The organism is Dialister sp., from assembly GCF_051885895.1.
Lineage (GTDB): Bacteria > Bacillota > Negativicutes > Veillonellales > Dialisteraceae > Dialister.
In genome coordinates, this window is the sequence record NZ_JBJEXP010000011.1 from 1 (window position 1) to 57,365 (window position 57,365).

Consider the following 57,365-nt stretch of genomic DNA (forward strand, 5'->3'; position numbering starts at 1 on the left):
GCGAAGGCGGCCGTACCGTTGGCGCAGGCGTTGTAGCTAAGATTACAAAATAATCTTTCGCCAATTCAAAAAGAACTCCCGTCATGGGGGTTCTTTTTTTACGGTGAAAATAATATTTATCAGCACTCTTTTCCAGCGAGTGCTATTTTTTATTATGGGGTATTATAAAGTTCTATTAATAAAACTGCAGGCGTTATATAACTTAAATGCATTATTGAACGGCGATTTATGCATAGCAAAAGAGCAGAAAATTTTGATTTTGAGAATAGAGACCGACTTTTTTCAGATTAATTGAGAAAAAGAGGATAGATACAGCCCGAATTTCGGAGAGAAAGCCCAAATAATTGCACAAAAGATTAAAAATGTATTACGGTTACATTGCTGAATGAGAAGAATTATAATAACAGTAGAGAGCTGAATGAGCAATGAATTCATGGGAATCATGAAACCTGTGGATTTTCATTCCATCCACCTCGGAAATCACTTTCATCAACTAGAAAGACCCGGGATAAATGATCGTAGTACAGCAGAGGAGACCTGAGAAAGTATATTACGCAGCACTTCCTCATGTTTCAAAATCGTGGAAAGGAAGGTAATTGTTATGAAACTTACACATGCGGTTCAGAAAAAAGCTGTCAGCGCTATCGTCGATCATATCATTGCCATCAAGGATCCGGAAGAGCGGAGAAAATCCCTCATCAAGCTGTCCTATATGATTCAAAAAGGCTATGGGGATATGTTTGAAAAAGAGACCTTTGATAAAGTCCGCCTGCTTCTGCAATATAACCATAAATGGTGGAAATACCTGAATCGTGCTCTTGATACGCTGAATCCCCACATCATTAAGACCGCCGTCATGGATCTGGGATTTGAAGCTGCCTTTTATGGAAATAAAAAAAGATGGGAATGCAGAAAGAAATACGGTATCAACATTCCCTGGATTATCCTTTTTGATCCCACCAGTGCCTGCAACTGCCACTGTATAGGCTGCTGGGCTGCCGAATATGGGCACACGCTCAACCTGTCCTACGATATTATGAACAAGATTGTCACCCAGGGGAAAAAGCTGGGCATTCATTTCTATATGATGACCGGCGGGGAACCGCTGGTAAGAAAGGACGATATTCTCCGCCTGTGCCGCGAGCATCCGGACTGTGAATTCCATGCCTTTACAAACGGCACACTGATAGACGATGATTTCTGCAAAAAGGTATGTGAGGCAGGAAACCTGTCCTTCTCCATTTCCATCGAAGGGTGGAGGGAAGTAAACGACAGCCGCCGCGGCAAGGGCCATTTTGACAAAGTCATGCATGCCATGGACCTGCTCCATAAATACGGCATTGTCTACGGCACATCCATCTGCTACACCAGAAGAAATATAGAAACCGTAACTTCTGATGACTTCATTGATATGCTTATCGGTAAAGGCGCATGGTATACCTGGTACTTCCATTACATGCCCGTGGGCAAGGGTGCCGATCTGTCACTCCTTCCCACCAGGGAACAGAGAGCCTATATGGTGCACAGAGTCCGCGAAATCCGTGAGCTGGAAACAGGTAAGCCCTTTATGGCTATTGATTTCCAGAACGATGGCCAGTACATCGGCGGCTGCATAGCCGGAGGCAGGAACTACTGCCATATCAATCCAAATGGCGATGTGGAACCCTGTGTGTTCATTCATTATTCCAGCGCCAATATCAAGAAAGACGATCTTCTGACATGTCTCTCCCAGCCGCTCTTCAAGGAATATGCCAAAGGGCAGCCTTTCAACAAGAATCATCTTCGTCCGTGTCCCATGCTTGAAAATCCGCCGGCCCTGGCAGAAATGGTTAAACGAAGCGGTGCCGTATCCACTGATCTGCTGGCACCGGAAAGCGCCGAAGATCTCTGCAGGAAAACCATGCCCTATGCCAAACAGTGGGCACCTATGGCAGAGAAGCTCTGGATGTCCATCAGAAACAACAAAGTGGTTCCTGTCGGACCGGATGTCCATAAAGAAGAACAGACAAAAGGTGCCTGATGATTTCCTGGTGCAGGCCTGTGAAATCAGATGACTCTGTAACTTCATAATGAAAGAGGTGCTCCGAAGCGGGGCACCTCTTTCATTATGGAAATCGTTATTCTGCATCATGGGCCTTGCCATCCGTAAAGACCGGTTCTTTCAGTAATTCCGGACTTGTGTCTGAATGCAGGTGCAGCATCCGGTGCAGGGACTCTTCCTGTTTCATGCGGCAGAGAGCAGCGGACTGGAGAAATCGAAAAGAAAATCTTTCATGATCTGTCCGTTGGGACTGCTCGTTTTACTTTATAAGCACCGGACGGGAAACGGATGGGTAAAGGAAACCAGACATTTTCCATTTTGGAGCTGTTCTGCAGGTGCCATAGGCAGATCGATCATCTACCCGGTATCCCTCATATGGAATAGATAATAGATAAGAAGAAATGTTTCCCGTTTTCTGTATTATTTTTGGGGGCCGTAAAAAGCGGAACGTTTTTCCGATTCACTGTTATCCTGTCGGCATGCCGGCCTGCGGGCCTGCTAATTCCCATAGTCACATATACCTGTAAAATGCTATAATATTTCTAATAACCATGCATTGATTAAAGAAAGGTGAAGATATATGAAAATGAAAAAATGGCTGGCAGTTTCTTTGACTGCCCTGGCAGTGACTGCAGGAGGTATGGCAGTACAGGCTGATTCCCTGACTCTGTCCGGCGGGGAAGTACTGGATATGGGTTCTTCTGTTTCCGTGTACCCCGGGGAGCGGTCTTTCTTCGGGAGCCAGCTTCATGACTGGCTGATGGAACCTGATGCGGCAGTAACCGTGGAAAAAGCACTGGAGGGTGCATCTGTTTTCCCAAAGGACAAGGATTACTCAAAGGAACTTTCTGAAATGGCCGTTTCTATCCTGCGCACAGGCAAGGTGTACCAGGTGAGGGCATCAGCCAATGATACCTTTTATCAGGGGATGATGGTGTCTCTTTCCGTATCTGACAGTGATATGCTGAAGCTGGCCCTGTACGGAAAGACGGCGCTTGCTGATAAGGATGCGGCTGAAAGCAGTGCGGGCACGGAGAAGAAAGAATCTCTGGATAAGGCGCTGGATCTTCTTCATGGAGCTGTGGCCGTGGATGAACATTCCCACTGGGAAGACAGAAAGTCGGATCAGGGACTGGCATACCGCACAGCTGATGCTAAATTGTCTCTGACGAAAAACGGATTCATGATTCCTCTGTATGTGAAGGGAATTATTACAAGAGAAGAAGGAAAGACAGTGTATACCGTATTTGCTGCTGACCAGGCGTCGGGAAATTATTTCCGTCCCTTTCTGGACAAAGCATTGAAGGAAGCAAAGAAATGAACATCAAGAAAACAGCAGCCCTGCTGGCCCTGCCTCTTTTGATGGCAGGAAGCATGGCAGGAGCAGAGAGTCCGTCAGCTTCATCCACTGCGGAACCCTGGCAGCCGATGAGTGCGCTGGCTCCTGTATTTCCGGGCGTGGGGCCGGTGATGAACGGCGGCAGTGCGCCTGCATCTCTGGAAGATTCGGTGAAGAAGTCGGGAATCGTTCCCTCTTCGGAAATGAATGACCTGTTTCTGAATCATGTGACCATGCCGAAGAACATGCATTATGCACCTCTGGCAGAGGGAAATTCCGTCTTTGCCCGCCACATGGGGACCATGACGGTAAAGGGAAAGGGCCATACTGCCGGTGCTCTGGTAGGCGGCGCCACGTTTCGCGGAAAGGAGTCCGATGATTTCTTTGGAGGCATGTTTCTCCCCCAGGGGCATACCCGGAAAGCAGGAGGCCGGATGCTTGCCTTCAACATGGGACTTCTGAAGCTGGAAAGCGTAATGAATGAAGTATTTCTCCAGGCCGTCGATGAGGTGCGGAGAGATACAGGAAGTTCCCTGCCCTATGATTTCCTTACGGTAGATATGGTTCATGTGGAGCAGCTTCATACCGTAAAAACTCATCCGAAAACATACAGCTTTTCCATTCGTCCTGTATTCTCTGCCGATGGGTGGATGGTTCCTCTCTTTATCCGCGGCTTTGCCAGCCAGGTGGACGGTACATACCGTTTTCTCTTCCTGGCGGCGCCGGACAGCGAAAGGGATATTATCAGCGAAGCCGGTTTAAAGCTTATAAATCTGCCTTCCGACGGTGATGGTCAGGCTGTTTAAGAAAAACAGGAAAAAGGCTCTGCGTTTTTGACGCAGAGCCTTTTTGCGTGGAGAAGGAAAGCTTCTTATTTTTATTTGAATGGGAAAAGGGTGGGAAATACATTATCCTCCGGATAAGGCGAATAAGAAGAAGGGAGCAGGCAGTCTACTTCGTAAAATGGTTCATGGTATCGGTATTCGCCGGTAAAGAGAGTACTTTCTAAGATGATTTTATCATAATTCATGGCAAATAAATCAGGAAAGAGCGCCGGTGCCTGCCGGATATCGGAATCCCTGCGAACGATGGATCGAAACCAGGAGGAAGGCAGGGAGTATACCCTGTCCGGATATCTACCGCTTTCAGGGGAGCCTGCCGGTTCCATGCTGAAAAAGGTTTGTTTTGTTTTCGAAAAATAGCTCATGCCGTATACCAGCCCTGCCTTTCATCCGGCCTTTTCGATTTCCCGCATGCTCTGTTTCAGGATATGGCTGAAGGCAGGACCTGATTCATTGCCTTCATAGGGGATGAGCCAGAGTGTGAGGGAAGGAAAGGCAGGAAACAGGATGATTCCTGTGCAGCGTGTATTCCGACCGATGGTAGTCATTTTCTACGAGACGAAGAAATTGAATTTTTTTCTGCAGCATTTTGATCTGCTTTTCTGCTTTTTCAATGCCTTCCTGTACGAGCTTGTCATAGCGAAGTGTTCCTTTGGGCCGGTCGATGAAATCCCGGAAGCAGGCCAGGGGGATGTTCAAATTACGGCAGAGGACGATGGCTTCCACAATGTGGAGCTGGGTGAAGGTATAGTAGCGGTAGCCGTTTTCAGGCTCTTTCTCAAGGAAACCCTTCCCCGGGAACAAAGGATACAGGATGGCTTCTTCCGTTCCTTTTTTCATATTGTGAAAGTCCTTCGGGTCCGTTCTTTCATGCAGCCGCTTTTTATGTTTTCCCTGCTGGCAGCGCCTTGCATGGGATATCTGGCCGTATCCTCCTTCATTTATGAGGATGGCTTCCACCTTACGCCCCGGGAATATGCACTGGCTTACGGAGCAGATTCTCCGGCTGCCGCAGCAGGTCCTTTTATTTTTCTGGTGCTTCGGCAGATATAGTCTGAAAGGAAATATATTTTTTATATGTTTGCTCTCTGTGTCATCAGCATGACAGGCCTTCTTTTCTTTTCTCACGAGCCTCTTTCCTTCTTCCTTTCCTTCCTGCCCTTTACGGTGATGGAAGCCTCCATGCGTCCTTATGCCATGGAGATGCTTCTTTCCCGGGTAGAAAAGGATGTGGGTTCTGCTGCTGCCATGATTAATTTCATGCCCGGTCTGGCAGGCAGTGTGGGCATGGCACTGGTAGTCCTTCCCTTTGCAGGATATGTGATGAATCTGGGCTTCATGATGGCTGCCACCACGTTTGTCGGTATTCTTCTCTGTCTTACAGATAAGGACATGGAAGATGCAGAAGGTATTTCCATGGAGAAGCACTGAATAGATTGACGGCAATCCTTTCGGCTGGACGGAAATGATATAATGAGCAGAGAATATTACCGGGAGGCATGATTATGATTCTTTGTACTTTTCTGCTTGTGACTGTATTTCTGCTTCTTTCCGCTGCAACTGCTTCGGCAGAGGAGGAAAAACCTTCCGTGCACCTCCTGGCTACCGGCGGCACCATCGCGGGAAAGGCCTCTTCTGAAACAGCTACCACCGGGTATGAAGCCGGTGCGCTGAGAGTGCAGGAACTTCTTTCTGCTCTGCCGGAAGTGAGTGATTATGCCCGGGTGACGGGGGAAGAAATTGCATCCATTGACAGCAAGGATATGACGGAAGACATCTGGCTTTCCCTGGCAGGGCGGGCCAATGAACTGGCAGGAGAAAAGGATGGGCTTGTGGTCATTCATGGCACGGATACCATGGAAGAAACGGCCTGGTTTCTCCAGCTTACAGTCAGTCCTTCCGTTCCTCTGGTGCTGACAGGGGCCATGCGTCCTGCCACAGCTGTCAGTGCGGACGGTCCCATGAATCTCCTGAATGCCGTCCGCCTGGCGGCAGATCCTTCCGCTGCAGGAAAGGGCGTGCTGGTGATGATGAATGATACTATTTTCGGCGCCGGAAATGTAACCAAAGGAAATACCCTTTCCCTTGATACTTTCCGTTCTCCTGACGGCCCGCTGGGATATATGAATGACGGGAAGCCTTTCTGGTGTGCCCTTCCGGTGCGCATTCCCTGCGGAAAAGCCCCTTTTGATGTCAGTCACCTCTCCCGCCTTCCAAAGGTGTATATCCTTTATGGAAATGCCTGTGCCGACGGTGTCATGGTACAGGCGGCCGTGCAGGCAGGTGCGGAAGGAATCGTATATGCAGGATGCGGCAACGGCAGCATACACAGGGAAGACGAAAAGGAACTGGCCAAAGCGGTGCTGCAGGGAATTCCGGTGGTTAGAAGCTCCCATGCAGGCAGCGGCTCCGTGATTGCAGCGGAGAATTCCTACGAAAAGGAACATTTCATCCGAGGAGGATCCCTGAATCCGCAAAAGGCGAGGATCCTTCTGCAGCTGGCTTTGACGAGGACAAAGGACAGCCGGGAAATACAGAAGATGTTTGAGACATATTAAGCAGAGATGGAGCGTCGGCTCTGCCATGCGCCGTCCTGTGCCGGCAGCGGCGTTTCCTTTTCATTCCCTGTCATAAAATTGATTTGACATCTGTTATCAGGAGTGCTACTATAAATACAACCGAATAGGAAAAGAAAGGTGCCCAAAGGGCTTAATAGGGAAGACCGGTGAAAAGCCGGCACGGTCCCGCCACTGTAATGCAGAGCGAATCCAATAAAGTCACTGAGAAATCGGGAAGGCCGGATAAGCGAGGAAGCAGAGTCAGGAGAACTGCCTCTCTTGTATCACCGTTTGAACCCACGAGCGATGGGAAGGGGATGTCTCAAGGATGTCTCTTTGCGCTTGTGCAAAGAGTTTTTTAATGGTTTGAACATTCGGTTATTGAGGAGCACAATTACATAAGTGAAACAGGTGCCCTGAAGGGCTTAATAGGGAAGACCGGTGAGAAACCGGCACGGTCCCGCCACTGTAATGCGGAGCGAATCCAACAAAAGTCACTGAGGATATTGGGAAGGCTGGAGGAGCGAGGAAGCAGAGTCAGGAGAACTGCCTGTTTTGTATCACCGTTTGACCTACGAGCGATAGGAAGGTGTGTATTCATAGAGCCGTTCTTTTTTGACGTACCCGGAATCCACCTTGTCCTTTGCGAAAGGTGGATTTTCTTATTCTACGGCTGAGAGGGCATAGGGGAGGAAATGACAGGGAACATGCTTCGCCCCTTCCTGCATCAGCTTCCATCCATTCGGTGTAACGCCTGCGAAGGCTTTACATATACCTGTGGGGATTTCTCCATGGTTCATCTCCTTTTTGGGTGATGGTAGTAAAAGGGAAATACGATCATCACCCTATACTTCTACCATAACTTCAATATGAAGTTCCTATATATCGGGTGCCTCCTGCACCACTCAGAAACAGGGGCCCTTCCCCTGTGGTTCATCTCCCTTTTGGCGATGGTCATAAAAGGGAAATATGATCATCGCCTTCTTTCTAAAACGTCTTCCTTCACAGGAAGTTTTCTCATAGACGGCCGGTATTCCTGAGGACTGCCGGCATGTTGGGAAGCAGTTTCATGCTTTCTCCCTGCGTGATGGTGGCAGCAGGGAATACCATCATCACGCATTCCATTTTTGGTAATAGCATTCCGCAAGGATGTTATTATACAGGTTCTCATAGGAGCTGCGAGCTCCAACCCCTTTTGAAGCGGCCTGGTGTCGCTTCTTTTTTTGCTTGCAAATTTCGATAAAATTCGATATAATGAAAACATAGATAGAGAAATATCGTTTTATCTGATATGCTTTCAAAAAGAAAAGCAGAAATTCAGATTCTCAGGCAGTGAAAGAGCATGAATTTTTTCAGCAGCGGTAGAATCACCGCTTTTTCGGGAATCACACATTCCAGGGAGGTTTATGATGAACGTTTATGATTTTAAAGCAGTGGATGGAAAAGGCAGGGAAATTTCCCTCTCCGACTACAAGGGAAAGGTACTTCTGATTGTGAATACAGCCAGCAAGTGCGGGTTTACACCGCAGTTTGAAGGACTGGAAAAACTGTACAATACCTATAAGGACAGAGGGTTCGTGGTGCTGGGATTTCCCTGCAACCAGTTCGCTGAACAGGATCCGGGAAGCGATGGAGAAATTCAGGAATTCTGCCGTTTGAACTACGGCGTGACCTTCCCCATGTTCCGCAAGGGCAACGTGCGGGGAGAAGAGGCTCAGCCTCTTTTCAAATATCTCATAAAGGAGAAGGGTTTTAAAGGACTGGATATGGATCATCCCAATGCGCAGGTTCTGCTGGATTTCATTAAGAAGAATTATCCCCATTTCCTGGATGATGACTCCATTAAATGGAATTTCACCAAGTTCCTTGTGGACAGGGAAGGAAATGTGGCAGAACGCTTCGAACCTACAAAGACACCGGAAGCAATTGCTCCGGAAATTGAAAAACTGCTGTAAAACAGATAAAAAGAGCCGAAAGGCTCTTTTTTATTTTGTCTGTTTCAGCCCGTTTTCCTCAGAATCTGTCCATGCAGAGGGAATGAGAAATAGATAGAATCGGCATATTTATTATTCCGAACATTTATTTTATTCCATTATCCCATGTATGCTATGATACTTGTGTCATATCAGAGGATGCCGGTTTCCAAAGGACCGGTCTGACCTGTGGAAACACGGCTTTTAAAGGCAGACCGGGGAGGATGGTATGGCTTTATTATCATTATCTGCATTGGGGGCGGCTATTTTTATCGGTTTTTTCAGGCAGATGAATACGGGGCTGCTGAGCATTGCGCTGGCATTGGTCGTAGGGAAGGCAGCAGGACTCAGCGATATGGACATTCTGGAAGGATTCAATGCACCGCTGTTTCTGATGCTTCTTGGAGTGACCTACCTTTTCGGGCTGGCTGATGGCAATGGAGCATTAAGACTCTTGGCAGAGAAAATTGTGTCATTGTCCGGACGGCATACCTGGCTTGTGCCGATTGTCATGTATTTTCTGGCCGCAGGGATATCAGCCCTGGGACCGGGGACAATTCCTACGACTGCAATTATGATGGTGCTTGGAATGTCCCTGGCAGCAGAAATGAAAATCAATCCGGCCATGCTGGCGGCAATTGTCTTTCTGGGTGCTGCGGGAGGAGGCATGTCCCCTCTGGCAGCAACGGGGATTATCGGCGTCAATTTATGCAGTGACTTTGGTTTGTATCATATAGAGAAGCCTCTTCTGATTAACGGCATGCTGTCTTCTTCCGTATATGCATTTCTGGTATATATGGCCTTTGGCGGATTCCGCCTCAGGAACCGGTCCGGCAGTGCGGTGAGAAAGTACGGCTCCTTTGACCGCAGACAGAAAATGACTCTGCTGGCCATAGGAATCATGATTCTGGCGGTCATCGTTTTCAAGGTAAACGTAGGACTGGCAGGATTCGGGGCAGGAGCGGTTCTGTCCTTCTTCCATGCGGCCGATGAAAGGGAGGCGCTGAAAAAAATTCCCTGGGGAACGCTGCTGCTTATCTGTGGCGTAGGGGTCCTGATGAATGTGATTATCAAAACGGGAGGCATTGACCTGCTTTCCGGAGTTTTAGCCGATTTGATGAATGATAAAACAGCCGCTTCGGTGCTGGGGATGACAGCAGGCGTTATGTCCTGGTTTTCGTCTACTTCCGGTGTGGTCATGCCTACGCTGATTCCTGCCATTCCTCATATTATGGATCAGATGAGCGGGCCGGTGAATCCGGTGGAGTGGGTTACCGCCATCAGCATGATTGCCAATACAGCCGGCATCAGTCCTCTTTCTACGGGAGGCGCGCTGGCGCTGGCTGCCTATTCATCGGAAAACGGGGCAGATGAAGAGGAAATGCAGGGGCTCTTTATACGCATGTTTGCTATTTCTGCGGCAGGGGTCCTGTCCCTTTCTCTTTTTGCCTATTTCGGCTTCTACCGGTGGCTTTTGTAAACCTGGAAAAACTGCAGAATTGATAAAAATCCGCGGATAACCGCGGATTTTTGTCGTAGAGGACAGGACATTCCGGGCTGACGGTTTGGCAGCAAATCCGGCGCCCCCTGCTTTCTTTGGAATGTCCTGTTCCATATATTATTATAAAACAATATTCCTCGCCGGAATTCGCAGGAAATAGACAGGTATTACATAAGAAATATTCCCTCTTTTCACTACATGCCATATTGGAATAACTTTATTTAAATCAATTCCATATAATAAGAATGGAAGGTGAAAAGGAAAAGAATTCTGCCGGTGCAAGGCGCCTGTGCCGACAGGTATCCTTTCCCTGTAAAAGTCAGCCTTTTCCGGCTGCCATCGGAAAAAATTCCGTCAGTCGGTAAAAAAGGCGGTAAAGGAGGAGAATGAAAATGAAAAAAAGCGCAGTTACTGCTTTGGTCATTGGAGCCATTCTTCTTGGTCTTGGCGCCGTGACGAATCCCACCTCTGCTGCACCGGAACTGACCAGCCGTCCTGTGCCGTTAAAAGGAAAAGTCAGAGTAGTGAATGATAAGGCGGACTATCTGGTCCGTGTGAGAAGGGATGCGGGCTTTACCGTGACTTCGGCAGACGGGCAGCCTGCAGCAGACGGAGACTGGCAGTTTGTTGATCATGGGGAGGATTTTACCATCCGCTTTGTGGATGAATGTCCTCAGGTATCTGTGACTATGCGTACCCATGACGGCATCCTGTAATCAGGGAACGAGCGATTTAAAAAGCACTGCAAAAATGAATTATCATTTTTGCGGTGCTTTTATGATGGAATTTTTTGCGGGAAACGAAGAAAAGAACTATTGAAGTGTCCTGGGAGGCACAAGCGGTTTTGCATGGCGCACTTCGCTGTAAAACTGAAGGAATTTCTTGCCGATTACGGACAGAGGACGGCCCTTGACCTTGACCACGGTTTTGCTTAAATCCGCATTTACGTTGTCGATGTTCCGGCAGCGGAATGCAGGACCCAGTATTTCACCGGGCTCTATGGGGACCACGGCGACTCCTGTATTGTCAGAGGCCCATTGGAGGGCGGTATTTCTGGTAGTGCATACGCTCAGAATATGGGGCTTCAGGGACGCCTGGGCAAAAGCCTTCTGCAGGATCAGATAACACCCGCCTGAAAGGCAGAGAGGCATCTCGGCCAGCTGGCGGAGGGAAACGGATTCGGGCAGATCTTTTAAAAGGGGAGACTGCTGGTGAAAAACAGCCACTATCGTTTCTTTCCGGCGGAACAGGATTTCAAAATTATCCTGGTGATTCAGCGGAACGCTCAGGATACCGATTTCCGTAATACCGCTCAGGAGCTGCTGGGTCTGTTCGGTGATGCCGCCTTCATAAATCTCATAGACAATATGAGGAAAGAGAAGATGGAAGGGCTCCAGACAGGTATGTATGAAAGTAGAGGCCCTGGAATTCGCCGCACTGATCCGTAAAATACCTCGGCTGCCGTCATTGATGTCATCAATTTCATTTTTTGCCATGTCCTCAAGGGAGCAGATGTATTTGGCTTTCTGGTAGAGGATGCGTCCTGCGTCGGTGAGGATCAGATGCTTGCTGCCTCTGGTGGTAATGATCAGCTTGGCGCCGAAGTAGTTTTCCAGAGATTTGACCTGTTTGCTTAAAGCCGGCTGGGCAATATGGATATATTCAGAAGCAGAGGTCATGCTTCCCGCTTCCACAATAGCAAGAAAATTCCTGTAATTTTCAATTTCCATAATAAACTCCTTGATGATCAGAAATACTGCCGGGGTGATTTCTGATACATGGTCCTGTTTTCTATGGAATCAGCAGTGAAACAGCGGTAGATTAATAACCGGTCAATGATATAAATGGATAGAAATATACATATACAGTTATGTATTTACTTTATATAATATTGGAAAATAATTATAAAGTCAAATAAAAATATAAGAATTATAAGCATTCGCCATAAAGTATGGGAAATTTTCTGAAAAATATAGCTGATGGGAGGCTTTACAGGAACTTAACACAGATATATTTTAAATTCCTATCAGATATTTTTAATAATTTAAGAAAAGGGGTAAGATATAACCATCAAATAACTCACTGCCGGGGTGATATTCAGTCATAAGTCCATGTTTTCGATAAGGAGTGATTCGTATGACCGAAAGCAAAGAAATCCTTTTTTCCAGGCTCTGTCTTCACAGGCTGGAATCCGCCGGAAGATATGTTCACAATCTGCAGTATGAGCAGGATTTTAAAAACTCTATTCAGGGCAACCGTTTGACCATGGATGAAATGGAAGCTTTGAAGAAGCGTAAATTAAGTTACCTCGTTAAATAAGTTATCTCATCATTCAACAAATCATTACTCACCTTCCGATTTGGATGAATAACTTGCCTATAGGGATCCGGAGTGCTGCCCGGATCCTTTTTTGCTGCCTGAAAGCACTGTAAAACGGGATGTCAGCAGGGAATATATGATATGCTGCTTTACCATTGCAGGAAAAGAATGCATAAGAATTACGCAGGTGCGGAATACAATAAAAGAAGCATTGTCTTAACATTCTTATCATATATTTTTAATATAACTGAATGAATGATATTCTTTTACTGTAAGTTGTTCGGCACCCAGGGAAAGGAGGTTTAATGGCCAGCAGAAAAGATATCAGTCAGGCTGATTTGATGGCACTCTTTCATCGGTTAGATACACAGTATTATTACAAAGCGATTGAAGAAGATAGAAGAAATTTTGAGCCTGTCCGAAGGGATATAAATTTTGATGATGGGAAGCAGGCGGTCCGGAATCTTTCCCGAAAAGTCAGGAAAGGGATGCATCATCCGGAAAATGAGTGATACCTGCAGGTCTGAACAACAGCTTCCATAAGTATGGATTGTCCCCTTTGGGAAAGTACTGACCGCATCCATGTGGAGTGATCCGCACTTCCTCAGATGACCGCATGAAGCTTGGGGAGGATTCATGGTTCTCTTTACTCAAAATGTGTAACAGGAGGATAAGTTTAGTCATGGATTTTCTTTTTACGATGGATCCGGCAATTAAATGCCTGCTCCTTCTTCTTGTCATAGCCATTCTTTTTATTACGGAGAAAATTCCACTGGCAGTGACAGCAATGTTTGCAGCTGTCGGCTGCTGGGCTCTCGGTCTTTGTTCAGCCGATGAAATTTTTAAAGGCCTTTCTGATTCCACTGTCGTTCTTTTCGGCGGTATGTTCATCGTTGGGGCGGCTATGTTCTACACCGGCCTGGCACAGGACATAGGCGGAGCGGTAGTCCGATTGTTCGGCACCAGTGAGACAAAGCTGATGGTGGGCATCATGATTATTGCAGCGGCCATGTCGGCATTTCTCTCCAATACCGGTACGGTAGCCTGCCTGATTCCGGTGGTGGTCGGTATCTGCAAGAAGGCACATATTCCGGCTTCCCGGGAAATGATGCCGCTGGCTTTTGCCGCCGGCCTGGGCGGTACATGTACGTTAATCGGGACACCGCCAAACATTATTGCCAATGTGGCTCTCAAAACGGCAGGTATGCCTGAGCTGCAGTTTCACTTCTTCGAATATGCCTGGGTAGGTGTTCCGATTACGGTAGCCGGCATTATCTACATGCTTGTGATCGGACGTCATCTTCTTCCTGACCGGGTAGATGAAATGGCTGAAGGCGAGGAGCCGGAGCAGGAATTTGAAATGAATGAAACCACAAAGACAAAGAAGATCATCTGCGGAATTATTATGCTTGGCGTTATTTTATCCATGGCCACAAGTATTGTCCCGCTTGAAATTGCGGCTGTGGTGGGTGCTCTTCTCTGCGTACTGACAGGATGCCTGACAGAAAAGCAGGCCTATGCATCCATTGACTGGGTTACGATTTTCCTCTTTGCCGGCATGATTCCTATGGCTACAGCCATGAATACATCGGGTGCAGGCAAACTGATTGCCGAGTATACGGTAGCAGCTCTTGGCGGAAGTCCGTCGCCTTACCTGATTACAGCTGTCCTCTTTGCTATCGCTGTTCTCCTCACTCAGTTTATGAGTAATACGGCATCGAAAGCGCTGCTCTGCCCGGTGGGCATTGCACTGGCTGCCCAGGTAGGCGCATCGCCCCGGGCTGTGCTGATGGCCATTCTGATTGCTTCTTCCTGTGCTTTTGCAACTCCTGTAGGGACTCCGCCCAACACACTGGTATTGGGACCCGGCGGCTATTCCTTCATGGATTACATCAAGTGCGGCCTTGGTCTGGTCGTAGTCTGCATGATTGTTTCTATTATTGTGATTCCGGTGGTATGGCCGTTCTTCCCCGGCTGAGCAGGGAGAGAAAATCCGCTTCGGGCATAAAGCCTGAAGCGGATTTTTTGTTTGGTGTGAAAAAGGAATTTTATAAAAAACAGGTATTTTTCTGCCATGTTTCTGCGGTTTTTTAAATCGATTTTTCGGATCCGGTGCAGATCGGTTATATATTATATACCGATTTTTCATACTGTGCGCTGATGGATTATTTCACATAAGGAAAGGATATTATTTATTTTATCAGGCGTGCTATATAATTTGTGACAGTCCGGGGAAAGACAGGCATGGATGTCCGGAAATCCATGCCGGGTACGCCCTTTTCCGGACATTCGTCGACAGCCCGGGATGCAGATTGATTTGTCTGTAGAGGTGGTTTTATGTTGAATCTGAATGAATTTCTTTCCATAGGGCAGAATGCTATTACCCGTCAGGTTGTTCAGCAGGAAGACTGTACGGATAACTATGATAATGATTTTAAAAGTCTTCTGGCAACGCCCCGCCTGCTTCACTGGATGATTGATGCGTCTATCCATGCCATTGATCCCTATCTGCCGGATGAGTATGCCAGCATCGGCCTTTCTGTTGATTTCGTCCATACCGCACCTACCAGTCTTGGCATGACGGTAACGGTACATGCTTCTATTGTGACCATTACGGAGCATGATGTGACACTGGATATCAAGGCCTGGGATGAACAGGGAATCATCGGCCATGGCGTGCATAAAAGGGCAATCGTAATGAAAAAATCAGTACTGGATAAAGCAGCGGAAAGAGCGAGACTGCTGATGATTAAACAGGCAAATGAACAGATAAAGGATATGAGCAGATAAAATGTTACCGGATAGTATGGCAGGGGCACTGACCCTGAGTTTGATTGATTTTTTTCTAAGTTTTGTCTTTATTTCCTGTATCGGGGTTGTTTTACATTTTTTTCCGCTTCTGAACAGGATTGGAAAAATAAGAGAAAGGAAGGATTAACATGGATTCGTTATTTCTTTCTCTGCTTGCCGACTTGTTTCACCAGACCGGATTGGCGGATCTGACCCCGGGCAATGTGATTATGGTGGCAGCAGGATTGGTTCTCCTGTATCTGGGAATTGTGAAAAAATACGAACCGTACCTGCTTGTGGGCATAGGATTTGCCTGCATTGTGGCTAATGTACCTGATTCGACTCTGACTTCGGAAGGCGGTCTGTTCTGGTATGCCTATCAGGGCGTGGCAAAGCTGATCCTTCCGCCTCTGATTTTTCTGGGCATAGGGGCCATGACTGATTTCGGGCCCATGATTGCCAATCCCAGTCTGGTTATCCTGGGGGCGGCAGCCCATTTAGGTATTTTTGTAGCACTGATCGGTGCCGAGGCTCTCGGATTTTCTCTGAAGGAAGCCGCATCCATCGGAATTATCGGTGGAGCGGATGGCCCCATGGCCATTTATACCACCATGAAACTGGCACCGGATCTTCTGCCCCAGATTTCTGTGGCGGCTTATTCCTACATGGCTCTGATGCCTCTGATCCAGCCGCCGATCATGCGGCTTCTGACAACCAGGGAAGAGCGCCGGATCATCATGAAACAGCCGCGGTATGTATCCCGGCTGGAAAAGATTGCGTTCCCCATTGTCATGGCAGTCATTGTCAATCTTTTCCTTCCGCCGGTGGCACCGCTGATTACCATGCTCATGCTGGGCAATCTGCTGAGAGAATGCCTGGCAGTAACCAAGCTGGCAGAGACAGCTTCCAATGCGCTTCTGAATGTGGTGACACTGGTGCTTACAACGGCAATCGGTTCTACCATGGGAGCCCAGACTTTTCTCACTTCAAAAACGCTTCTGATTATCGGACTGGGACTTCTGGCTTTTGCCTGCGGAACGGCATCCGGCGTTGTGTTTGCAAGGCTCATGTGCCGGCTTACCCACGGGAAGATCAATCCGCTCATCGGATCAGCAGGGATTGCCTCCGTTCCTATTGCAGCACGGGTTTCTCATATGGTGGGACAGCAGGAGAGCCGAAGCGTGTTTCTTCTTATGCATGCCATGGGGCCTAATCTGGCCGGGGTGTTCGGCACCGCCATTTCCGGCGGCATCATGCTGGCCCTTCTGGCCCATTAAAATGGAATGGCCGGAACAGCCATGAATCATTTCTGTTCCTGTGATTTACAGGGGAAAAATCGAAAAGGTGGCTGCAGGCTGTTAGAAACCCTGCGTTGATGTATGGAATTTTTTACATTTGAATGATGTGATTCTGAGGCTGCCCGGTTCATATGGGGAGAGCGTGGATTCACCCGGCGGATCTGATTTCATGACCTGTGCAGGAGCGGTTTCTGCTGCTGCACATTCGGTGGAATGGTGAAGCAGGTTCTGCGTTCCCTGAAATCGGACAGCTTTTACTGTACCGGAGAAAGGAAAGACGGGAAAACAGGGACGAATTATTACTGTATCAAAGGCTGTCAGGTGGCTTTACAGGGGGGAGAAAACAAATATGGAAATCAGTCAACTGGAATATTTTGTAATTCTGGCCCGGATCAGGCATTTTACCCGGGCCGCCAGATCCATGTCCATTACCCAGTCTGCTCTGAGCCATTCCATGAGAAAACTGGAAAAGGAACTGGGCGTGGCGCTTTTTGAACGGACCGAACAGGGAGTCACGCTGACTGCAGCAGGGCAGGACTTTCTTTCTCATGCAGAACGGTCTTTAAATGAATTGAAAAAGGGAAAAAATGAGCTGGAGGAAATGAAGAATCCAGGCAGGGGCCTGATACGTCTTTCTTTTATTCATTCTCTGGGCACCGGACTGATTCCTTTCCTGCTGGCAGGCTATGAAAAACACTGCGCCCGCTTTGTGCTTTCTCAGAACGATTCCGCATCCCTTACCCGAAATCTGCTGGAGGGAAAGAATGACCTCTGCCTTTGTCCTCCTATGATGTCCATGGAGAACATTATCTGGGTTTACCTTTTCTCAGAAAAATTATATGCGGCACTGCCCCGCAGTCACAGGCTGGCGCAGAGAAAAAGCCTTGCCGTGAAAGATCTGGAAAAGGAACCTTTTATCTTTCTGAAAAGATCCTACAATTTAAGAGTTTTATCGGAAGAATTTCTGGCAGGGGCCGGTGTCAATCCTCTGGTCATGTATGAAGGCGATGATGTGAATACGCTGGCAGGTTTGATTTCTGCCGGGCTTGGTGTTTCCATTCTGCCGGAAACAGAAGGAACAGATCGGAGCGATATTGTTTTTATCCCTTTTTCGGACAGGCCTCTCACCAGGGAAATCGGGCTGGCGTGGAATGGATCCGTACCTCTGACCGCTGCGGCAGATGCCTTTCGGCAGTATGTGCTTTCCTGCTTTCCGCATCAGGAGGCAGGACTCAGCGATAAGGTCTGATGTTCTCGGCATGAATGACAGCTGGAAAGGCAGACTTTTCACCATGGAATATAGAAAGGGCGGAGATACCGGATGCGGTATTTCCGCCCTTTGGCTATAAGGGCTTCCGGCAGCTGAAGGTATGTGCGGAGGATAAAAGAGAAGCTGCCGGAAGTTTTATGGGAATTATTTTTTCACGGGAGAAATGAATCCGGGAATGCAGGCAGCATCCTTATTGACCATTTCATCAATGACACCGGTACAGGGAATTTCCATATGATCAATGGAATGTTCTTCCTTTCTGTATATCCATTGATGGAGCAGACTGTGATCCTGTTTCTTTTTCGCTTCCAGATATTCCAGCTCTGCCTCGGGACTGGCAATAAAAGGCTTGCTTGCTACAAGGCTGATGCCGTCGGGACGATTCACTTTTTCTTCAATTTCAAACCATTTGGGCGTAGACATAGGAAAATCCTTCTTTCTTTTATAAATAGCGCAGATACACATAGACACTGCTGATAAGTATGGATAGAATCATCAAGGGAAACGCAATTTTCATGAATTCCAGAAATGTAATAAAGACTCCTTTCCTGGCAGCCATAGATGCGACAACTACATTGGCTGATGCTCCGATAAGAGTGCCGTTGCCGCCAAGACAGGCACCCAGAGACAGAGACCACCAGAGAGGATCCAGATTAGTCATGCCCATGGTTCCCATATCCTTAATTAATGGAATGAGAGTAGCTACGAAGGGAATATTATCAATGAAAGCGGAGCAGACCGCACTTAACCATAGGATGAGAAGGGAAGTGGCCGTTTCACTGCCGCTGGTCAGTTCCATTGCCTTTTCGGCAAGGATGGAAATAATGCCGGTGTCCACCAGGGAGCCGACCAGGACGAAGAGTCCTGCAAAGAAGAAGATGGCCAGCCATTCAATATTGGACAGCATGCGGGTAATCATGGGCTCGTTATCATGGCATGCAAGAAGCAGCAGAAGTGCGGCGCCTGCCATGGCGGCCGTGGCGGTCTCGATGCCGAGCACATCGTGAAGAGCAAACAGGGATATGGTAAGTACCAGCACAAACAGGCATTGATAGAGAAGTCTGCGATTCTGAATTTCATCCTTCTCATCCATAAGAAGAACCTGTTCCTGCAGGGCCGGTGATGTCTTCAATCCCTTCCGGAACAGGAATACCAGGATACAGTCAGTGATGATAAACAGGAAAATGCAAAGGCCGGTGAGATTGCAGATGAAATCGGAGAAGGACAGGCCGGCGGCACTTCCAATCATAATGTTTGGAGGATCTCCGATCAGAGTGGCTGTGCCGCCGATATTGGAGGCCAGGATCTGGCTGATGAGAAAGGGCTTTACATCAATTTTCAGCTGAGAGGCCATACTGAAGGTGAGAGGGACGGTCAGAAGAACTGTGGTTACGTTATCCAGAAGACCGGAGCAGACCATGGTAATGGCAGACAGCGCAAAGAGCAGGGGAACCGGCCGGGCATGCACCTGTTTGGCTGCCCATATGGCCAGAAATTTAAATAGTCCGGTTTCTCTGGTAATATTGACAATAATCATCATCCCCATCAAAAGGCCCAAAGTGTTCCAGTCGATATGGCTGACAGCGGCAGCCTGGGTTTCGATGCCTGCAAAAATCAGGAGAGAGGCGCCCAGCATGGCGATAATGGTTCGATGGATTTTTTCAGAAATAATTAAAACATAGGCGGCCAGAAAGATTCCGGCAGTCAGAAACATGGTGTTATTCAATGGGTATCCTTCCTTTCCCTGGTGCCGGCATTCGAAGCATGGCTCCGGATGCAGGCATGGAAACAATTCTGACAGAAGCAGGACCTGCGTCAGGAAAGCTTTCGAAATCATAACCCCGGCATGGCTGGGAGCGGGAGAAACCGATCTGCCGGGGATATCCGCAAGCTTTTCTTTCCGGGACTTCCTGTATTTCATCCTGGCTATACTATAATGGATAGAATTTTAATATTCTAATGAATTGTTAATATATATAGAATGAATGATTTTCATTGCCTGGGAGGAATAGGTTTTATGCGCCTAGACAGAAACGTAAAATATGCCGTAAAAACGGGACATTTTCCATGGGATATGAATCAAACTGCAGGGAATGATGAATAACATCACTGGAAACAGCAAAGGAAAATCCACAAAAAAGGCCCTCTGCCTGAAGGGCAGAGGGGGTATAAGGAGAAGAAATATACAGGAGTTAGAAACGGTCAAGAGCCTGAAGAATACGGCAGCGGGTAATCAGGCCCACAAGCAGATTCGGCTTTTCAATCACGGGAATATTGGCTATGTGGCCGTCCACGGCAAGGATCATAATTTCTTCCAGCGGTGTATTGGGCGATACACAGCGTACATGGCGGGTCATAATATCAGACACCCGGGTACTGAGCTGCTTTTTAAATGAAGTCATATAGCGTCCGTAGCCGTTGTAATAGGCACCGGCTCCCAGTACGTCCATATACTGGGGACCGTAGGGGTACATCTTTTTATAAAGAATATCACCCTTCGATACGACACCCATCAGCTCGTTCCCTTTGACTACCGGCAGAAGGGACTGCTTTTCCCGGAGAAAAATATGGATGAGTTCATCAATGGTGGTTTCCGGCGCTACGGTCACCGGGTCCGGTATCATAATTTCGCTGGCTGAACATATCTGGTCTTTCATTGCAATAGCCTTCTTTCTTCTCTTACATGAAACTCAGACTGCCAATGGATTCGGGCGGGACAGAAGTTATAGAGAAAAAGCTCTGTCCGATTTCATGGTATCATAAATTAGTTAAAAAATAATTAGAAAAATAATTATATGAATAAGTTTCATGAGAGAATAAAACGCCGGACATTACGGAGAAACAGCTGTATGGCGATGGAAGGAAAAATTAAAAAATCCTCACTCCCGTCATGGAGTGACCTGTCCGGGGACATATGGTACTATAATAGAAAAAGAGGTAAAGACAGGAGGCAGAGGATGAAAAAATATTTCTTTTTTGATATCGATGGTACGCTGACCACGCCGCTTACCGCTGATTATCCGGAGAGCACAAGAGAAACGGTCAGGGAACTCATCCGCCGGGGCCATTTCGTATCTCTTGCCACCGGCCGCATGCAGGCAGATGCCCAGGAAGTGGCAAAAACGCTGGGAATTCCTGCTCTGGTATCGGACGGCGGCAATGCGGTAACCATTGACGGGAAGATTCTTTACGATGAGGGGCTGCCTCTTGCAGACTGCATGAAGACCCTGTCGGAAATCGATGAGGAAAAGCATCCCTGGGCGGCTGCTCCTTTTAATAAGAAATATCGAATCACCAGGACACCGCTGTATCTGGAAAAGGTAAAGGACAGGTACTACGAAACAGAAGTGAATCCGTCCTTCGATTTCCATAAGGTATCCGACATCCATAAAATTTTCGTAGCCTGCAGCAAAAAGGAAAAGGAAGACATTCCGCTGTATGGCCTGCCTCATGTATGGTTCAGCGCGGATACCATGCTTATCGAGCCTGTCCATAAGGAAAGGGGAATCATGGAAATCCAGAAGCGGTTCCATATTCCTGATGAAGATATTGTAGTGTTCGGCGACGGCATGAATGATCGTACCATGTTCCGCAAAGAATGGCTCGGCATAGCCATGGGCAATGCCAAGCCGGAGCTGAAGGCGCTGGCCAAGTACATTACCGATCGGGCCGATGAGGATGGCATTTACAACGCATGCCGCCATTTCGGGTGGATTTGAGCACCGATTCCTGCAGCATGGTTTGCGGCAGGGCTTTGAGAAGGCAGGGCATGCCATGAAAAGATATCTCATACCGGAAAGGGAAGAAACAGATACCGTCACTGCTGATACAGGAAATCTGTTTCTTCCTTTTTTGACTTTATCGAAGGAGCTGGAAAAGCATGGAATAGAGGAAAGTGCCGAACAGCAGACAGGAGGCAGTTTCTTTTGATGACGGTATCAATAAGCCTTAATTGTAAACAGGCCAATGTATATAAATTGACAAATAGAATTTCACTGTTTATTATATAAAAGACAAGTCCTTTTTATTGACGGAGAAAGGATTTGTCTGCTATCATAAAGTATCATTGTATTTTATATTTCTTATCATATAAGAAAGAGGAAACATGGAAAAAGAAAGTGTGAAGGATGAAAAAAAGGGTGGAGACATTCTTTTTGACATCCGTCATCTGACCCATACCTTTGAAACGGAAGAAGGAAAGAAGTTTGATGCCCTTTCCGATGTGACCGCTACGATCAGGAAGGGCTCTTTTACTGCCATTATCGGGACCAATGGCAGCGGAAAGTCTACATTGGCCCGCCATCTCAATGCACTCCTGATTCCGACGGACGGGGAGATTTATGTGGAAGGCATGAAAACCTCTGATTTCTCCCATATCTGGGATATTCGTCAGAAGGTGGGCATGGTATTTCAAAATCCGGATAATCAGCTGGTAGCAGCCATTGTAGAGGAAGATGTAGCTTTTGGCCCGGAAAATCTGGGTATAGCGCCGGAAGAAATCAGGAAACGGGTGGATGTTGCTCTGGAAAAGGTCGGAATGACCGCCTATCGTACCCATTCACCGGCCATGCTTTCCGGCGGGCAGAAGCAGCGGGTGGCTATTGCAGGCATCCTGGCCATGCATCCTGACTGCATTGTGCTGGATGAACCGACAGCCATGCTGGATCCTCACGGACGGAAAGAAGTGATGGATACGGTGCATGAGCTGAATGAAAAGGAAGGCATTACCATTGTACTGATTACCCATTTCATGGAAGAAGCCGTTACAGCAGACCATGTGATGGTCATCGACAAGGGGCACCTGAAGATGGAAGGAACGGCCAGAGAGGTCTTTTCCCAGGCGGAAAAACTGACGGCCCTGGGGCTGGATGTACCGGTGGCGGCAGATCTGGCCTATGAACTCAGGAAAAAAGGATTGACTGTTCCCGAAGATTGTTTGACAGATGAGGAGCTGGGAGAGGCGTTATGTCCATATGTGTCGAAAATGTAAGCTGTGTGTACAGTAAAGGTTCTCCCTTTCAGAAGGTGGCACTGGAAAATATCAATCTGACGATTGAGCCGGGAGAATTTATCGGAATTATCGGACATACAGGCAGCGGCAAATCTACTCTGATTCAGCACTTAAACGGATTGATTCATCCCACCACCGGGAAAGTCACCATAGACGGCGTGGATCTGGCAGCCAAGACAAAGGAAGCGGTGGCCAAGCGCCATTCCGTGGGCATGGTTTTCCAGTATCCGGAGCACCAGCTCTTTGAGGAAACGGTGGCCAAGGATATTGCCTTTGGCCCGAAGAATCTGGGCTGTGATGAAGAGGAAACGGAAAAAAGAGTAAAGAGTGCCATGAAGTTTGCAGGACTCGACTATGACACCTTTGGCGGGCGTTCGCCTTTCCGTCTTTCCGGCGGCCAGCAGAGGCGTGTGGCCATTGCCGGCGTGATTGCCATGCATCCGGATTTCCTGATTCTGGATGAACCTTCTGCAGGACTCGATCCCATCGGCAGAAGAGAAATCTTTTCCCGTATCCAGAGCTGGTATAAAAAAGGCGTCTTTTCTGTTATTCTTGTGTCCCATAATATGGATGACATTGCCCGTCTGGCTACCCGCCTTCTTGTGATGCATAAGGGACATCTGGTCATGGACGGCAAGCCCATGGATATTTTCCTCCATCATCGGAAGGAACTGCAGGAATGCGGAGTGGATGCACCGCCTTTGACGCAGACACTGCTTTATTTGAAGGAAAAGGGAATTCCCGTGCCGGAAGATGCCAAGACGGTGGAAGAAGCGGCAGACAGAATGTATACTATGCTGGGAGGTAGGAAATCATGTTAACAGATATCACCCTCGGCCAGTATTATCCCGGAGATTCCTTCCTTCATCGGATGGACCCCAGAGCAAAAATCCTGTGCACCATGATTTTCATCGTGGCTATTTTCCTTGCCAACAATCTTTGGTCTTACATTCTGGTGGCAGCTTTTACATTTCTGGCTATTGCCCTGTCCGGCGTACCGGCTTCTCTGATCTGGAAAGCCATCAAACCGCTGTGGATCATCCTTGTTTTTACCATGGGCATCCATGTGCTTACGACACCGGGAACGGAGCTTTTTACCTGGAAGTTTATTCATATCAGCGAGGAAGGCATACGGAACGGCCTTGTAATGACACTCCGCCTGGTATTCCTCATTGCCTTTTCTTCGCTTCTGACCTATACAACCAGTCCGATTGTCCTGACCGACGGCATTGAAGCACTGCTCATGCCCTTCAAACGGTTCGGCGTGCCGGCTCATGAACTGGCTATGATGATGACCATAGCTCTCCGTTTCATTCCGACCCTTCTGGAAGAAACCGACCGCATTATGAAGGCTCAGTCCTCCAGGGGAGCAGACTTTGTCAACGGAAATCTCTGGCAGCGGGCGAAAAACATGGTGCCCCTGCTGGTGCCCCTTTTCATTTCCGCCTTCCGCCGGGCCGATGATCTGGCCACTGCCATGGAAGCACGCTGCTACCGCGGCGGCGAGGGAAGAACGAAAATGCATCAGCTGGTATATACCTGGAGAGATCGGAATGCGTTCCTTTCTGTCATTCTGGTAACCGCTGCTCTTCTTGTACTGTACATTTATTTCAAATAAAAGGAAAGGAAGCCGGGGCGTGCACCCCGGCTTTTTGAAAGCTATGAAAAATATATGGATTACCGTTTCCTATGAAGGAAGCAGGTACGGCGGATTCCAGCGGCAGGAAAACCGCATGACTGTGCAGGAAATGCTGGAGGACTGCCTTTTTCAGCTGACCGGCACAAAAACCACTCTGTATTTTGTGGCAAGGACCGATGCAGGGGTGCATGCCTATGGGCAGGAATGCACGTTTTATACGGATTCAACCATTCCCGGCAGCCGTTTTATCTACGCCATGAACGCGAAACTTCCCTATGACATCCGGATTACCGCCAGCCGTGAGGTGGATATGGAATTTTCCGTGCGGAGAAGAAATTACGGAAAAACCTATGGCTATCTTCTTACAGAAGGAAGGGAAACCTCTCCTTTCCTCAAAAGATATATCTGGCGCACCGGGAAAAAGCTGGATCTGGCTCTCATGGAAAAAGCGGCCCATGTGCTGGAAGGGCGGCATGATTTTACATCCTTCCGCGGCAATAATTCGGTGCCCTCGGATCCGGTAAGAAAAATCAATGAAATCCGCATCAAAAAGGAAGGTCCCCTGTATCGGATTTATGTAACGGGGGAAGGATTTCTCTATCATATGGTACGGAATATTGCAGGTGCCCTGGTGGACGCAGGCACCGGCCTCCTGTCGCCGGAGACTATCGAAGACATCCTGACTGCCAGAGACAGGAGAAAGCTGGGCATGACGGCACCGGCAGAAGGACTCTGCCTTCTTCGGGTGTATTTTAATCCCATTACGAAAGAGGATGTGGATGAGACTTTGGATATGCCCCTCTATCCCTGGTGCGGGAAATAGAAGCCGGATGGCACTTGAAGGGCATTAAATCCTTTTGGAAGACCTTGAGCCGCAAAGCGGCTCTTTTTTATTGAACACCTGCTGCTGAACGGTTCAATCATTTTATTCAGCTGTTCCAATCGGTAAGAAAATCATATATAATAGAGCTGAGAACCATAAGAGCTGAGAACCATAAAACAGCACAGAAATCAGCAGGGGGAAGGAACATGGCGGCAGTGAAGAAAGAACAGATTGAAAAGGCGGCCCGCCGGCTTTTCAAGGAAAAGGGGTATCATGATACGTCCCTGAGGGATATCAGCCGGCAGGCCGGAGTAAGCGTATCATGCATATCCTATTATTTTGGTACGAAGGAAGAACTGTATGAACTGCTTTTCCCCGAAGAAGAAAAGGAGAAAGCGCCGGATAAAAAGGAACAGATTGAAAATGCGGCCATCCGTCTGTTTGCCCTGAAGGGGTATTCCGATGTTTCCATCAGAGATATAGGAAAGGAAGCGGGGGTGAACAGTGCGGCCATTTCCTACTATTTTGGCGGCAAGAAAGAGCTTTATGCCGCTATTCTGGAAAAAGGATCCGCCCTTCTGGTGGATTTCGTGGACATGGCAGCTGACGGGACACATACGCCCATGGAAATCATGGAAATGTATTCCCGCTTTTTCTTCCGCCTGATGAAGGAACATCCCTATATTCTCCGCATTTTTTCTTGGGAAATGATTCATCCTACCGATGTATTTGCATCCATCGGGAAGGAAAGATTTGCCATGGTACTGGTAGTACTGCGGGCCGCACTGACGGAAGGAATGGAAGAAGGCACGTTCCGCAGGAATCTGAAGCCCACGGAAGTCTGTATTTCCTGGGCAGGCATGGTGGCCTACTACTATCTGATGAACGAAATCAAGAAAAGGTTTGCGGTGAAGGAAGAAATTTCAGAGGCTTCTTACATGGAGCAGGCCTTTGATGTGCTTATGAATGGCATTAAGAGGAAAAAATAAGCCCCTGCCTGCGGGACAGACTGCTTTTTGTAATCTATGAAAACAGCTATAAATGTTATAAAAGATATATATAAATAAAAATAATAGCCCACAGGGAATTAAAAATATGCAATATGAATAAAAAAGTATAGGAAAAGCGAATTTCTGTCTTGATGTTGAGGGGGGCAGCGTATAAAATAAAAAAGTAGTTCTTTTCTCCGGACCGGATCCCTGAAAGGGCGTCTGATCCGGAGTTTTTGTCAGATTTGGGAGTTTCATATGGCAGAACAAAATCAGGAAATGCATGAGAACCTTGAAAGAGGACTGAAAAACCGCCACATCCAGCTGATCGGGCTGGGCGGCGCCATCGGGGTCGGTCTTTTTCTGGGATCCGCCACAGCCATCGAGCTGGCCGGGCCTTCAGTGCTTCTGACCTACATTATCGGCGGCATTGCTATTTATTTCATCATGCGGGCGCTGGGGGAGCTGTCCGTAGCGTACCCTGTATCCGGTGCATTCAGTGCCCATGCGGCCCGCTTTCTGGGACCGAAATGGGGCTATCTGACCGGCTGGACATACTGGTATATGTGGATGGTCACCTGTATGGCGGAGCTGACGGCGGTGGGGATTTATATGAATTTCTGGTATCCCGACCTGCCCCAGTGGGTATCGGCCCTCTGTGCGCTCCTGCTGATGACGGTGGTCAATTTCATTGCCGTATCGGCTTACGGGGAATTTGAATTCTGGTTTGCTCTGATTAAAATCTGCACCATCATCTTCATGATTATCGGCGGTGCAGGCATGATTCTCTTCGGCATCGGCAATGGCTTCGAACCGGTAGGCATCACCAATCTCTGGACTAACGGCGGGTTCTTCCCCCATGGCATCGGCGGCACCCTCATGGCACTGGTCATGGTTATGTATTCCTATCTGGGCATTGAAATCATCGGCGTTACTGCCGGGGAAGCCCATGATCCGAAATCCACCATCAAAAAAGCTATTGATGAAGTGTTCTGGCGTATCCTGATTTTCTATGTTCTTTCTCTTGGAGTTATCATGGCCATTTATCCCTGGAATGAAATCGGCCATATGGGAAGCCCCTTTGTTATCACCTTCCAGAAGCTGGGTATTGCCGGCGCTGCTGACATTATCAACATCGTGGTGATTACAGCTGTGCTGTCCTCCTGCAACAGCGGTATCTTCAGTTCCGGACGCATGCTTTACAACCTTTCCCTCCAGGGAAATGCACCTCACTGCTTCCAGCTGCTGAACCGGCACCGCCTTCCCTGGGTGGGGATTCTCTTCTCTGCCGGCGTCCTTCTCTTCTCTGTCCTGATGAATTACATTATGCCGTCCCAGATATTTGTCTATGTGACCAGCGTAGGCTCCTTCGGTGCGCTCTTTACCTGGTTCGTCATTCTCCGGACTCAGCAGAAGTTCCGTGCTTCCCTTTCGCAGGAAGAGAAGAAGCTTCTTACCTACAAAATGCCTTTTGCTCCCTGGTCCGGATACCTGACCATGCTTTTCCTGGCAGGCGTAGTTGTTGCTTCTGCCTTCAGGGATGATACCCGGGTGGCTCTGTATGTGACGCCGGTATGGTTTGCTATCCTTCTGATCGGCTATTACTTCATTGATAAGAAGAAGGGCAGACATGAACGCAGATCCGGCGGTTTGAAAGAAGAACCGGAAGCTTCTGAAAATCTGGCTCCCGCTCCTTCCGTGGAAGGACGGATAAAATAATTCCCAATGAAAAGCAGCTCCTGCAGGGGCTGCTTATTATTTGGAACTGGGCGCCTTTCTTGGGCCAGGAGGAAAATAGGAATGGTTCTTATATATGGATTAGAAAATTTGATTGATATTGAAAAGAAGAATCCAAGTTGGTTATAATAGGACGGTAGTTAATTAGATATGTGGCAAACCAGGCGAAAGCCTGCGACGCAAAACTAAAGGGCCTGTAAAATGGCAGCCAGCTGCACCGGAAGGTATTTCGGATTTTAAGCGCAGCGGCTGCTGCGCTTTTGTTTTGCCTTTTTGTGGATTGGAAGCTTGTTATGGAAGATTTTACTTTTAAGCCGGATTTGGATATGAATGTGCCTGCAGCCTATGCGGTGTTTCAAATTATCCTTAACGACAGTAAGAAAAAGGCAGACGACGCCTTATATGTATATGCCAATAAGGCCTACTGTGAAATGGTGGGACGGGACAAGTCGGAGCTCATCGGCAGAAACTTTCGCTCTGTTTATGATAATGCAGATGCGAAATGGTTTGACTACTGCTATGAGGCAGCTTTTGAAGGAAAACGGATACGGGACCGCATGTACAGCCGGGAAGTGGGCCACTGGCTGGAATTTGTAGTGGAGCCGGCGGGTGATGGACTGGCAGCCTTTATCTTCATGAATGTGGACATGGATCATGCTGAGCGAATGAGTCTGCGCCGTTCCAGCACCACTGATGATGTTATTATCCGTCTGGCCAAGATTCTGAACGGCGGGGAAAGCTATGAAAGATCCGTGCAGCATGTACTGGAAGAACTGGGCGAAGTCATTCATCCGGACCGCCTTTATGTACTGGAAACGGACGGCCGGCAGGTAAGCAATACTTTTGAATGGTGCCGGGAAGGGGTGGAGCCGGAAATCGAAACCCTGCAGAACCTTCCCTATGATGCCTATATCGGAGGATGGGAGAAGTTTCTGATTCATAACTCCAGCGTGGTGCTTGAAGACATCGGGGTGCTGGAACAGGATGACCCTGTGGACTATGAAAACCTGAAACGGCAGAATATCCGGTCCATTATTGAAGCGCCGATTTATGACGGAGGAAACCTGATCGGATATATCGGCGCCGATAACTATGAAATCAGTGATGCTGTCAATACCCAGAAAATTCTGGAGGCGGTATCCTACTTCCTGGGGGCCAGCATGGTGAACCAGCGGCTCCTTCAGAAACTGAACTACATGAGCCGGCGGGATATGCTTACAGGAGTCCAGAACAGAAACGGGCTCATGGAAAAGCTGGAAGAGCTGGAGCAGCAGCCTTTTTCTACGGGCGTTGTGTTTGGCGATGTAAACGGACTGAAGAAGGAAAATGATGAAAATGGCCATGTGGCAGGCGACAGACTTCTTCGCCGGGCGGCTGCAGCCATGCGGGATTTCTGGGGAGATGACTGCGTATACCGCGCCGGCGGCGATGAGTTCGTGGCCCTTGTGCCGAATATATGCGAATGCACCTTCTACAGAAAATTTCAGGAATTTTATGACATGATGAAAGGGAAGGCGGATATATCCGTAGCCTACGGCGCAGAATGGGCAGCCGACGGAAAATCCCTGCTGGCTGCATTCGGCCGGGCCGACAGGAAAATGTATGAGGATAAAAAGACCTTTTACCTTCAAAGTGCCGGAGAAGAGTACTGACTGACAGTAAGGCGGAAAGAACGGCATATAGCGCTGCCTGACGGATCGGGGGTCTTTCCGCAGAGCCCTTGGATTTTTCTAATAGAACGCCCCTTGACAAGACGGGGACTCATTGACTACAATGGACACATATCAAAGGTGCTGATGGAAAAAAGTACTGATTTCACAAGTCTGACAGAGAGCCGGCACAGGGTGGAAACCGGCGGCGGAGAAATGAGGAAGTTCGTTCCTGAACTGCACGGCTGAAAGCAAAGTAGGCTGTGACGGCTGACCTGCGTTAGAGGGTTTAGAGTTGATCTGATGAAGATAAATTGGGTGGTACCACGGATAATCCGTCCCTTGGGTACCACCCTTTTGTGTTTTGATTCAGGTAAACAGGGTGGTACCGCGATGTGTCCCGTCGTCCCTTGCTTAGTTCCGATTCTAAGCAGGGGACTTTTGATTTCAGGAAAAGGAAGAGCGGAGGATGCGCTTTTCCTAAAGCATGGGAGGATGGAAAGAATGAACGCATGGAAAATGGCCGGCGCAGCCGTGCTGGCAGCAGGGCTTCTTCTGGGAGGCGCAGGCAGCGCCTGGGCAGCTCATCTGGAGGATATTGCAGCCCGCGGCACGATCCGGGTAGGGACTACGGGGGACTACCGCCCCATGTCCTATAAGGACAGCAGCGGAAAGTATGAAGGCTTTGATGTGGAACTGGCAGAAAAACTGGCAGATTCCCTTCATGTGAAGGTAGAATATGTGCCCACTACCTGGAAGACCCTTTCCCGGGATACAGCAGATGGAAAATTTGACTTGGCCCTCTGCGGGATTACAAGAACCTTTGACAGGGAAAGAACCCTGGCCATGTCTGACGGATACCTGCTCTTCGGGAAAACGATTCTGTGCCGGAAGGGAGAGGAAGGGAAATATCAGTCCCTGGCTGACCTGGATCGTCCGGAAGTCAGGGTCATGGTAAATCCAGGCGGAACAAATGAAAAGTTTGCCAAAGCCCGCCTGCCTCACGCAACACTCCTCATTCACGAGCAGAATGCGGAAATTCCGGAACTGATCGCAGAAGGAAAGGCAGATGTCATGATTACGGAAACCATGGAAGCCCGCCGCTACGTCCGCATGAATGACAAGCTGGCAGCGCCGCTGGTGGACAAGCCGTTTACCAGAAGCCGCTTTGGCGCACTCATGGCTAAAGGGGATCAGGATTTTCTGAATTATGTCAATTTCTTCCTGGCGGAAATGGAAACGAATGGAACCATGGATCAGCTGGAAGATACATATATCAAATAAAAAATAAGGCAGTATAGGAATCTGGGAGGAAATAATGATGAAGACATGGATGAAAATGAGCATGGCCGCAGTTCTTGCGGCAGCAGCACTGGTATACGGGGGATGCGGACAGAGCCAGCCGAAGGCGGGGGCATCCTCTGCTTCCGGAAAAACGGTTATCGGCGTGGTGCAGATTGTACAGCACGGCTCTCTGGACCAGGCAAATAAAGGCTTTGTGGATGGGCTGAAGGAAAGGGGCTATGGCGAGGACAAGGTTACCTTTGACCAGCAGAATGCCCAGGGCGATCAGTCCAACCTGAAAACCATTGCATCCCGGTTTAAATCGGAAAAACCGAAACTCATCTGTGCCATTGCCACACCGGCCGCCCAGGCGGTAGCCAATGAAATCAAGGACATCCCCATTGTAGGGACCGCTATTACGGACTATACCACTGCCAAGCTGGTCAAGAATGATGAACAGCCCGGCGGCAATGTGACCGGCGTCAGCGATCTGGCTTCCATTGATGCCCAGATGGATCTGGGCCGTGCGCTGGTACCGAATGCCAAGACCATAGGCCTCATTTATTCATCCAGCGAAGTGAACAGTGAAGTACAGGCCAACATGATGAAGGACTACTGCAAAAAGAATAACCTGGCGGTAGAGGAACGCACCGTGAACAGCGTGAACGATATTCAGCAGGTAGCGGAATCGCTGGCAGGCAAGGTGGACTTCATCTATGTTCCTACCGATAATACCCTGGCTTCCTCCATTCCTACGCTGATGAAGATCACGGATGCCAATAAGATTCCAGTCATTGTAGGGGCCGATATTATGGCCAAGGACGGCGCTCTGGCCGCTTTGTCGGTGGACTATTACAAACTGGGCGTCCAGACCGGCCAGATGGCCGCAGATATTCTGGACGGCAAAATCAAGCCGGAAACGGCAGCTATCCAGCATCAGAAAGAATATACCATTGTGATTAACAAGAAGGATGCGGAAATTCTTGGAATTAAGATTCCTGAAGAAATCGCAAAGAAAGCACAGATGGTGTAATAAGGCATACAGTAAGATCTGTTCTATTTGAAAAGCAGCAGGGCTTTCCCTGCTGCTTTTTGAGTGCAGCTTTTCTGCACCGGCAGGACTGCAGAGGGGCGGAAAGCCAAATTTTCCTGTTTTTTCCTCTAAATAACTGTGATATAATAATCATTAGGTATATCCCTTTGTTATTGATTAGGGAAATATGCTGAAATTACTGCAAAGAAGGCGGGGCTATGTCAGAAATCAAAGAAAGATTAGCCCATGTAATGGACCGGATAGAGGCGGCTGAGAAAAGGTCTCCCTATGGGCAGAAAGTGACGCTTGTGGCGGTGACGAAGTTCCATCCTCTCGAGGACATGGAAGAGGCCATTCATCTGGGAGTGACCCAGGTGGGAGAAAACCGGGTCCAGGAAATGGAAGAGAAGTTCAAAGCCCTGAAACTTCCGGTTATCTGGAACCTGCAGGGACATCTGCAAAAGAATAAAGTAAAAAAAGCGGTAGCCATGGCTGATCTTATCCAGTCTGTGGATTCGCTGGACATTATGAAGGAAATCGACCGGCGGGCCGGGGAAATAGATAAAGTGCAGGACATCCTTCTGGAATTCAATATTTCCGGAGAGGAAAGCAAGCACGGTCTGGCACCGGAAGAAATGAAAGAAGCAGTAGAGCTGGCAGCGGAGCTGCCTCATATCCGTGTAAAAGGCCTGATGTGCATGGCTCCTGCTTATGAGGATGTGGAGAAAACCCGTCCTGTATTCAGGAAAGCCTACGGTATGTGGACTGCGATGAAGAAAGATTTTCCCGAAGGACAGATTTCCATTCTGTCCATGGGAATGACCCATGATTTTGAAATTGCGATTGAAGAAGGGGCCAATATGGTACGCATAGGCACTGCCATTTTTGGTGAGAGACACTATCAGTGAGAGGAGAAAGAAGCATGAGTTTGCTCGATAAATTTAAGGATCAGTTTGTAGACCGGGACGAGGATGAAAGAGAAGAAGACCTGGGAGAGGAAGAAGCACCGGTCAATCCGTCCGCTCCGGTACCGCCCCGTCCGTCTGCCGTCAGTCCGGCCCGGGGAATTGGCCGCAGTGCCCAGCCCCGTCAGGCTGCAAAACCCTACACCATGGTGGTGGTGAATCCGAAGAGCTACGGTGATGCGGAAAAGATCGGTGATCATCTGAAAGCCATGCGTCCGGTGGTCATGAACATGGAAAAGACCGATGCGGATGAAGCACAGCGTATTGTCGATTTTGTACAGGGCATCATGTATGCGCTGGACGGCAGGATCGACCAGATTTCTGAAAGCATTTATCTCTGCGCGCCAAATAATATGAGCGTATCCCGTGAAAATTTTGCTGCCTATCAGGATCCGCAGCAGGCACCGGCAGCACCCCAGTGGAACGCCCAGACACCTCAGGGACCTGAGGCTCCGCAGGGCTGATGTCTTTTCTTTCCCAAGGAGTGAACTGGCTGAAAAGCCAGTTCGAGGAAGCTCCTGAAGAAGACAGCTTTGAAGAGCAGGAACGGGATGAAGGGGAAGATATTCCGGCGGCAGGCGCGCTGCCGGCAAGGAGTATCCGTCCTCAGGAAGTGGATATCCTCGTTCCCGGTTCCTACGGGGATGCCCGTCATGCTGTGGATGCTCTGGCAAGGGGCATGACAGTCATGGTTGTTTTGAATGATAATGTAGATGATGAGGTGGCCAGCCGTTTTGTGGATTTCATGAGCGGCGCCGTATATATGGCCCATGGAGATGTTATGCTTCTCAATGATGACGTACTCATCTGCGTTCCATCAACGGTGGATCTCCATGAGGATCGGCTGGCATTTGTATCAGGCATTCCTACCTGGAAAGGACCGGACAGATGAAGAAAATCCTGATTTTCGGCTGCGGGGCTATGGGAGGAGCCATCCTCTCCGGCTGCCTGGCTAAAGGGCTGTGGTCAAAAGATGAAATATATGTGAAAGAGCATTCCGAGGAAGCCTCCCGCGAAAAGGCTTCCCTCTACGGCGTTCATGCTTCCATGGACGGCAGGGAGGCGGAAGATGCGGATATGGTTATCCTGGCGGTGAAGCCGAATGTGGTACCCGGAGTGCTGAAAGAAATATCCCGGTATCATCCATCCCGGGTTCTTTCTATTGCTGCCGCGGTTACCCTGGATACGCTGGAAGGGGCACTGCCCGCCGGTACGGAAGTTATCCGGGTTATGCCCAATACGCCTGCTTCTGTAGGAGAAGGCATGGCAGCCATTGCACCGGGGAAGAAGGCGTCCCCCGCTTTTATAAAGGAAGCGGAAGCTGTTTTTTCCGCCCTGGGCAGGGAAGCAGTGGTCACGGAAAGACAGCTGGACGAACTGGGAGCTCTTTCGGGCGCCGGTCCGGGATATGCCTTCGTGATTATCGATGCTCTTGCTGATGCGGGAGTCCTTATCGGGCTTCCCAGAAAGCTGGCCATTGAAGCAGCAGCCCAGACTCTGTATGGGGCAGCCAAGATGGTGCTGGAAACAGGAAAACATCCGGCAGAACTCCGGGATCAGGTAACAAGTCCCGGCGGTACCACGATTGCCGGCATTCATGCCATGGAAAGAGACGGCATCCGCGCGGCCCTGATGGACGGCGTCAAGGCGTGCCTTGAAAAATCCGATGCCATGGCTGGAAAATAAAAGAGTAAATAAAGGGGCAGGAGAAACGGAATCATGGAATTCTGTTTCTCCTGCTCCTGTCAGTGCCGGGGAAATACTGATTCCTTTATGGGAGTATTCCAGATATAAATCATAGGGAAAGGATAATCCATGATGGATGAATCAGCCTTTCCCCGGAGACAGGAAAGAGGATGGAATGAAGGATAGAGAAAAGATACTTCGTTATTTTGCGGCTTCCGGAGAAGAGTCCAAAGACATGGCCATGCGGCTTCTGGATTTGGCGGACTCCGTGGACCGGGGACGTCCCTTTGCAGTGGGTCCCTTTATGGCCCCATTTGCGCGGCAGATCGGACAAACCATTGCGGCCCATATGAAAACCGTGAAATCCTCCGCCTTTGGCGGCTATCATGAAGCGGAAAGGGTGCGTATAGCCTTTTCCCGGGAAGACTATGACGGGCCCGTGGACTTTGGAGAAAGCCTGCTTTCCGTGACCTGGGATGGGAGATACCGTCTGGTAGGCCACCGGGATGTGCTTGGATCCCTCATGGGACTGGGCATTGATCGTTCCGTGCTGGGAGATATCCTGATGCAGGGAGCCGGCTGCCAGGTCGTGGTAGACAGCGCCATGAAAGAATGGCTTATGGATAATTTCAGGAAAGTAGCCATGGTGCCTGTGAAAGTGGAAGAGATTCCCCTTTCCGACATTGAGCCGCCCAAGCAGACAGCCAAGGAAGTGCGGGCTACCGTGGCTTCCCTCCGTCTGGATGCGGTAGGAGCCGCTGGCTTTGGCATTTCCCGCTCCAAAATGGTACAGGCTGTGGAAGATGAAAGAACAGAAGTGAACTGGCAGCCCGCCAAAAGCGCGTCCCAGACGGTGAAAGCGGGAGACATTATCAGCATCCGCGGAAGAGGACGCATTGAAATCAAGGAAGAGACAGGCATGAGCCGTAAAGGGCGTACAGGCCTGCTCATATACAGGTATAAATAGAGCGGAGCTTTTTCCTGCTTATGCTGGGGCACTGCCCTCTCGTATGAAAGGACGCCTGCACAGGAAAAACAGGAAACGCCCCTGTATTTCATCATTTAAATACATATCTCAAAGGAGACAGTCAGCATGATTACACCAATGGACATACACAACAAAACATTTTCCCGCCAGATCCGCGGCTATGCACAGGATGAAGTAAATACATTCCTGGAAGAACTGGCCAAGGACTATGAACGGATTTACCGGGAACACCGCGAGATGGAAGAAGAAATGGATACCATCCGTACCAAGCTCCGCAACTATGAAAAAATGGAGGAAACCATGTCCAATACCCTGGTCATGGCACAGGAAACCGCAGACAATGTGAAGAAAAACGCTCATAAGGAAGCAGAGCTGTCTATCCGGGAAGCACAGAATGAAGCTCATAAAATCGTGGCTGATGCAGAGGCTGCCCGCCGCAAGATGAATGCAGATCTGCTGAAGACGGAAGGCGATATGAACCTTTATATCGAAAAACTGCTTTCCAACTTCAAGTCTGCCCTTTCCCTCATTGAATCCGCTAAAGCTGTACAGGCTCCGCAGCCGGTAGAAAACGGCATGCCGAAGAAAACGGAAGAAGTAAAGGAAGAAGCTGCAGAAACTGAGGAAGAAGCCGCTGCTCCCGCACCGCAGGATGAAGAAAAAGAAGCGGCACCGGCAGAAGCCGAACAGGCAGAGGCTCCTGCAGGCGGCAATCTTTTTGAAGAAGCGGCTGCTACAGCAGCCGGAGAAGAACCGGCAGAAGAAGAAAATGCCGGAGAAGAGAAAGAAAACAGGGAATAAGCCTATGGAAGAAAAAAACTGCGTCACTGAGTGGGCCAATGAAAATCTGGGGCTCACCCTGAAGATTTCAAAGATGGTCCATGAAGAGCAGACTCCCTTCCAGCATATTCAGATTGCCGATACCCTGGAGTACGGCAGGCTTCTGATTCTGGACGGTGTGTTTCAGACATCCGTCAAGGATGAATGGACCTATCATGAAATGATTTCCCACGTACCGCTCATGCTCCATCCCCATCCGGAACGGGTGCTCATTATCGGCGGCGGCGATGGCGGCGTAGCCAGAGAAGTATGCCGGCATGACTGTGTCACCCGGGTGGATCTCTGTGATATTGACGGCAGGGTTATCGAGCTTTCCAAGGAGTATTTCCCTACTATTTCCACTGTGCTTCGGAATCCACCGGAAAAGCTTCACGTCCATGTGGGGGACGGCATTGCCTTTGCCAAAAACGTGAAGGATTACTATGATGTCATTATCATTGACTGCTCTGACCCCATCGGGCCGGGGGAAGGACTCTTCACAAGAGATTTCTACCAGAGCGCCTTTGCGGCCCTCCGGAAAGACGGGCTCATCGTACAGCAGACGGAATCCCCCATTGTGCAGGAGAAGACCGTACATGATGTATTTGAAGCCATGAGGGATGTTTTCCCCATTGTGCGCATGTATTATTCCCATGTGCCTATCTATCCGGCCTGCATGCATTCTTTCATGCTGGCTTCCAAGGTATATGATCCGCTGACGGCGGAACCGAGGAAAGACCCGCCGGAGCCGATGAAATACTATAACAGCCATATCCAGAAAAGCTGCTTTGTCCTGCCCAATTTCATCAAAGAACTGCTTTACAAGGGGCATTTTTCCTTTTAGGAAAGATCATGTTTAACTTGGAAAGCACTGATTGATTTCCGTTTCAATATAAAGTTCCGTCTTACAGGCATAAAAAACCGCTGCGGAGAATTTTGATTTCTCTGCAGCGGTCTTTTTAAAAGAATATAAAAAGCACCGGGAAATAGGCTGTCTATTTATCGGTGCTTTTATTATGCTGTATTTCATCACTCAGAAATGGAATCTTTGGAATGGTTCAGTACCTGGCCAGCCAGCTCCAGCCAGAGTGCTTCATTTTCTTCCATATACTGAATCAGACGATTGGCTTCCCTGGTCTCCAGCCCCATGGATTTCAGGATGCAGAACATGACCTTCTTGCGGATTTCCGCATAATCCAGCTTCTGGGAGAAATCGAAGGAAATGACGTAGGATGATACGGTTCCTTCTGCCATGAGGATAGCCGTGGACAGCCTGGAATTGCGCGGGTGTCTTCTGGCATTCCATACTTCTTCTGCCAGCGTGGAATGACGTTTGATCACGCTTTCCATAAGGAAAGGCGATGTATGAAATGCGAACATCAGCTCCCGGGCAATGGGGTTCTTTTCTACGCAGTAAAGTTCCATGGCTAACAGGCCTACCAGTTTGTTTTCTGCAGGCTGGCCGGCCAGGGCTTTGTCAACGCGTACCTTGGCATCAGAAAGAAATTCATCGACTAAAGCGGAAAACAGGTGCTCTTTGTCTTCGAAAATATTATAGATACTGCCGGAGGTGATTCCGGAATCCTGTACAATCTGTCGGATTGTTGTCGTCTTGTATCCCTGGGTGAGGAACAGGTTTTCAGCAGTTCTGAGAATCTGATTCCTGATCCCTTTCATATGGACTGCCCTTTTTTCGGACATAGTAATATATACCTCACTTTTCCCCTAATAAAAATACGTATATACATACATAATACATACCTAAAATGCCCCTGACTTAATTTATTATAAAAGACATTCCACCCTATTGTCAAACACAAAATACTTTTACGATTGACGGGAGAATGGGAAAATAAATTTTTCAATGAGAAAAAGGCAGGATTCATGGGAAAAAATGGAAGCTTACAGGAAATAATGCTTTTTCAAGCAGTCGAATATTTTTTAAACAGAGATAATGACAAAAATTTTTCTTCCCATAATTGAGAGAAGAAATTCCGGCGGGGCGGATAAGTTCTCATTTTCCCAAAAGGAAAGGAGCAGGACTTAGGGGAATCCTGCTCCTTCGTCTTCTCTCCGGCGGAGGAAAACCGGGCCTTCTTCCGGAAGTGATGAAAACAGACCGGGAGGAGCAGCGGATTCCTTTGGGGCAGAAACCGCCGTAAGAGAATACCTTTGGAATGTAAAAACATTCCTGTCCTAAAAGCTAAAAGATAGATTTTAGAACGTATTTAATTGTACCCCTGATGCAAGAAAAAAGTCAATGGGAAATTGTAAAAATGAGGAAGAATTTGTTGAATTTTATAGAAACAGAATGCAAAAATGAAGAAAGCATGGGCTAAATCGGTATTTATCTTTCTGCCCAGCTTCAAAAACATGCGTGGCAGGTATAACAGGCCAAAAAAAGAGATCATTTATCGCTTTTCTGCCGTGAGTTTCCGCCATCAGACAGATCTATGGCGCCGTGCAGGGAAACACGGCACCATGGGCTGTTTATCTCATTTCTGCATTTTGTTCAAGGCTGGGAAATCAACTGTTTATAAAAATCAGGACATTCTAAGGTTTCTATAAGGACGCATGGAATAAAATGCATAAGAAATCGAATTCTATGATTGCGTCTGCACATTCTTCTGCAGAAAGAAGATACAGACAATCATCGGCGGCAGGCAGCCTGTCGCTGTCATTTACTGATGGTATTTTCTGGATGCTCCATAGGCAGCCAGTCCCAGTGCTGCTGCGCTGATGGCTGCGGCGGTAAGCTTCCCGTAGGGAATGGAGGAAAGGTGCAGCTTCTTTCGGGCTGCATCCAGCGGAGTCACCGGCTTTGTGGTCTCTACTGCCAGGGCACCCAGACGGCTGTGGATGGTAACGTCACGGAAGCCTGCTTCTTCCAGAAGCTCTTTCAGATCATTTTTACTGTATACCTTCATGCCGGGAATCAGTTTTTCATAAATCCGGTGAAGAGGACTGCCCCCTTTGGAATGAAGGATGAGAAAACGGCCGCCCGGCTTCAGCACGCGGAGGATTTCCTTCAGGCAGGCAGCGGGATCCTTCCAGAAATAAAAGGTTTCTTCCGCCAGGATAAAGTCGAAGTGCTGATTCGGGAAAGGAAGCACATCAGCCGAGCCTTCGCAGACGGAACAGCGACCTTCCTGAATGGCCTTTTCATTCAGCCGGTAGGCGTAATCTACCGCCCGGAAGGACGAATCTATGCCTGATACATGGCCTTTGGGCGCCTTTTTCTGCAGCCGCTCCAGGTTAATGCCGCCTCCGCAGCCGATGTCAAGGATTTCCGCATCCTCGGCTATGGAAACGAGAGACAGACCCCAGAGGGAGAGCGGAGTATTCCACAGATTCATGGCGTTGAGCAGGTATCCCTCCGTTTTAGGACTGAGGTGGATAGGAAAAGGATTCTTAACTTGTACTTTCATTTTTGCAGCCTCCTTTGTCATATGTTTCATCTCCTTCCTTATTATAGCTGAAATCAGTACAGGGAGATAGGGCTGATGAGGGAGCGGGACAGGCGTAAGAAGCGCTTTTTCCCGGTGCGGGAACTTTTGGATGGGAGGGCCTGTTCGTCTTTTTTCTTCATTTTTTGCAATTTTTTGTATATTCTGCATAAAGTAAAAAGAAATTTTATTTTTTTCAGAATACAGAAATATACGGTAAATACAGGATAAAATCTATATACAGAGAATAAAAATGAAAGAAAAGTGAAAAATATTCAATTTACCTATTGCACATTTATGCAATGAGCTGTATAATTATCACATCGTAAGAAAAAGCCCCCGTGAAGGGCAGATGAAATTGTCTATATTATGGTAAGAAAGGCGGCATTCCTATGGCTGATGTAAAAAATGTAAAAAAAGTAGTTCTGGCTTATTCCGGCGGACTGGATACTTCCGTCATCATTCCCTGGCTGAAAGAAAATTATGGCTGTGAAGTCATTGCATGCACAGTGAACCTGGGACAGCCGGAAGATTTTGACGCTATCCATAAAAAAGCACTGGCTTCCGGCGCTTCCGTTGCGGAAACACTGGATGTACGCAAGGAATTTATTGAAGAATATGCCTACAATGTGCTGAAGGCAGACGGCCGGTATGAAGGCAAATATCTGCTGGGCACCTCTTTTGCCCGTCCGCTGATCGGCAAATGCCTGGTTGATATGGCAAAAAAGTACGGCGCAGATGCTATCTGCCACGGTGCTACAGGTAAAGGAAATGACCAGGTGCGTTTTGAACTGACCATCAAAGCACTGGCACCGCATATGAAGATTATTGCTCCCTGGAGAATCTGGGATATGAAGTCCAGAGAAGATGAAATGAAATATGCGGAAGCCCATGGCGTTCCTATTGATAAATATGATGAAAAGCAGACCGATGAAGAAAAGGCTGCTCAGAAATATCCCTATTCCATGGACTGGAATATGTGGCACCTGTCTCATGAAGGGGACGACCTCGAAAATCCGGCCAATGCGCCTCACAAGGATATGTACTTGGTGACCTGCGATCCGGAGGATGCTCCCGACAAGGATGAACTGGTAACCATTGAATTTGAAAAAGGCGTGCCCACCGCTGTCAACGGCAAGAAGATGGACGGCGTGGAACTGGTCAATACACTGAATGCCATCGGCGCAAGAAACGGCATCGGCATTGATGACCTGGTAGAAAACAGACTGGTAGGCATGAAGTCCCGCGGCGTTTATGAAAACCCCTGCGGCTCCATTCTCTTCTATGCCCATACAGAACTGGAAAGACTGTGCCTTGACCGGGCTACTTTCCACTTCAAGGAAGTGGCTGCTGTGAAGTATTCCGAACTGGTATATGACGGCATGTGGTTTGCACCGCTCCGTGAAGCACTGCAGGCTTTTGCCGACAAGACTTCGGAAACAGTTACCGGCAAGGTTACCCTGCGCCTCTACAAGGGCAATATTATGTCCCATGGCGCTGAAAGCCCCTATTCCCTGTACAATGAAGAATTTGTCACCTTCGGCGAAGATGATGTATACAACCAGGCAGATGCAGAAGGCTTCATCAACCTCTTCGGCCTGCCGCTCACCATCCGGGCCCTCATGATGGAGAAGAATGCAAAATGAGTGATATGATGTGGGGCGGACGCTTTACGAAAGCGGAGGAAAAAAATGCCCTTGATTTCAACGCATCCATTTCCTATGACTGCCGGATGTATAAAGAAGATATCGCAGGCTCGAAAGCTCATGCGAAAATGCTGGCCCGCCACGGCATCATTTCAGAAGAAGACCGGGTGAAAATCACAGAAGGTCTTTCGAAAATCAAGAAGGAAATCGATGAAGGAAAGTTTCCCTTCTCCGTGGAACTGGAAGATATCCACATGAACGTGGAAAAACGGCTCACCGATGATATCGGCGATGCCGGTGCAAGACTCCATACCGCCAGAAGCCGGAATGACCAGTGTGCCCTGGATCTTCATATGTACATGAAGCGGCAGATGGGAAGGATAGCAGACAAGCTGATCGGCGTGGAAGAAGCCCTTCTGGGAGCGGCGGAAAAATACAAAGATGTGATTCTGCCGGGCTACACCCATATGCAGCGTGCGCAGCCGGTGCTCTTTGCCCATCACATGCTCTGCTACTTCGCCATGCTGGAAAGAGATTTCAAGCGTCTGGAAGAATGCTATGACATGGCGGATATGTCTCCTATCGGTGCCTGTGCGCTGGCAGGAACCACCTATCCCACCAATCCACTGGAAGAAGCGGAGGATCTCCATTTCTCCAAAGTGTACGGAAACAGCCTGGATGCTGTATCTGACAGGGATTACCTGCTCCAGTTCCTTTCCTTTGCCTCGATCTGCGCCATGCACCTGTCCAGGCTTTCTGAGGAATTTATCTACTGGAGCACCAGCGAATTCCAGTTCATTGAACTGGACGACGGCTACTCCACAGGAAGCTCCATTATGCCCCAGAAGAAAAATCCGGATATGTGCGAACTCATCCGCGGCAAGACAGGAAGAGTTTATGGGAGTCTCATGGGCCTTCTCACGGTGATGAAAGGCCTGCCCCTGGCTTATGACAAGGATATGCAGGAAGATAAGGAAGGCGTTTTTGACGCCATCGATACGCTTTACTTTGCGCTGGATATTTATGCCGGCATGATTTCCACCATGACAGTGAATGGAAAGCATACCAGGGAAGTACTGGAGCATGATTTCTCCAATGCGACCGATATGGCAGACTATCTGGCCAAGAAGGGGCTCCCTTTCCGTCAGGCCCATGCGGTAGTGGGCAGTGCAGTACATTACTGCATCGAACACCATAAAGTTCTTCATGATCTGACCATGGAAGAACTGAAATCCATGAGCCCTCTCTTTGAAGAAGATATTATGGATGCGCTGAAAATAGAAAACTGCGTGAAAAATCGTGAAAGCTACGGCGGTACGGGACCTATGTCCGTGGAACGCCAGAAAACCCACGGGAAAGAAGCAGTGGCAGCCATGAAGAAAAAGGCTGCCCTCTGGAAAGAATCCATGGCTTTCCTGGGATAAAAAGAAGCCATGGCGTACTGCGCCTGGTATAGACAATTTCACAGGAAAAAGCCCCTGCTTTCGCGGGGGCTTTTTCCTGTGCCGTAAAACGGACTGTCAATCAGGAAGGGATTGATGTACCGGCAGTATAACCGGGTTTCTATAAAACTTACAATCTCTGCACGGCATCCATAGCCAGTTTTGACCGTTCGCATTCCTCACGGCTCATGGTAATCTGCCAGCACAGAGGACTGCCTTTCATGCATTTGGCAGCATAGGAAAGTCCGTTGGTCCGCTCATCCAGAAAAGGCCGGTCAATCTGCTGAGGATCGCCCAGCAGGATAATTTTGGTGCCCCTGCCGGCCCGGGTGATGATGCCCTTGGCCTGGCCGGGGGTGATGTTCTGGGCCTCGTCAATGATAAGGTAGGTTTTTACAATGGAACGGCCCCGGATAAAATTCAGGGCTTCCGTTTCTATAATGTCCCGGTCGAAGATTTCCTGCACCTTGTCCCGGAGAAGGGATTCATTTTCATACCGTCCTGCTTCATCAGAGTCCAGCAGCTGCTCCAGGGCATCTATGACGGGACGCATGAGGGGCGAAATTTTCTCCTGCTCCGTGCCGGGCAGGAATCCGATATCATCATCGAACTGGGCATTGGGGCGGGAAACGATAATGCGGCGGTATTCGCCGGTGGGATTATTGAATACTTTTTCCAGGCCTACAGCAATGGAATAAAAGGTCTTTGCCGTGCCGGCCATGCCTTTTACAATGACAAGGGGAGCTTTTTCCGCACTTTCCATGAGCGCTTCCTGGAGAAAGTACTGCCCTGCATTTCGGGGCGTAATGCCGTAGGGATGCTGCTTCCGGTAGCGGAGAGGCACCATGCGCTGATTTTCCACCCGCCCCAGGAGGGTCTGTCCGGATGATTCGTCGGGAGTCAGAAGGAAAAATTCATTTTCAGTAAAGGAAAGGGGAAGAGGATTTCCGTTTTCGTCAGTCATATACAGGGAGGACAGAGAAACCCCGCCGCTTTTGAAATCAGCAACTTCGCCCTGGGGGATGAAGGCATGTCCCCGGCCGGTATAGTTGGCGTCCTTTCTGGATACCTGCTCCGCTTCAAAATCTTCGGCCTTCAGAGAAAGAAGCTGAGCCTTGATGCGAAGGACAATGTCCTTGGTAACCAGTATCACTTCCCGGCAGGGGTCCTGATCCTGGAGCCCTCTGCATACCATCAGAATCCGGTTGTCCGATTCATCTGGCGGAAGGTCCGGAGTCAGGGGTACGTTCACGCAGTTTGTCTCTACACGGACGGTTCCGCCGTTCTGTATGGGAACGCCGGTGAGGAGATTGCCCCGCTGGCGCAGGCTGTCTAAAAGGCGGATGGCTGTGCGGGCATTCGCCCCTTTTTCGCCTTCCGCCTTTTTCAGACCGTCCAGTTCTTCCACTACCACCAGAGGAATGACGACCTCGTTCTCTTCAAATGCATACAGTCCATAGGGAGACTGCACCAGTACATTGGTATCCACGACATAGGTTTTCTTCATGATGACCTCCTTGGGAAGCATTGCCTGAAGGAATTGATCCGGTATGGATTTTCTACCTTTATCATACCATGAGACTGTCAAGAAAGAATCAAGGAAAACAGAAATTTAAGGAAACAGCATTTCCAATCAAAAACGCCTCACCGCTGGGAGAGGCGTTTTTGATTGGAAAGAGCCGGTAACCGGGTGCAGGCTGCGTCTTCAACGGCATGGCGGAAGTCAAAGCTTATGCACCAGCAGGAAACGGATTTTTTCCGACAGGTTCATTTGTGCAAGGCAGTTCTTTCTTGCTTCTGCAATGATGGAGGCTGCTTCTTTCCGCTCCTCCACTGTCAGCGGGACACCGGAAAATTTAGATTTCACCAGCATATCAATGAGCCGGTCAAATCCCTGGAAGCGAGGATCCTTCAGGAAGGCTTTCTTCCTTTCCTCATAGCTGCCGGCCGGAGAAATTCCTGCATAGCGGGACAGCTTTTCCGAATAGTCCAGCAGACGGTTGAACGTTTCTTTGCTTTCCGGACCTTTGGCAATATACCTTGGAGCCGTACGGATACGGAAGATGACAGTAACGGTCAGAACGGCGAGGAAGACAAGAATGGCCAAAAGACCTCCGGGGAAGGAAGTGCCTTTGGAAGGCACCGTATCAGGCTGCTGCAGCTTCGGCGGATTGCCTGTCCCGGGCTGGCGGTCAGAGGAAGAGGACTGTCCGGGATTCTGCTCCGGAGAGGTTTCAGGCGAAGACGGCTTTTCCGAGGGCTGCCGGTTTTTATCTTTTTCATCCAGCGGTGCATCGGGAGCGCCGGTATCGTTTTTCTGCTTGTCAGCAGGAACGGGGAATGGGTTGTCTGTTCCATCATAGCCCGGCGTCATTTCCACAGGGCGCCAGCCCAGGCCGTCCACATAGACTTCTGCCCAGGCATGGGCATGGTGGTCATTGACACTGTACTGATGAAGCCCATCTTCAGAAACAGGGGCTCCGTTGATTTCCTCAGGCCCTACAGTCAGACCGGCTGCGTAGCGGGCAGGAATGCCGGATGCCCGGAGAAGCATGACGGCGGAAGATGCAAAGGCGGTGCAGTAGCCCTTTCTGTTTTCCGTAAGAAAAAAGGTGATGAAATCCTTACCTTCCGGTGTTTTTCCCGGATTTGTGGTATAAGTGTAATTCTCGGCAAGGAAGCGGCGGATTTCATCCACCCGCTGCCTTTTTTCTGACAGCGTGCGGACTGGGCTGACAGGGCCAAGGGCGGCAAGCCCTTCCTTTACGGAGTCCGGGATTTCCAGATAATGGCTGTATACAAAGCGGCGGTACTCTTTTTCTGCACCCAGGTAAGTACGGTAATAGGGATCGCTTATACTTTCTCCGGCCATCATGGAAAGCAGGCTGCCGGCAGGCAGATCCCACAGATATGTGCTGTAGGCCTTTCCCTCTCTGCTTACAGGGGAGCGGTCAAATGCAAAGAGCGGAGCTCCGAAGCTGGTGTCATAGGGCAGAAGGAAGAAGCGTGTCTTTTCGTACACGGCATCCACGGAAAATTCTTTCTTCAATCCTTCCACGGTCTTATCGTCATCCATATAGTTGGAGAGGCTTTGAGACAGGGCAGGGCTTCGGGCGATGACCTCCATGAGCCAGGCGCCCTGGTCATACCATTCGCCCTGGTTCTTTTCAAATAATTCCCGAACGCTGTCATAGCTGCTGTCGGGCAGATCTTTCCACTGGTTGTTACGGTAGTCCCCGCCGCTCCAGCTGCGGAGATAGAGACGGTGGGAAACATGGGAGGATTCAATATCCGCAATGATCCGGCCGGAATAACGGATGCCGTTTACATTGCCCAGTTTCTGGCTTCCGGCAGTGCCCTTCATCATGCCTGTGTAGGCATTTCCTGCATGGAAGACAGGATCGTAGGGATCGACTAGAGATACGATTTCTTCCTGCATTCTGGAAAAGAAAGCCGGCTGCTCATAGCGGCTTTCAGGCACCAGAAGGGAAAGAAGAATCCCTATGACCAGAGCGGACAGGAAAGCGGGGATTTCGGGATGGCCCGTTTCTCCGCCTTTCAGGCGGGCGGGAAGAGAAATCATATAAGCGCCGGACAGGGCAAAGGCCAGGGGCGGAGGATTGATTCCGAAATAAAATCCTAAAAGAAGGAAGACAAAAGACAGAAGGGAAATGAGGACGGCTCCGGCCTTGGAAAGAAGTCCGCACAGAAAGAACCAGGACAGAAGAGCGAGAAGAAAAATCTCGGCGGCCATTGGACTGGCTCCCGGAACGGGGCGGGGCAGTACCAGGTCCACATCGTAGGGCTCTTTCAGTGTGGTCAGAAAGGGGATGGAAAGAGCAGTGAAGCTGTCCTGCATGGCAGATTTAAACAGCAGAAGTCCTGCCAGAAGGCAGAAGAAGATCAGAGCCAGCAGAGGGAAACGCCGCTTTTCAGGAAGAGCGGAGAGAACCAGGCTTCCGGCCATAACCAGAAGGAAGGAAAGGGCACCGAAAAGAAAGGTGTCACTGCTCCAGTAGGAAAAGAGAAGGGAAACGGTTCCGGCGGCACCGGCCGCAGTCAGAAGGGCAGAAAGAAAATGCATTCTTGTCATTTGCTGTTTCCTCCCAGTGCCTGATAAATGGCGTCTCTGCCGGAAAGAGCAGCTCCCCGGGCTCCGTCGGCGGCGCACCAGATGGCCGGAGACAGTTCAGGAGGCAGGGGCGGATTCGGATTTCCGGTAATATAACAGATAGGAATATAGGGAGAAAGGGCTGCGCCCATCAGGGCCGGTGCGCTTCCTGCCCGCAGGAAGCCGGAAACGGCATCCTGCCAGTCTTCCCGGGTGCGGATGGTTTGGAAAGCGGGCCCTTTTTCAGTAGTAAATACAAAACGGAAGGGAACACGGGCAGATAGAAGAGCCAGTCCGGCGGACAGAAGGGCATCTCCTACAATGTCCCGCAGATTCTCGTTCCTTTCGTAGTCTGCAGCCAGAATGATTTTATCACTGCCTGCAGGATAGGAATCCCGCACATAGACCTGGTCCTTCCTGGCAGTAATTTTCCAGTTGATCAGATGGGGATTGTCGCCGGGCTTGTATTCCGTGGCGCCGAAATACTCCACATCCTCGCTGCCTGCAATGCGGCGGAGAGAAGCCAGAGCGGCCTGATACGTGCCGATCCGGCGAGGGTACACCAGGAAGGCGGAGGAAGGCATTTCCTTTTGAAAATGAAAAAGACCGAAAGGGTCTTTCCAGGAAAAGGTGATTTTGCCGGGAGAATACCGCCCGCAGTGGAGTATGTCCCGGGTAAAGTAAAAAACGATGCCGTCCCTGCGTTCTTCATAGGATTCGTAAGGCGCTCCGTCCAGAAGCACTTCGAGAGAGGAAAGAAAAGGAAGGAAAGGACCTTTCAGAAAAACTGAAATCTCCGCCTTTTCCCCTCTCGTTATATGGGAAGGAGATCCCACAGTGCAGTCCGCTTTTTTCCCTGCCTGACGGCAGAGAAAATAAAGAATGCAGGGAGTAAGAACGAGTACCACTGCCAGGAAAAAGGCATCGTAGAGATCATAAATGACCATCAGAAAAAAAGCGATGAAAAGGAGAAAAATGTAGTAGAAACGGCCCATTTACTCCTCCTTCAATGATGGCAGGGGCAGAGAGGAGAGGATAGAGGAAAGAACGGACTCCGCCGTTTTTCCATTATATCGGGCATCTCCTGTAAGGGAAATGCGATGCCCCAGGGTATAGGGAGCCACTGCACTTACATCATCAGGCGTTGCATAGGAGCGGCCTTCCATAAGGGCATGGGCCCGGGTCATGGCGGCAAGGGCCATGGTTCCGCGGGGAGATACGCCCAGACGGATATCGGGATGGTTTCTGGTGGCCCGGGACAGATCTACCATGTATCCATAAAGACTGTTTTCTACATGGATGCGGGAGGCCTCTGCTCTCAGGTTCAGAAGGTCCTGGGGTGTAATGACGGCAGACAGGCCTTCGGCAGGATTTTCTCTTTCGCCGGAGAGGATGCGGATTTCATCTTCTCTTTCCGGATAGCCTACGGTAATGCGGATCATGAAGCGATCAGTCTGTGATTCAGGAAGCTCCTGGGTGCCGGAAGAACCGAAGGGGTTCTGTGTGGCCATGACGATAAAAGGCTGGGGAACGGCATAGGTTTTTCCATCTACGGAAAGGCGTCCTTCCTGCATGACTTCCAGCAGGGCAGACTGGGTTTTCGGGGAGGCCCGGTTGATTTCATCGGCCAGGAAGAAATTGGTCATGGCGCTTCCGGGGACGTAACGGAAGGTGCCGGCATTTTTATCATACATGGAAAAGCCGGTAATATCGGATGGAAGCACATCCGGCGTAAACTGCATGCGTTTGTAGTCCAGCCCCAGCACATGGGTGAATGCCACGGCAATGGTGGTTTTCCCCACACCGGGAATGTCATCAATCAGAATATGGCCGCCTGCCAGAATGGCTGTCAGGATCCGGCGGAGCACTTCATCCTTGCCCAGTACGGCTTTTTCCGTTTCAGCAAGAATGGCGTCAATTGTTTCTTTTGTATTCATGAAAATACCTCAATTCTTTTAATTTAATATATTACTTATTATACTCCTTGAGGGAAGGGGGCTTTGAGGGAGCTGTATTTTCCGGAAGCAGGCGGGTTCAGGCACCTCCAGGGTCCGGGTCCATGGTGCCATCGGGGCTCTTCTCCCTGGACACCACAGGTTCCGCCTGTAGAGCGGGCTGGCTCAGAGGGGGGGTTGAAGCTGCCTTCGGCGGCCATTGACAACGCACCCTCTTCTCCCCTATAATAATAACGTTATGGAAGGGTGTCCGAGCGGTTGAAGGAGGCGGTCTTGAAAACCGTTAACTTCGTGAGAGGTTCATGGGTTCGAATCCCATCCCTTCCGCCAGAAAAACGAATCCGCGGCGTTTACCGCGGATTTTTTTATATTATGATGGAGGCTGTAGAGGCTGTATGCATATCGCCGGCAGAGACATAGACATGCTGTCTATTTTAAGAAAAATACTGGGGCTTACCATTGGAGCCATTATTTATTCCGCAGGTCTGAACCTTTTCCTGATTCCCAATCATATCATTGACGGCGGCGTCACCGGTATATCCCTTCTGGTACAGGCACTGACGGGTGTTCCTTTTTCCATACTGATTGTGGTACTGAACCTTCCCTTCTTTTATCTGGGCTATAAACGGCTGGGGGCTGGGCTGGCTGTGTCGGCAACCTATGCCATCGTCGTCCTGTCGCTGTGCTCTTCCTATTTCGAAGAACTGAAGCCTGCAACCACGGATCCTTTCCTGTCTACCATTTTCGGCGGCATTATTATCGGCATCGGCGTAGGCATTGTCATCAAAAGCGGGGGCTCTACAGATGGCACAGAAATCGTGGCGATCTGGCTGGATAATAAGACATCCTTCTCCGTAGGGGAAATCGTCATGTTCTTCAACTTCTTCATACTGGGAGCGGCAGGATTTGTTTTCAGCTGGAACAGTGCCATGTATTCCCTCATTGCCTACTTCATCTGCTCCCGCATGATTGATGCCGTTTCCACAGGGCTGGATTCTTCCAAGGGCATTTTTATCGTTACTTCCGATTACGACAAGGTATCCGATGCCATTGTCCATGATATGCACAGGGCAGTGACCCGCCTTCACGGGCAGGGCGGTTTCCTGAAGGATGATAAGGATGTGCTGTACTGCGTGGTTACCCGACTGGAAGTGACCAAGCTGAAACAGGTGGTCCACGGTATTGATCCTTCGGCCTTTCTCTCCGTCTTTGATGTGCAGGAAGTGCAGGGAGGACTGGTGAAAGGGAAATAGTCCGACGGAGCAGTCTATGATGGCCGGAAGCTGTGTTCCTGCTCTTCCGATTCGACTGCTCATGACTGATTCAGAAAAGAAGTATGCCTGCTGCCTGCAGCAGAGAAATCGTACAACCGCACTTTGTGCGGTTGTTTTTTACTGCCTGAAGCAATCTATGACTGCTGCGCCTGCAGGAGATTCACCTCCCCGGAGCGGTCATTCTATCGTCCTTCAGGGCGCAGATCCCGATGGTGTCATAGCTCTTCCTATCGTAATGACATGGATGTTTTCGAAATGCAATTTCCCTGCTGTATTTGAAGATTTTCCTCTTTACAAATGAAGATTCCTATTATAAAATAAGACAATTTGTGCCGAAATCGGTGCGTTCCGTTTTTTATTCTTTTGGAAGACCTGTGAGGGGGTACTATGTCGGAAAAAACTTTGGAAGAGCTGGAATTTGAGGAAACCGGTGTAACACGGAAAGAACGATGGAAAATCATGTGGGCATCCATTATCGGCTATGCCATGGATGGCCTGGATGTGCTGATTCTTTCCTTCGCCATGGCGGCTATTGTCAGTGAATTCGGCCTGACTTTAGGGGAAGGCGGGCTGATTGCAACCTACACGCTGATTGGTACAGTACTGGGCGGCTATCTTTTCGGTATTTTTGCCGATTACTTCGGCCGCGTGCATACATTTTCGCTGACAATCATTATTTTCTCCATCTTTACCGGTGCCTGCGCTTTTGCGGATAATGTGGTGCATCTGGATATTCTCCGTTTCCTGGCCGGACTGGGCCTGGGCGGCGAATATGGCATCGGCATGACCCTTGTATCGGAAACCTGGCCGGCTGCCAAGCGGGCCAGAGCGACTGCCGGTGTGGCCATGGGATGGCAGGCCGGTGCAGTGCTGGCAGCTGTTCTGGCGGCCGTTGTCCTTCCGGAATACGGATGGAGAGGCCTTTTCCTGGTAGGCGTTATTCCGGCCCTGCTGGCTGCCTGGGCCCGCCATGGCATTAAGGAACCGCCCATGTGGGTGAAGCGCAAAGAAATGAAAAAGGAACTGGCAAGACGAAAGGCGGAAGGCGAGACTCTGACTGCGGAAGAAGAAGAACAGCTGGCAGAGGCAAAGAAATTTCCGCTGGCCCATCTTTTTGCCAGTCCTTCCAAGACGGTGACCACCCTTTCTCTCACAGTCATGACCAGTGTGCAGAATTTCGGCTACTACGGCATTATGGTATGGCTTCCCATGATTCTCCTCAAGGAACACGGACTGACCACCAAATCCATGTCCGGCTGGATGATTGTCACGGTTATCGGCATGATTGCCGGCATTTATGTATTCGGCTACCTCTGCGACCGCCTGGGACGCAAGGTGCCTTACCTGATTTTCTATATCTGTGCGGCAGCCATGGTTTACATCTATGTCAATCTGGGCACGCCCATTGCCCTTCTTTTCGGCGGTGCCTTCCTCGGCTTCTTCTGCAACGGCATGATGGCAGGCTACGGTACCCTGCTTTCTGAAAATTACACTACCGATGCCCGTTCCACTGCACAGAATTTTATTTTTAACACAGGCCGTGCCGTTGGCGGATTTGCTCCTGCCATTATCGGTGCTCTGGCGCAGTCCCACGGGTTCAGCGCCGCCTTTGCCCTTTTGTCCTGCGTTTATGTCGCAGCGGCAGTGAATGTGCTTCTTTTCATCAAGGATACCAGGGGTACGGTGATCCGCTGATTTCCTGTCCTGCAAGAGCTGTCATAAAATGACAGCTCTTTTTTTGTCCTTTTATAGTAAAATACTTCCTACTTTACATATTGTAAACGTTGCAATAAAATGCGGGTTGTTATATCATATATTTATGTAAACCGTGTATACGGACAAAGAATAACAAATAGTTTACAAATGAGGCGAGAACATGGTTCGGGAAAATGCATTGGAAGCAGGACAGAGCAGGTCCAGGGAAATTGTTCTTTTCGGGTTGTTTACTGCACTTATCGCCATAGGGGCGTTCATTCGCATTCCGGTGCCGGTGTGTCCGTTCACACTGCAGCTCCTTTTCACCACTCTGGCAGGACTGATTCTGGGAAGCAGGAAAGGAGCTCTTTCTGTGGCCCTTTACGTACTGCTTGGCCTGGTAGGTGTTCCTGTCTTTACAGAAGGCGGCGGTCCTTCCTATATTTTCCAGCCAACCTTCGGATATCTGGTGGGATTCATTGCAGGCGCATGGCTTACGGGGAAACTTCGTGAAATGGCAGGCTCCTGGTCTTTCGGCAGGGTCCTTTTTGCCAACCTCTGCGGCCTGGCTGTGGTGTACCTTTTCGGCATGGTGTACGTATATTTCATTAACAATTTCTATATCGGGAAAACCATCGGTGTATGGGCAGTGATTCTGTACTGCTTCCTGCTGGCTGTACCGGGCGATATCTGTCTCTGCGTTCTGGCAGCCTTCCTTTCCAAACGGCTGGTGAAGGCACTGGGACTGCATGAATAAACAGGATAAAAAGGGAGAAAGAAGAATTTCTTATCTTCCTTATTTTATTGCAAGGGGGAGTTTGAAATGAGTAAAGGATTATTTATTACAGGCACTGATACGGATATCGGCAAAACCTATGTAACGGCGCTTATCGTGAAAACCATGAGGCAGGCGGGATATGACGCAGGCTACTACAAGGCAGCCATCAGCGGGGCGCCTACGGTGGCTGAGTCCGATGCAGGCTTTGTGAACCGGTTTGCTGATATTCATGAACCGGAAGATATGATCCTTTCCTATCTTTATCAGCATGCCGTATCTCCTCACCTGGCAGCGCAGATGGAAGGACATCCGCTGGAAAAAGAAGTCATTCTCAAAGCCTGGAAACGGGTGACGGAGAAATATCCCTATGTCACCATGGAAGGAAGCGGCGGTATTGTTTGCCCCATTCGTCATGATGAAAAGGCGCATTACTATCTGACCGATATTATCGGCTGGCTCCATCTTCCTGTGCTGGTGGTGGCAGATGCGGGTCTGGGAACCATCAACCATGTGGTGACCACCTGCGAATATATCCGGAACAGACATATACCCATCAGGGGCATCATCCTGAATAACTGGAAGGGCGGCGTCATGGAGGAAGACAATGTGAAGATGATTGAGGAAATCACCGGAGTCAAGGTGATTGACCGGGTCAGAAAAGGAGATACCCTTCTTCACTGTGATCCCAAGGTGCTGGAAGCCTGCTATGAAGAGGTGTGAGGAAAAAGGAAAATCGAGGCAGAGCAGTCCCGAAGGGAATGCAGCAGCCTTCTGCATCTGATGAACCCTCTGTCAGACTGCAGATAGAGCAGAGAATACGGAATGACGATAGAAATAAAGGAGAATGAAAATGGCTGATATTAACTGGGAAGCGGAAGATAAGAAATACATCTGGCATCCGGCCATGCAGATGAAGGATAATGAAGTATTTCCTCCGGTGGTCGTGGATCACGGCAAAGGGGTATATCTCTATGATACCCATGGAAAAGCATACCTGGATATTATTTCCTCCTGGTGGTGCAATCTTCTGGGCCACTGCAATCCGGAAATCAATGAAGCGCTGAAGAAACAGGTGGATGAACTGGAGCATGTGATTTTTACCAATTTCACCCACAAGCCGGCCATTGAACTGTGCCGGGAGCTGGAACCGCTTCTGCCTGAAGGATTAACAAAGTTCACATTCCATGACAACGGTTCCTCTTCTGTGGAAGCAGCCCTGAAAATGGCCTTCCAGTACCAGTACCAGACCGGTCATCCGGAAAGGACCCGGTTCATGTGCCTGCCGGAATCCTATCATGGAGAAACTATCGGTGCTCTTTCCGTAGGCTCCATGGATCTTTATGCCAAAATATTCCATCCCATGCTCATGAATAATATCCATTTCAAAGGATTGGACTGCTTCCGCTGTCCCTATGGAAAAACGAGGGAAACCTGCAGCGTGGAGTGCTTTGAAAGTGCTGAGGAAGCCTTCAGAAAATTCGGCAAAGAAACGGTGGCCTGCATTGTGGAACCGATTCTTCAGGGCGCTGCGGGCATGAGAATTTATCCGGCCGAATATCTCCGCAAGCTGAGAAAGCTCTGTGATGAATACGGCGTTCTTCTGATTGATGATGAAATTGCCGCAGGTTTTGGCAGGACCGGCACCTTATTTGCCATTGAACATGCCGGTGTATCTCCGGATATCCTCTGCACGTCCAAGGGACTGACAGCAGGCTACATGCCTATGTCCATGACCATCACCACGGATAAGGTATACGATGCCTTCTATGATGACTACGGCACCCATAAAGCCTTTGTCCACAGCCATACCTACGCAGGAAATCCCATGGGCTGCGCCATTGCCCTTACCGTACTGAAAATCATGAAACGGGATCATATCCTGGACAAGGTGAAGGAAGACGGAAAATATCTTCATGAAGAACTGATGAAAGCGCTGGGAAATCATAAGAATGTAGGAGAAATCCGGCATATCGGCCTGATTAATGCCATCGAACTGGTGGAAGATCGATCAACAAAGAAAGCCTTCGACCCATCCAGACGTATCGGCTGGCATATTTTCCGCAAAGCCATGGATCTGGGACTGGTTCTCCGCCCCATGGGAGATATTATCTATTTCAATCCGCCTTTGACCATTGAGCGGAAGGATATGGATAAAGCAGTCAAACTCTGTACAGAAGCGGTGCATGCCGTACTGGGAGAGTAAAGACACCGGCGGCAGGAAAATTGAATCCCGCAGGCTGGATCGAGCCTCGGACCCCAAGCCCTTCAATCCTGCAGTTAAAAGCCCCTTTGGCATTTTGCCGAAGGGGCTTTTTCATGGCAGGTTCATTTCACATGACCATATTTGTCCAGTAATTCCTTGACAGTGACAGGCTTTTTTCTTTTATTGTCTTCCCTGGCATGGAGAAAAGAAGGTTTCTTGTCAACAGCGGCATCCAGGGAGTCCATGGCATGGTCTGCAGTTTCCGCAGAAATGCCTTCCGCCGGGGCGGCATCGGGAGCGGTTCCGTCAGCGGTATGGCCATGGTAGGAGAAGTTGTTTTCCACAATACCGTCAGGATTTGTAGCTTCATAGCCGTTTACATGCTGCAGGCTTCCGTCAGGACCGGTGCGGAAATAGTCGTGTGTATAATGGACGCCTGGCGCATCGGAAGCATCATGTCCGGGGGTGTCCACATAATCAGGATGGGTAACATCGTAGGCGTCGGCAGGAGTATCCACCGTATCTACGGAAGTATCAGTATCCAGGGTATCTGTGCTGTCTACTCCGCCGTCGAAGCCGTCAATGGCTTTGATGAAGGGCATTAGGAGCAGAATGATTAAAAGAGGCGCTACGCCCATAATCGGCATGGCCCGTTTCAGAGTGTAATGGTGATGGTACAGCCAAAGCAGGATCAGGTGGAAACCCAGGGTGACAATAAAGGCAATGGCTGCTGCATAGAGTGGATTGATGGAAAAGAAGTACCGGTGAAAATAACGGTAAGGGATGTCAATATACCACTGCATTCCGAAGAAAGCCGCCATGCCGTACATATAAAATCCGGCCAGCACAGGACGCCAGTTGTCTATAATGTATCCCAGGCGGGCCAGAAATATGATGACCATGATAATAAAGGCCACCGGTGCCAGAAAGGGCAAAAACGTAATCAGGGCAAAGGCAATGACTGCCGTAATCAGGATGGTAAGAATCCTTTTCCAGGTATAGAAAATGAAAAGAGCGATAATGAAGGCAATGGAAAAAGGCTTGTATTCCGGCCTCATGATGTTGATAAAGACATAGAAAAAAGTGACCATCATGAGGACAAGATGGGCGGGAGTGAAGCAGGAACAGGGATTTTGAGCTTTTGAAATGGACAAATCATCACATCCTTGATCGGCGAACCGGTGGAGAAATGACAGCGGAAGGCGGCATTTCCAAAGGCGTACAGCCCTGTAGAAATGCCGCTTTACGCTGCATACAGACAATTTTCTCATTTATCATACCATAAAATATGTTGAAATACATGATTCACAGAGCCCTGTATTTCAGATTTTACGGTGAACTTCTATCGGTTGACAGAAGAAAAAATGGTGCTATAATAGTCCCATGTGAAGCGATGAACCAGATGGACATGGCAGACAGACGCAGCAGAGAGCCGGCGGAAGGTGAAAGCCGGTGCGGACGGGTTATGGACAATCACTGGAGAGCGTCTTTCCTGAAATGACAGTAAGGAAAGCGGGGGTGCCCGTTACAGGACTATGACATAAGAGTATAATGCAGGGTGGTACCGCGATTTCGCCCCTGTCCCATATGGGACAGGGGCTTTTAGATTCCATCTTTTGTTATACGTGTCTGAGTGATAAATCAGAGTGGTACCGCGGGAAATCCGCCTCTGTCTATGGGGACAGAGGCTTTTTTAGTGCCCTGTCCAAAGTGAAGGAGGGCTTTATATGAAAGTATTATCTATGTTTGATGGAAATCTGGGAAAGTACCTGCTTCCCGGCATTGTGCTCCAGTCCGTTATGATCGGCGGCGGCTATGCCACAGGACGGGAAATCGTCGAGTACGGTGCCAAGTTCGGCGCTTACGGCTGGTATGCAGGACTGGGAATCATGGCAGGCTTTGCTCTGGTGGCAGTGCTGTGCTATGAGCTGATACGACTTTACCATGTGTATGATTACAAATCCTTTATCCGGACCATTGCCGGGCCGCTGTATCCTGTATTTGATCTGGTATATACGGTCTTCATGGTCATCATTCTGGCTGTCATGTCCTCTGCCACCGGGGCTGTGGTTCAGCAGATGTTCGGCGTATCCCACTGGTTTGGCGTAGTGGGCATTATGATAGTGGCCGGACTTTTGAATTTCTACGGTGAAAAAGTAATTTCCTTCTTTGAAACCTTCGGCACCGTAGCACTCTATGCAGGCTATCTTACCTTTTCCGTGCTTGTGATTTCCGGACATACGGGAAATATTGCTGCTGTT

55 protein-coding genes, 1 tRNA gene, 3 riboswitches and 2 other annotated features (1 of these 61 running past the window's edge) are annotated in these 57,365 nt (G+C 49.1%); of the genes, 43 read left to right on the plus strand and 13 right to left on the minus strand.

Features of this window, described 5'->3' with window-relative positions; translation table 11 throughout:
• The first annotated feature begins 601 nt into the window (after positions 1-601).
• The 3 genes from ACI4N7_RS00680 (at position 602) to ACI4N7_RS00690 (ending at position 4,186) form a co-directional block, all read left to right on the plus strand.
• Positions 602-2,020, plus strand: coding sequence for a radical SAM protein (locus tag ACI4N7_RS00680; protein WP_439731444.1), 1,419 nt, complete (start codon positions 602-604; stop codon positions 2,018-2,020).
• A gap of 601 nt (positions 2,021-2,621) precedes the next feature.
• Positions 2,622-3,362, plus strand: a complete 741-nt coding sequence (locus ACI4N7_RS00685) for a hypothetical protein (protein ID WP_439731445.1) — start codon at positions 2,622-2,624, stop codon at positions 3,360-3,362.
• The gene (locus tag ACI4N7_RS00690; protein WP_439731446.1) at positions 3,359-4,186 is read left to right on the plus strand and encodes a hypothetical protein; all 828 of its coding nucleotides are present in this window, start codon (positions 3,359-3,361) and stop codon (positions 4,184-4,186) included. Before ACI4N7_RS00685 ends, ACI4N7_RS00690 begins: the two co-directional genes overlap by 4 nt.
• Positions 4,187-4,257: 71 nt before the next feature.
• Here ACI4N7_RS00690 and ACI4N7_RS00695 read toward each other — a convergent pair whose 3' ends face one another.
• Together ACI4N7_RS00695 and ACI4N7_RS00700 are read right to left on the minus strand one after the other, a co-directional pair.
• Positions 4,258-4,548, minus strand: coding sequence for a hypothetical protein (locus tag ACI4N7_RS00695; RefSeq protein ID WP_439731447.1), 291 nt, complete (start codon positions 4,546-4,548; stop codon positions 4,258-4,260).
• A 133-nt stretch (positions 4,549-4,681) separates the two neighbouring features.
• A complete protein-coding gene (locus ACI4N7_RS00700) occupies positions 4,682-5,062 on the minus strand; it encodes a hypothetical protein (protein WP_439731448.1) in 381 nt (126 codons plus the stop codon).
• Positions 5,063-5,065: 3 nt separating this feature from the next.
• Here ACI4N7_RS00700 and ACI4N7_RS00705 point away from each other — a divergent pair, with 3 nt between their 5' ends.
• From ACI4N7_RS00705 to ACI4N7_RS00730, 6 genes are all read left to right on the plus strand, one after another.
• Positions 5,066-5,275, plus strand: coding sequence for a hypothetical protein (locus ACI4N7_RS00705; RefSeq protein WP_439731449.1), 210 nt, complete (start codon positions 5,066-5,068; stop codon positions 5,273-5,275).
• A 24-nt stretch (positions 5,276-5,299) separates the two neighbouring features.
• Positions 5,300-5,653 (plus strand): hypothetical protein, encoded by a 354-nt coding sequence (locus tag ACI4N7_RS00710; RefSeq protein ID WP_439731450.1) that lies wholly within the window; start codon positions 5,300-5,302, stop codon positions 5,651-5,653.
• A 74-nt stretch (positions 5,654-5,727) separates the two neighbouring features.
• Positions 5,728-6,780, plus strand: a complete 1,053-nt coding sequence (locus ACI4N7_RS00715; protein WP_439731451.1) for a type II asparaginase — start codon at positions 5,728-5,730, stop codon at positions 6,778-6,780.
• 119 nt (positions 6,781-6,899) lie between these two features.
• Positions 6,900-7,072, plus strand: a riboswitch (cobalamin riboswitch).
• 100 nt (positions 7,073-7,172) lie between these two features.
• Positions 7,173-7,348, plus strand: a riboswitch (cobalamin riboswitch).
• Between the two features lie 841 nt (positions 7,349-8,189).
• The gene (locus ACI4N7_RS00720; RefSeq protein ID WP_439731452.1) at positions 8,190-8,735 is read left to right on the plus strand and encodes a glutathione peroxidase; all 546 of its coding nucleotides are present in this window, start codon (positions 8,190-8,192) and stop codon (positions 8,733-8,735) included.
• A gap of 247 nt (positions 8,736-8,982) precedes the next feature.
• On the plus strand, positions 8,983-10,233 hold the full coding sequence (locus ACI4N7_RS00725; RefSeq protein ID WP_439731453.1) for an SLC13 family permease: 1,251 nt from the start codon (positions 8,983-8,985) through the stop codon (positions 10,231-10,233).
• Between the two features lie 413 nt (positions 10,234-10,646).
• Positions 10,647-10,970 carry a hypothetical protein gene (locus ACI4N7_RS00730; protein ID WP_439731454.1) on the plus strand — a complete coding sequence of 108 codons (324 nt, stop codon included), beginning with the start codon at positions 10,647-10,649 and terminating at the stop codon, positions 10,968-10,970.
• 96 nt (positions 10,971-11,066) lie between these two features.
• On the opposite strand, the gene ACI4N7_RS00735 is transcribed toward ACI4N7_RS00730, so the two are convergent.
• Positions 11,067-11,984 (minus strand): LysR family transcriptional regulator, encoded by a 918-nt coding sequence (locus tag ACI4N7_RS00735; protein WP_439731455.1) that lies wholly within the window; start codon positions 11,982-11,984, stop codon positions 11,067-11,069.
• Positions 11,985-12,390: 406 nt separating this feature from the next.
• On the opposite strand from ACI4N7_RS00735, the gene ACI4N7_RS00740 reads away from it, so the two are divergent.
• From ACI4N7_RS00740 to ACI4N7_RS00760, 5 genes are all read left to right on the plus strand, one after another.
• Positions 12,391-12,573 (plus strand): hypothetical protein, encoded by a 183-nt coding sequence (locus tag ACI4N7_RS00740; protein ID WP_439731456.1) that lies wholly within the window; start codon positions 12,391-12,393, stop codon positions 12,571-12,573.
• 700 nt (positions 12,574-13,273) lie between these two features.
• Positions 13,274-14,551 carry an SLC13 family permease gene (locus ACI4N7_RS00745; protein ID WP_439731502.1) on the plus strand — a complete coding sequence of 426 codons (1,278 nt, stop codon included), beginning with the start codon at positions 13,274-13,276 and terminating at the stop codon, positions 14,549-14,551.
• A 359-nt stretch (positions 14,552-14,910) separates the two neighbouring features.
• Positions 14,911-15,363, plus strand: a complete 453-nt coding sequence (locus tag ACI4N7_RS00750; RefSeq protein ID WP_439731457.1) for a thioesterase family protein — start codon at positions 14,911-14,913, stop codon at positions 15,361-15,363.
• Between the two features lie 149 nt (positions 15,364-15,512).
• A complete protein-coding gene (locus tag ACI4N7_RS00755; protein ID WP_439731458.1) occupies positions 15,513-16,640 on the plus strand; it encodes a sodium ion-translocating decarboxylase subunit beta in 1,128 nt (375 codons plus the stop codon).
• Positions 16,641-17,010: 370 nt separating this feature from the next.
• The gene (locus ACI4N7_RS00760) at positions 17,011-17,910 is read left to right on the plus strand and encodes a LysR family transcriptional regulator (RefSeq protein ID WP_439731459.1); all 900 of its coding nucleotides are present in this window, start codon (positions 17,011-17,013) and stop codon (positions 17,908-17,910) included.
• 165 nt (positions 17,911-18,075) lie between these two features.
• On the opposite strand, the gene ACI4N7_RS00765 is transcribed toward ACI4N7_RS00760, so the two are convergent.
• From ACI4N7_RS00765 to ACI4N7_RS00775, 3 genes are all read right to left on the minus strand, one after another.
• Positions 18,076-18,354, minus strand: a complete 279-nt coding sequence (locus ACI4N7_RS00765; protein ID WP_439731460.1) for a hypothetical protein — start codon at positions 18,352-18,354, stop codon at positions 18,076-18,078.
• Positions 18,355-18,373: 19 nt separating this feature from the next.
• Entirely contained in the window at positions 18,374-19,657 is a 1,284-nt protein-coding gene (locus ACI4N7_RS00770; protein WP_439731461.1) for an SLC13 family permease, read from the minus strand.
• A 466-nt stretch (positions 19,658-20,123) separates the two neighbouring features.
• Positions 20,124-20,588 (minus strand): CBS domain-containing protein, encoded by a 465-nt coding sequence (locus ACI4N7_RS00775; protein ID WP_439731462.1) that lies wholly within the window; start codon positions 20,586-20,588, stop codon positions 20,124-20,126.
• 300 nt (positions 20,589-20,888) lie between these two features.
• Between ACI4N7_RS00775 and ACI4N7_RS00780 the strand changes: the two genes are divergently transcribed.
• The 18 genes from ACI4N7_RS00780 to speE all read left to right on the plus strand — a co-directional run bounded on the left by ACI4N7_RS00780 (position 20,889) and on the right by speE (position 37,398).
• Positions 20,889-21,650, plus strand: a complete 762-nt coding sequence (locus ACI4N7_RS00780) for an HAD-IIB family hydrolase (protein ID WP_439731463.1) — start codon at positions 20,889-20,891, stop codon at positions 21,648-21,650.
• A gap of 55 nt (positions 21,651-21,705) precedes the next feature.
• Positions 21,706-21,861, plus strand: a complete 156-nt coding sequence (locus tag ACI4N7_RS00785; protein WP_439731464.1) for a hypothetical protein — start codon at positions 21,706-21,708, stop codon at positions 21,859-21,861.
• 175 nt (positions 21,862-22,036) lie between these two features.
• Positions 22,037-22,921 (plus strand): energy-coupling factor transporter ATPase, encoded by an 885-nt coding sequence (locus tag ACI4N7_RS00790; protein ID WP_439731465.1) that lies wholly within the window; start codon positions 22,037-22,039, stop codon positions 22,919-22,921.
• The gene (locus ACI4N7_RS00795) at positions 22,897-23,763 is read left to right on the plus strand and encodes an energy-coupling factor transporter ATPase (protein WP_439731466.1); all 867 of its coding nucleotides are present in this window, start codon (positions 22,897-22,899) and stop codon (positions 23,761-23,763) included. The genes ACI4N7_RS00790 and ACI4N7_RS00795 overlap by 25 nt, the downstream gene beginning before the upstream one ends.
• Positions 23,757-24,560, plus strand: a complete 804-nt coding sequence (locus tag ACI4N7_RS00800) for an energy-coupling factor transporter transmembrane component T family protein (RefSeq protein WP_439731467.1) — start codon at positions 23,757-23,759, stop codon at positions 24,558-24,560. The genes ACI4N7_RS00795 and ACI4N7_RS00800 overlap by 7 nt, the downstream gene beginning before the upstream one ends.
• Positions 24,561-24,603: 43 nt before the next feature.
• Positions 24,604-25,404, plus strand: a complete 801-nt coding sequence (gene truA / locus ACI4N7_RS00805) for a tRNA pseudouridine(38-40) synthase TruA (protein ID WP_439731468.1) — start codon at positions 24,604-24,606, stop codon at positions 25,402-25,404.
• A gap of 206 nt (positions 25,405-25,610) precedes the next feature.
• Positions 25,611-26,393, plus strand: a complete 783-nt coding sequence (locus ACI4N7_RS00810; RefSeq protein ID WP_439731469.1) for a TetR family transcriptional regulator — start codon at positions 25,611-25,613, stop codon at positions 26,391-26,393.
• 258 nt (positions 26,394-26,651) lie between these two features.
• Positions 26,652-28,112 carry an amino acid permease gene (locus tag ACI4N7_RS00815; RefSeq protein ID WP_439731470.1) on the plus strand — a complete coding sequence of 487 codons (1,461 nt, stop codon included), beginning with the start codon at positions 26,652-26,654 and terminating at the stop codon, positions 28,110-28,112.
• Between the two features lie 162 nt (positions 28,113-28,274).
• A riboswitch (cyclic di-GMP riboswitch) is annotated at positions 28,275-28,350 on the plus strand.
• A gap of 73 nt (positions 28,351-28,423) precedes the next feature.
• The gene (locus ACI4N7_RS00820; RefSeq protein WP_439731471.1) at positions 28,424-29,782 is read left to right on the plus strand and encodes a diguanylate cyclase domain-containing protein; all 1,359 of its coding nucleotides are present in this window, start codon (positions 28,424-28,426) and stop codon (positions 29,780-29,782) included.
• Between the two features lie 132 nt (positions 29,783-29,914).
• Positions 29,915-30,125, plus strand: a binding site (T-box leader).
• A gap of 158 nt (positions 30,126-30,283) precedes the next feature.
• Positions 30,284-31,063, plus strand: a complete 780-nt coding sequence (locus ACI4N7_RS00825; RefSeq protein WP_439731472.1) for a transporter substrate-binding domain-containing protein — start codon at positions 30,284-30,286, stop codon at positions 31,061-31,063.
• Between the two features lie 37 nt (positions 31,064-31,100).
• Positions 31,101-32,096 (plus strand): ABC transporter substrate binding protein, encoded by a 996-nt coding sequence (locus ACI4N7_RS00830; protein ID WP_439731503.1) that lies wholly within the window; start codon positions 31,101-31,103, stop codon positions 32,094-32,096.
• Between the two features lie 218 nt (positions 32,097-32,314).
• A complete protein-coding gene (locus ACI4N7_RS00835; RefSeq protein ID WP_439731473.1) occupies positions 32,315-33,004 on the plus strand; it encodes a YggS family pyridoxal phosphate-dependent enzyme in 690 nt (229 codons plus the stop codon).
• Positions 33,005-33,018: 14 nt separating this feature from the next.
• Positions 33,019-33,525 carry a cell division protein SepF gene (locus tag ACI4N7_RS00840; protein ID WP_439731474.1) on the plus strand — a complete coding sequence of 169 codons (507 nt, stop codon included), beginning with the start codon at positions 33,019-33,021 and terminating at the stop codon, positions 33,523-33,525.
• A gap of 20 nt (positions 33,526-33,545) precedes the next feature.
• The gene (gene sepF, locus ACI4N7_RS00845) at positions 33,546-33,953 is read left to right on the plus strand and encodes a cell division protein SepF (RefSeq protein ID WP_439731475.1); all 408 of its coding nucleotides are present in this window, start codon (positions 33,546-33,548) and stop codon (positions 33,951-33,953) included.
• Positions 33,950-34,747 (plus strand): pyrroline-5-carboxylate reductase, encoded by a 798-nt coding sequence (gene proC, locus ACI4N7_RS00850; protein ID WP_439731476.1) that lies wholly within the window; start codon positions 33,950-33,952, stop codon positions 34,745-34,747. Before sepF ends, proC begins: the two co-directional genes overlap by 4 nt.
• Before the next feature lie 175 nt (positions 34,748-34,922).
• Entirely contained in the window at positions 34,923-35,714 is a 792-nt protein-coding gene (locus ACI4N7_RS00855; RefSeq protein ID WP_439731477.1) for an RNA-binding protein, read from the plus strand.
• Positions 35,715-35,840: 126 nt separating this feature from the next.
• On the plus strand, positions 35,841-36,536 hold the full coding sequence (locus tag ACI4N7_RS00860) for a DivIVA domain-containing protein (protein ID WP_439731478.1): 696 nt from the start codon (positions 35,841-35,843) through the stop codon (positions 36,534-36,536).
• Positions 36,537-36,540: 4 nt separating this feature from the next.
• A complete protein-coding gene (gene speE / locus ACI4N7_RS00865) occupies positions 36,541-37,398 on the plus strand; it encodes a polyamine aminopropyltransferase (protein WP_439731504.1) in 858 nt (285 codons plus the stop codon).
• 185 nt (positions 37,399-37,583) lie between these two features.
• On the opposite strand, the gene ACI4N7_RS00870 is transcribed toward speE, so the two are convergent.
• Positions 37,584-38,231 (minus strand): TetR/AcrR family transcriptional regulator, encoded by a 648-nt coding sequence (locus ACI4N7_RS00870; RefSeq protein ID WP_439731479.1) that lies wholly within the window; start codon positions 38,229-38,231, stop codon positions 37,584-37,586.
• A 302-nt stretch (positions 38,232-38,533) separates the two neighbouring features.
• Between ACI4N7_RS00870 and ACI4N7_RS00875 the strand changes: the two genes are divergently transcribed.
• Together ACI4N7_RS00875 and ACI4N7_RS00880 are read left to right on the plus strand one after the other, a co-directional pair.
• The gene (locus ACI4N7_RS00875) at positions 38,534-38,716 is read left to right on the plus strand and encodes a hypothetical protein (protein WP_439731480.1); all 183 of its coding nucleotides are present in this window, start codon (positions 38,534-38,536) and stop codon (positions 38,714-38,716) included.
• A 157-nt stretch (positions 38,717-38,873) separates the two neighbouring features.
• On the plus strand, positions 38,874-39,122 hold the full coding sequence (locus ACI4N7_RS00880; protein WP_439731481.1) for a hypothetical protein: 249 nt from the start codon (positions 38,874-38,876) through the stop codon (positions 39,120-39,122).
• A 113-nt stretch (positions 39,123-39,235) separates the two neighbouring features.
• On the opposite strand, the gene ACI4N7_RS00885 is transcribed toward ACI4N7_RS00880, so the two are convergent.
• Positions 39,236-39,982, minus strand: a complete 747-nt coding sequence (locus ACI4N7_RS00885) for a class I SAM-dependent methyltransferase (RefSeq protein WP_439731482.1) — start codon at positions 39,980-39,982, stop codon at positions 39,236-39,238.
• 410 nt (positions 39,983-40,392) lie between these two features.
• On the opposite strand from ACI4N7_RS00885, the gene ACI4N7_RS00890 reads away from it, so the two are divergent.
• On the plus strand, positions 40,393-41,646 hold the full coding sequence (locus tag ACI4N7_RS00890; protein WP_439731483.1) for an argininosuccinate synthase: 1,254 nt from the start codon (positions 40,393-40,395) through the stop codon (positions 41,644-41,646).
• A complete protein-coding gene (gene argH, locus ACI4N7_RS00895; RefSeq protein ID WP_439731484.1) occupies positions 41,643-43,070 on the plus strand; it encodes an argininosuccinate lyase in 1,428 nt (475 codons plus the stop codon). The genes ACI4N7_RS00890 and argH overlap by 4 nt, the downstream gene beginning before the upstream one ends.
• A 148-nt stretch (positions 43,071-43,218) precedes the next feature.
• Here the strand turns inward: argH and ACI4N7_RS00900 are convergent, their stop codons facing one another.
• From ACI4N7_RS00900 to ACI4N7_RS00915, 4 genes are all read right to left on the minus strand, one after another.
• Complete coding sequence (locus ACI4N7_RS00900) at positions 43,219-44,595, minus strand: PhoH family protein (protein WP_439731485.1); 1,377 nt, start codon at positions 44,593-44,595, stop codon at positions 43,219-43,221.
• 216 nt (positions 44,596-44,811) lie between these two features.
• Entirely contained in the window at positions 44,812-47,181 is a 2,370-nt protein-coding gene (locus ACI4N7_RS00905; RefSeq protein ID WP_439731486.1) for a transglutaminase domain-containing protein, read from the minus strand.
• On the minus strand, positions 47,178-48,194 hold the full coding sequence (locus ACI4N7_RS00910; RefSeq protein ID WP_439731487.1) for a DUF58 domain-containing protein: 1,017 nt from the start codon (positions 48,192-48,194) through the stop codon (positions 47,178-47,180). The genes ACI4N7_RS00905 and ACI4N7_RS00910 overlap by 4 nt, the downstream gene beginning before the upstream one ends.
• A complete protein-coding gene (locus ACI4N7_RS00915; protein WP_439731488.1) occupies positions 48,195-49,136 on the minus strand; it encodes an AAA family ATPase in 942 nt (313 codons plus the stop codon).
• A gap of 258 nt (positions 49,137-49,394) precedes the next feature.
• On the opposite strand from ACI4N7_RS00915, the gene ACI4N7_RS00920 reads away from it, so the two are divergent.
• The 6 genes from ACI4N7_RS00920 (at position 49,395) to bioA (ending at position 55,104) form a co-directional block, all read left to right on the plus strand.
• Positions 49,395-49,484: transfer RNA gene (locus ACI4N7_RS00920), tRNA-Ser, on the plus strand.
• 92 nt (positions 49,485-49,576) lie between these two features.
• The gene (locus ACI4N7_RS00925) at positions 49,577-50,407 is read left to right on the plus strand and encodes a YitT family protein (protein WP_439731489.1); all 831 of its coding nucleotides are present in this window, start codon (positions 49,577-49,579) and stop codon (positions 50,405-50,407) included.
• 408 nt (positions 50,408-50,815) lie between these two features.
• Complete coding sequence (locus ACI4N7_RS00930) at positions 50,816-52,123, plus strand: MFS transporter (RefSeq protein WP_439731490.1); 1,308 nt, start codon at positions 50,816-50,818, stop codon at positions 52,121-52,123.
• Positions 52,124-52,304: 181 nt separating this feature from the next.
• Positions 52,305-52,880 (plus strand): biotin transporter BioY, encoded by a 576-nt coding sequence (locus tag ACI4N7_RS00935; protein WP_439731491.1) that lies wholly within the window; start codon positions 52,305-52,307, stop codon positions 52,878-52,880.
• Positions 52,881-52,946: 66 nt separating this feature from the next.
• Entirely contained in the window at positions 52,947-53,621 is a 675-nt protein-coding gene (gene bioD / locus ACI4N7_RS00940) for a dethiobiotin synthase (RefSeq protein WP_439731492.1), read from the plus strand.
• Between the two features lie 130 nt (positions 53,622-53,751).
• Positions 53,752-55,104: an adenosylmethionine--8-amino-7-oxononanoate transaminase gene (gene bioA / locus ACI4N7_RS00945; protein WP_439731493.1), complete on the plus strand. Its 1,353-nt coding sequence runs from the start codon at positions 53,752-53,754 to the stop codon at positions 55,102-55,104.
• A gap of 122 nt (positions 55,105-55,226) precedes the next feature.
• Here bioA and ACI4N7_RS00950 read toward each other — a convergent pair whose 3' ends face one another.
• Positions 55,227-56,258: a hypothetical protein gene (locus ACI4N7_RS00950; RefSeq protein ID WP_439731494.1), complete on the minus strand. Its 1,032-nt coding sequence runs from the start codon at positions 56,256-56,258 to the stop codon at positions 55,227-55,229.
• Between the two features lie 230 nt (positions 56,259-56,488).
• Positions 56,489-56,687, plus strand: a binding site (T-box leader).
• A 144-nt stretch (positions 56,688-56,831) separates the two neighbouring features.
• Here ACI4N7_RS00950 and ACI4N7_RS00955 point away from each other — a divergent pair.
• Positions 56,832-57,365, plus strand: partial view of a YkvI family membrane protein gene (locus ACI4N7_RS00955; protein ID WP_439731495.1) — the beginning only. The gene runs 654 nt beyond the window's last position; the window shows 534 of its 1,188 coding nt (coding positions 1-534); the start codon lies at positions 56,832-56,834; the stop codon falls past the right edge of the window.

Excerpts from the sequence above, each read along its gene's own strand:
- ACI4N7_RS00680 (WP_439731444.1), top strand. The coding sequence starts at position 602 with ATGAAACTTACACATGCGGTTCAGAAAAAAGCTGTCAGCGCTATCGTC.
- ACI4N7_RS00685 (WP_439731445.1), top strand. The coding sequence starts at position 2,622 with ATGAAAATGAAAAAATGGCTGGCAGTTTCTTTGACTGCCCTGGCAGTG.
- ACI4N7_RS00690 (WP_439731446.1), top strand. The coding sequence starts at position 3,359 with ATGAACATCAAGAAAACAGCAGCCCTGCTGGCCCTGCCTCTTTTGATG.
- ACI4N7_RS00695 (WP_439731447.1), bottom strand. The coding sequence starts at position 4,548 with ATGGAACCGGCAGGCTCCCCTGAAAGCGGTAGATATCCGGACAGGGTA.
- ACI4N7_RS00700 (WP_439731448.1), bottom strand. The coding sequence starts at position 5,062 with ATGAAAAAAGGAACGGAAGAAGCCATCCTGTATCCTTTGTTCCCGGGG.
- ACI4N7_RS00710 (WP_439731450.1), top strand. The coding sequence starts at position 5,300 with ATGTTTGCTCTCTGTGTCATCAGCATGACAGGCCTTCTTTTCTTTTCT.
- ACI4N7_RS00715 (WP_439731451.1), top strand. The coding sequence starts at position 5,728 with ATGATTCTTTGTACTTTTCTGCTTGTGACTGTATTTCTGCTTCTTTCC.
- ACI4N7_RS00720 (WP_439731452.1), top strand. The coding sequence starts at position 8,190 with ATGAACGTTTATGATTTTAAAGCAGTGGATGGAAAAGGCAGGGAAATT.
- ACI4N7_RS00725 (WP_439731453.1), top strand. The coding sequence starts at position 8,983 with ATGGCTTTATTATCATTATCTGCATTGGGGGCGGCTATTTTTATCGGT.
- ACI4N7_RS00730 (WP_439731454.1), top strand. The coding sequence starts at position 10,647 with ATGAAAAAAAGCGCAGTTACTGCTTTGGTCATTGGAGCCATTCTTCTT.
- ACI4N7_RS00735 (WP_439731455.1), bottom strand. The coding sequence starts at position 11,984 with ATGGAAATTGAAAATTACAGGAATTTTCTTGCTATTGTGGAAGCGGGA.
- ACI4N7_RS00740 (WP_439731456.1), top strand. The coding sequence starts at position 12,391 with ATGACCGAAAGCAAAGAAATCCTTTTTTCCAGGCTCTGTCTTCACAGG.
- ACI4N7_RS00745 (WP_439731502.1), top strand. The coding sequence starts at position 13,274 with ATGGATCCGGCAATTAAATGCCTGCTCCTTCTTCTTGTCATAGCCATT.
- ACI4N7_RS00750 (WP_439731457.1), top strand. The coding sequence starts at position 14,911 with ATGTTGAATCTGAATGAATTTCTTTCCATAGGGCAGAATGCTATTACC.
- ACI4N7_RS00755 (WP_439731458.1), top strand. The coding sequence starts at position 15,513 with ATGGATTCGTTATTTCTTTCTCTGCTTGCCGACTTGTTTCACCAGACC.
- ACI4N7_RS00760 (WP_439731459.1), top strand. The coding sequence starts at position 17,011 with ATGGAAATCAGTCAACTGGAATATTTTGTAATTCTGGCCCGGATCAGG.
- ACI4N7_RS00765 (WP_439731460.1), bottom strand. The coding sequence starts at position 18,354 with ATGTCTACGCCCAAATGGTTTGAAATTGAAGAAAAAGTGAATCGTCCC.
- ACI4N7_RS00775 (WP_439731462.1), bottom strand. The coding sequence starts at position 20,588 with ATGAAAGACCAGATATGTTCAGCCAGCGAAATTATGATACCGGACCCG.
- ACI4N7_RS00780 (WP_439731463.1), top strand. The coding sequence starts at position 20,889 with ATGAAAAAATATTTCTTTTTTGATATCGATGGTACGCTGACCACGCCG.
- ACI4N7_RS00785 (WP_439731464.1), top strand. The coding sequence starts at position 21,706 with ATGAAAAGATATCTCATACCGGAAAGGGAAGAAACAGATACCGTCACT.
- ACI4N7_RS00790 (WP_439731465.1), top strand. The coding sequence starts at position 22,037 with ATGGAAAAAGAAAGTGTGAAGGATGAAAAAAAGGGTGGAGACATTCTT.
- ACI4N7_RS00795 (WP_439731466.1), top strand. The coding sequence starts at position 22,897 with ATGTCCATATGTGTCGAAAATGTAAGCTGTGTGTACAGTAAAGGTTCT.
- ACI4N7_RS00800 (WP_439731467.1), top strand. The coding sequence starts at position 23,757 with ATGTTAACAGATATCACCCTCGGCCAGTATTATCCCGGAGATTCCTTC.
- truA (WP_439731468.1), top strand. The coding sequence starts at position 24,604 with ATGAAAAATATATGGATTACCGTTTCCTATGAAGGAAGCAGGTACGGC.
- ACI4N7_RS00810 (WP_439731469.1), top strand. The coding sequence starts at position 25,611 with ATGGCGGCAGTGAAGAAAGAACAGATTGAAAAGGCGGCCCGCCGGCTT.
- ACI4N7_RS00815 (WP_439731470.1), top strand. The coding sequence starts at position 26,652 with ATGGCAGAACAAAATCAGGAAATGCATGAGAACCTTGAAAGAGGACTG.
- ACI4N7_RS00820 (WP_439731471.1), top strand. The coding sequence starts at position 28,424 with ATGGAAGATTTTACTTTTAAGCCGGATTTGGATATGAATGTGCCTGCA.
- ACI4N7_RS00825 (WP_439731472.1), top strand. The coding sequence starts at position 30,284 with ATGAACGCATGGAAAATGGCCGGCGCAGCCGTGCTGGCAGCAGGGCTT.
- ACI4N7_RS00830 (WP_439731503.1), top strand. The coding sequence starts at position 31,101 with ATGAAGACATGGATGAAAATGAGCATGGCCGCAGTTCTTGCGGCAGCA.
- ACI4N7_RS00835 (WP_439731473.1), top strand. The coding sequence starts at position 32,315 with ATGTCAGAAATCAAAGAAAGATTAGCCCATGTAATGGACCGGATAGAG.
- ACI4N7_RS00840 (WP_439731474.1), top strand. The coding sequence starts at position 33,019 with ATGAGTTTGCTCGATAAATTTAAGGATCAGTTTGTAGACCGGGACGAG.
- proC (WP_439731476.1), top strand. The coding sequence starts at position 33,950 with ATGAAGAAAATCCTGATTTTCGGCTGCGGGGCTATGGGAGGAGCCATC.
- ACI4N7_RS00855 (WP_439731477.1), top strand. The coding sequence starts at position 34,923 with ATGAAGGATAGAGAAAAGATACTTCGTTATTTTGCGGCTTCCGGAGAA.
- ACI4N7_RS00860 (WP_439731478.1), top strand. The coding sequence starts at position 35,841 with ATGATTACACCAATGGACATACACAACAAAACATTTTCCCGCCAGATC.
- speE (WP_439731504.1), top strand. The coding sequence starts at position 36,541 with ATGGAAGAAAAAAACTGCGTCACTGAGTGGGCCAATGAAAATCTGGGG.
- ACI4N7_RS00870 (WP_439731479.1), bottom strand. The coding sequence starts at position 38,231 with ATGAAAGGGATCAGGAATCAGATTCTCAGAACTGCTGAAAACCTGTTC.
- ACI4N7_RS00880 (WP_439731481.1), top strand. The coding sequence starts at position 38,874 with ATGAAGAAAGCATGGGCTAAATCGGTATTTATCTTTCTGCCCAGCTTC.
- ACI4N7_RS00885 (WP_439731482.1), bottom strand. The coding sequence starts at position 39,982 with ATGAAAGTACAAGTTAAGAATCCTTTTCCTATCCACCTCAGTCCTAAA.
- ACI4N7_RS00890 (WP_439731483.1), top strand. The coding sequence starts at position 40,393 with ATGGCTGATGTAAAAAATGTAAAAAAAGTAGTTCTGGCTTATTCCGGC.
- argH (WP_439731484.1), top strand. The coding sequence starts at position 41,643 with ATGAGTGATATGATGTGGGGCGGACGCTTTACGAAAGCGGAGGAAAAA.
- ACI4N7_RS00900 (WP_439731485.1), bottom strand. The coding sequence starts at position 44,595 with ATGAAGAAAACCTATGTCGTGGATACCAATGTACTGGTGCAGTCTCCC.
- ACI4N7_RS00905 (WP_439731486.1), bottom strand. The coding sequence starts at position 47,181 with ATGACAAGAATGCATTTTCTTTCTGCCCTTCTGACTGCGGCCGGTGCC.
- ACI4N7_RS00910 (WP_439731487.1), bottom strand. The coding sequence starts at position 48,194 with ATGGGCCGTTTCTACTACATTTTTCTCCTTTTCATCGCTTTTTTTCTG.
- ACI4N7_RS00915 (WP_439731488.1), bottom strand. The coding sequence starts at position 49,136 with ATGAATACAAAAGAAACAATTGACGCCATTCTTGCTGAAACGGAAAAA.
- ACI4N7_RS00925 (WP_439731489.1), top strand. The coding sequence starts at position 49,577 with ATGCTGTCTATTTTAAGAAAAATACTGGGGCTTACCATTGGAGCCATT.
- ACI4N7_RS00930 (WP_439731490.1), top strand. The coding sequence starts at position 50,816 with ATGTCGGAAAAAACTTTGGAAGAGCTGGAATTTGAGGAAACCGGTGTA.
- ACI4N7_RS00935 (WP_439731491.1), top strand. The coding sequence starts at position 52,305 with ATGGTTCGGGAAAATGCATTGGAAGCAGGACAGAGCAGGTCCAGGGAA.
- bioD (WP_439731492.1), top strand. The coding sequence starts at position 52,947 with ATGAGTAAAGGATTATTTATTACAGGCACTGATACGGATATCGGCAAA.
- bioA (WP_439731493.1), top strand. The coding sequence starts at position 53,752 with ATGGCTGATATTAACTGGGAAGCGGAAGATAAGAAATACATCTGGCAT.